We start from the raw sequence: 55236 nt of genomic DNA on the forward strand, positions 1-55236 counted from the left end.
TCAGGCCAGGGGAGAGGCGCGCGGGTTGAGCTTTGGCCACTGCTCGCGCGGCAGCAACAGCGTGTGGCTGGCGCCGAGCAGCAGCGCGTCCGGCCAGTAGCGGGGAAAGAGGTGGCGATAATGGTCACTGGCCAACATGGCATGGCCGGCATGACCACAGCAGCAGTCACCTGCCGGGTGTTTCGTCTCGGACTGATCGCCGAGTTGCGGCAGTTCGGCTTTGAGCTGGGCCAGCAACGATTTGGGTAGGCTCTGCGCACCGTGCAGGCTGCAGAAGCTGCCGAGAATCAGCGATTGGCTGTCGATGCGGGGTGTTTGCAAGGCACGGTCGAGTGGCATCGCCAGCAGGTTGAACAGCATGGCGAGGCAGGCGAGGAGGCAAAAATGTGCGCGAGCACGTACGGTCATGAAACCCCCGGACGGGTGAGGCGTGCATTAAGCCGCATCTGTTGCGGGCTGTAAAAGTTCAGCGGTGCGCCATTTTGTCGCAGACGCATCGCACCGAAGGCTCAATGACTGCGCATGCCGGCGGCCACCATGAACAGTCGGATCAGCCAAGCGAACAGTCCCAGCGCCGCCACGCTGCCTGCCCAGATCAGCACCAGCCAGGCCAGCCGACGCCATATCGGTTGCTTCACACTGGGTGTCATCAGGTAGTACTCCTAGTGATAGCCGTCTTCATGTGTCACCTTGCCGCGGAACACGTAATAGCTCCAGAACGTGTAGCCGAGGATGATGGGCAGGATGAACAGCGTGCCTACCAACATGAAGCCTTGGCTCTGCGGCGGTGCTGCGGCCTCCCAGATGCTGATCGACGGTGGGATGATGTTTGGCCACAGGCTGATGCCAAGGCCGCTGTAGCCCAGGAAGACCAGGGCCAGGGTCAGCAAGAACGGCGTGTAGTGCGCGTTGCGCGCCACGGCACGTAGCAGCCCGTAGAACGTCACCAGCACCAGGATCGGCACCGGCATGAACCAGAGCAGGTTGGGCATGCTGAACCAGCGCGCAGCGATTTGCGGGTAGGCCAGCGGTGTCCACAGGCTGACCACGGCGATCACCACCAGCAGTACCAGCGCCAGAGGCCTGGCAACATCGTGCATGCGTTGCTGCAGCGGTCCTTCGGTTTTCATCACCAGCCAGGTGCAACCGAGCAGGGTGTAAGCGATCACCAGGCCCAGCCCGCAGAACAGGCTGAACGGAGTGAGCCAGTCGAGTGCACCTCCAGCGTATTTGCGCTCGACCACCTTGATGCCTTCGATGAAGGCGCCCAGGGCAACCCCTTGGGCGAATGTCGCGACCAGCGAGCCCCAGATGAAGGCCTTGTCCCAGAGGTGACGCTTGGCGGGTTTGGCCTTGAAGCGGAACTCGAAGGCTACGCCCCGGAAGATCAGGCCGATCAGCATCAGGATCAGCGGCAGGTAAAGCGCCTCCAGCACCACCGCGTAGGCCAGCGGAAAGGCGCCGAACAGGGCTGCACCGCCTAGGATCAGCCAGGTTTCGTTGCCGTCCCATACCGGGGCGACGGTGTTCATCATCACATCCCGGTCACGTGCGTCCTTGACGAAAGGGAAGAGCATGCCGATCCCCAGGTCGAAGCCGTCCATTACCACATACATCATCACACCGAAGATGATGATCACCGCCCAGATCAGTGGAAGGTCGATGCCCATGTCAGTTCACCTCTGCCTGATAATCGTCGGCGGCGGACAACGGCCGTGCCGGTGTATGTTGCTGGCCTGGGCCGCCTGGGGTGTGTTGGTCGCCCTCGCCAGGTTTTGGTCCTTTGCGCACGAGGCGCATCATGTAGCCGAGGCCGGTGCCGAACAGGGCGAAGTACACCACCACGAATGTCACCAAGGTGATGCTGAGCTGTGTGGCGTCATGGTTCGACACGCCATCGGCGGTGCGCTGCAAGCCGTACACCACCCATGGCTGACGGCCTATCTCGGTGGTGAACCAGCCGGCAAGTATCGCCACCAACCCGGACGGGCCCATCCACAGTGCCAGGTACAGGAACGGCCGCGAGGTGTAGAGCGTGCCGCGCTTGCGCAGCCACAGGCTCCACAGGCCGACGAAGATCATCAGGAATCCGAGCCCAACCATGACCCGGAACGACCAGAAGACGATGGTCGAGTTGGGCCGGTCCTCAGGCGGGAACTCCTTCATCGCCGGTACCTGCTTGTCCAGGCTGTGGGTCAGTATCAGGCTGCCGAGGGCAGGGATCTCGATCTTGAAGCGGGTGGTTTCGGCTTTCATGTCGGGGATGCCGAACAGGATCAGCGGGGTCGGTTCACCCGGCTTGTTCTCCCAGTGGCCTTCGATCGCCGCGATTTTCACCGGCTGGTGCTTGAGGGTGTTAAGCCCATGGAAATCGCCGATGACCGCCTGCACCGGCGCCACGACCAGGGCCATCCACATGGCCATCGACAGCATCTTGCGGATGGCCGGGTTGTCCCGGCCGCGTAGCAGGTGCCAGGCCGCCGAAGCGCCGACGAAGAATGCCGTGGCCACGAATGCGGCAGTGGCCATGTGCATCAGCCGGTAGGGGAAGGAGGGGTTGAAAATGACGGCCAGCCAGTCCACTGGAATCACCCGGCCATCGACAATTTCATAGCCTTGCGGCGTCTGCATCCAGCTGTTGGAGGCCAGAATCCAGAAGGTCGAGACCAGTGTGCCAAGCGCCACCATCACCGTGGAGAAGAAGTGCAGGCCACGACCGACACGGTTCCAGCCAAACAGCATGACGCCCAGGAAGCCTGCTTCCAGGAAGAACGCGGTGAGCACTTCATAGGTCAGCAACGGGCCGGTAATGGCACCGGCGAAATCTGAGAACCGGCTCCAGTTGGTGCCGAACTGGTAGGCCATGACCAGACCGGACACCACGCCCATGCCGAAGTTGACGGCGAAGATCTTCGACCAGAAGTGGTAGAGGTCGCGGTAGACCTGCTGGTTCGTTCGCAGCCACAGCCCTTCGAGCACTGCCAGGTAACTGGCAAGGCCGATGGTGATGGCGGGGAACAGGATGTGGATGGAAACGGTGAAGGCGAACTGAATTCGAGCCAGGTCTAGCGCATCGAGCACGCTCATTATGATGGGGCCTCACGGGGTAGCGCGCGACGGCGCCGGTTTCGGGAAGCAGAGCCCGGGTCCTGGCCGGCTCTGCGCTGGTGTCTGCGTGGGGTTGCACGGAGCCATTGCGATGGCGGCGCCACTGTAAGGAGCATGGTGGGTCTGACCAACTGCGACAATCTGTCCCTGGGGGGCGCCCGCTCTGGCGAATGGAGGCCAAGTGCGCCAGGTGTGACGGCTTGTCGCAGACGGGGCAGGCTGCAGGTGAAGCTTCTACGAGGCCGGTTTCGATGCTAAAGTCGCCGCCCATGAACCGTCTGCCTTCAAACCGACCCCTCATTGCCTGGGCACTGTACTTCTGTGTCCTGTTCAATGTACTTGGCTGTGGCCTGGCCCACGGGCAGGCAGTGGGGCTGGCGCTGAATGGATTCGGCGGCGCGTTCTGCAGCTTAGGTGGCGATACCGCCCCTCTGAAGGCCAAGCAGGACGGCGCCCTGGCGAACGACTTGAGCATTCCGTTCAGTTGCCCGATGGGCTCGGCGGCTTTTCTTACCCTGGTCTTTCTCATCGCTGTCGGCTGGCTGCTGGCCAGCAGCGAGCGCCGGCCAATCCTGCGTGAAATACGCAGCCATGCCCCGCCGCGTTATTGCTGGCCCGCATCCAACCCTCGCGCTTCACCTCTCTGACGCTACCTGCGCCTAGGCGCCGTGGCGGGCCAGTGCCTGCCATTAACACGCCGGATCTACGGTGCATGCTCAGGCATGCACCTGCCGGTTGGTTTGGCCGTCGTTGGAGGTAAGCCCTCATGACCTGTCGAATCTCCACGCCCGCGCTACCTGGCGAGGCATGAACATGCGCCATTGCGGCCTGCGCGCACGCACCTGGGATAGCCTCTGGGTCGCCGCGTTGCTTGCCATGCTGCTCAAGGTATTGGCATTGCCCATGGCCAGTACCCTGGGCGACCTGAGCCTGGCGCAGTTGCTGGCGGGCAGTTATTGCTCGTCGGGCGGCGTTCAGCCGGCCATGCCGGACAAGGACGGCAACCTCAGCGCGAAGACGTCCGCCCCGGGGCATTGCTGTTGCGCCCAGGGCGGCCCTGCACCTCTGCCTGCCTCGTTGATCCTGGCCGGCTTCGTGCTGCCCGTGCTGCCGGTCGACCAGCAGCCCGCCGTTCTGGTGCATTCACCGCGGCACTGCTGGCCGTCGATCAACCCCCGTGCCTCCCCGACGTCGATCGCCTGACCCGCAAGGACCCAGGCCGCACCCGCTGGAAGCGGGGCGCCGGCCTGCCGATGGCTAGCCGTACCCAGGAGCACACGATGTCTCGCACCCTGACCGCTTCAGCGTTGCTGGAGCCCTCCATTCGCCCGTCGCGCGCGGGCGACTTCCTGTTGCCGTTTCCCGATTACCCCTGCAACGCCCGCAGTTTCGTCAACCTCGATGCGCGCCTGCTGCCTTACTGGCACACGCTATTCGATGTCTGCCCAAGCTTGCTGAAGCTCGACCCGCCTGAGGGGCTTGAGTTGTTCCGACGCTTCATGACGTGGGCCTACCGGCACCATCCGGCGCTGGATTGGACGTATTACATCAGCGTTTGCCGCTGGTTGCTGAGCTCCCCCTACCAGGCGCGTGTGACTGAGGAGCACATTGAGGCCTTCATGGTGGCCGCGGCCGCCTTGTGGGTGGCGACTGATGTGTCTCAGGCCCGTGGCTTGGTGCTGGCCTGGCAGCCTATGGGCGAACGGGTCGTGGAGTGGAAAACCGGCGTACGGCCGGCGCTGCCAGCCTCCCAGGCGGACGAAGACTTGCCGTCACCCCCTTGGGAGTTTTCCTGGAGCCCACTCAGCGCCAAAGGCCAGAGCAGCTTCCGGCGCTGGTTGCCGGTACCTGGCTAAGGCAGGGCGGCACAGGGGCGGCCTTGCGCCGCCCGTTTTCCTATTCATTGAATGCTTAGCGAGAGACCGTCGATGGACATACTCCAAGCCATGCGCGCGTTCAGTTGCGTGGTTCAGGCCGGCAGCCTGACCGGCGCGGCCGAACGCCTCGACACCACCACCGCCAGCGTTTCCCGGATGCTCTCCAGCCTGGAGGCGCATCTGCATATTCGCTTGTTGAACCGCACGACCCGCCGCATCGCCCTGACCGAAGCCGGCAACCGTTACTTGAAGCGCTGCCGGGTTATCCTCGAACTGGTGGATACCGCAGAGAACGAGATACACCGCCACACACTGGACTTGCCCACGAACGGGCAGGCCAACACCCGAACGGGCGCAGCACTCCAACTGGGCGCTTGTTAATCGGGTAAGCCGTCTTCGCCGCTGGCCAACGGGCGCACCGACCTTGACCGAGGGACGGGGGCCTGAGAACCCCCGGGTTATTCATCAGTGATTGCCGTGGGCAGCGTCCTTGTCGACCTTGACCACGCCTTGGAACAGCGCGAACTGCCTGACCCGCTCGGCGGGTTGAGCACTTTCGGCCTGGCGCACTGCCTGGCTCAGTTGGGCCGCGTCCTGTTCACTGAGCCCGGCGCTGTGCAGGGTTGCCGGGTCGAGCAGTGAATCGCCGGCGCACAGCACCACGCGCCAGCCGTGAGGCCCTTTACGCAACAAGGCACGGCCGCCGCGCTGGTCTTGCAACCAGCCGGCTACCGCATGCTCGCCCTGGATGGTAACCGGGCCAACGTCCAGTGGCGCATCCGGGCGTTCGAAGTTGTGTCGCATCAGGTGCTGAATGCTCTGCTGCTCGCTGGCGGTATCGGCCACGGCCAGCAGCGGGCTGCAGGCCAGCAGCAGCGCAAGGATCGGTGCTTTCATGTGCTTGTTCCTTGTAAGGCTGCCGACTGCTGTCGGCAGCTTCCGGTGGCGGGCTCAGAAGCCCATCTTCACACCCAGTTGCGCCGAAGTACCGGGCATCGGGTAGTTGGTACGGTAGGCGTAGTCACGGTCGAACAGGTTCTCCACGGCGACGAACACTTCGCCCACCTTGCCCAGTGCGGGTACGGCGTAACCGACGCGCATGTTGACCACGGTGAAGCTATCGACTTTGGAGAAGTTGCTGGCGCCGGCGGTGCGTTCCTCGGCCAGCACGTACATGTCTTTCTGGTACTGCGCATCAGCCGACAGGCGCCAAGGCCCGGTCTCGTAGGTGGTGCCCAGCGACAGCGATTTCTGCGGCGCGTAGGGCAGGGTCTTGAGGGACGGATCGAGCCAGGTGAAGCCGACGAAGCTGCTCCAATTGCTGGTCCAGCGCTGCTGCCAGGTGGCTTCGGCACCCTTGATGTCGTAGTCACCCAGGTTGATGTAGGAGGGGCTCGACACGGCCGGCGGGAAGGCGAACAGATAGCGGTCCTGCAGCTTGTCCTTGAACACCGCGAGGTCCAGGGTGGCGCTGTCGATGGGGTTGAAGCGCACGCCCAGTTCCTGGTGGTCGACTTTCTCGGGCTTCAGGTCCTTCCAGGTTTCACCCAGCGCCGGGATCAGGCTCGACATCACCGAGGCTTCCAGGCCGGGGTAGTTGATGCCGCGCGAGGCGTTGGCACGGAACTCGACATTGCTCGATGACAGCAACAGGCCGGCGTGCGGGGCGGTGGCGTTGTCGAACACATTGTGCTCATACGTGCGTACGCCGACCGAGGGGGTCAGGGTCCAGGTGTCGTTGAGGGCAAAGGCATGGCTGACGGCGAGGTGCGGCGATGTCACGCGCAGGGTGGGCGCATCGAACTTCGCTTGTGGCGCCGGGGCGATGCGCTTGAAGTGGACCTCGCCCTTGCTCTCGTCGATGTCCAGGCCCAAGGCCACTTCGCCGCCTTGCCAGGGGCGCAGCTGTTCTTCCCAGCGGATGCCTTGGAGCGTGAAGTCACTGATGGTGTCGCCGTCCAAGCCGGTCTGGTCAAGGGCCGAACCTCGGCCTTCGTTGTGGTAGACCTTGAGGCTGCCATCGCCCCATTCGTGATTGTGCGCCAAGGACAGCGAAGCGAGTGTGCCGCGGGTATTGAACTCACCATTCTTGGTTTCCGGCAGGCCTTTCTGCCCGGGGTCTGAGACCTGGTTGTTGGCATGCAGCAGCAGCAACCCGGTACTCCAGTTCTCATTCAGCCGGTAACCCAAGCGCGCCATGCCATTGTTCAGCCGGCCATCACCGTCACTGCGGTCACCGTCGGAGTGGGCCGCTCCCTGGGCCAGCAGGTAATCAAAATCGCCTTCCCGGCCAATCAGGCTGGCTTGTTCGGTGGCTGTGCGGAAGCTGCCGCCGGTGAGTTGCAGCTCCCCATGGTGGTTGTCGCCCTGCTCGGCAACCTTGGGCGTCAGGTCGATGGCCGCGAAGGTGTTGCCGAACTTCTGCGGCTGCGGGCCTTTGTACACGCTGATGCTCTGCATCGCGTTGATCGGCAGCAAGTCGAGCAACGGGTGGCCCCAGACGCCCATGTAGAACGGAACGCCGTCGATGTAGGTCTTGATCTCGCTGCCCGGGCGGCTGGCACCCATGCCGCGGATGTACACCGCACCGCCTTCGGCACCGCCGAACGAGCCTACCGGGTTGAAGCGCGACACCACTACGCCGGGTGTACGACGCAGGGCCGAGGACAGGTCGAGGGCGTTGAGGTCGCGGATTTGCTCCTGGCCTACCACGGTGGTCAAGCTGCCGAAGCTGTCAACGTTGTTCTGGTCGATGACCGAGGTCCCGACCACCGAGGTTTCGGCCAACTCCACCGTGTTGGTCTGGGCCAGCGTGGCACCACTTGATAACGCGAGTGCAGCAGCGCAGCAGATTGTCTTGTTCTTCATGCTCTGGGTATTCCTGAATGCAAAAGTGGCAAGGCGAGCCGTAGTCCACGCGCCAGGCGACATCCCCATGTGTATAGAGCCAGGGGCGTGGTGAGGCTACTGGGTTGATTCAGGGCAGGGCGGGTGAGGCGCGGGGGTTGACTGCAGGCCAAAGGCGACGAGGCCAGGCTGCAGGGGAGGCGGGCAGGGAACTGTCAGGTGTCACCCGGACGACCGGAAGGTCGCGCAGCAGGGGCATCAATGCCAGGCCGGTGTGGCTGCACAAGGGGCAATCGAGCGTAGCGCCTGCGGCCAAGGTGTCACCCAGCCTTGGCGCGAAGCCAAGCGGACCGGGCGGGGCCCCGGCGTGGCCGCAGAAGGCGCTACCTGCGCCATTGAGCGTCAGGCCGCTGGTCTGGCCGTGGCCGAGCCCGCAGTGCAGCACGGCAAACAGCACGCTGGCGTAAAGGAGCCAGGCGTAGGCGTGACGACGTCCTGCTGATCGGTGCATATCCCTTGCTCGATGACTGCGGCGGTTGTAATGGGGCGGTGCGCGAGTCTAGCAACGCTTGCTGTTCACGCAGGGTGCGACAGCCTGCCGCACCTGAATTTGGCTTGCGAGATACCGCCGCACTGACCCTGTGTAGGCGGTTACCAAGGGCGAGCCTTGCTTAAGGCGGCCCTGGTACGCCAATCACTTGGACATGTAGTCGATCACGGCCTTGTAGTCGTCTGCGGTGCAATCCATGCACAGGCCGCGCGGCGGCATGGCGTTGAAGCCTTCGGTGACGTGCTTGACCAGTACATCGTTGCCTTGGGCCAGCCGTGGCTTCCAGGCCTCGTGGTCACCTTTTTTCGGTGCCGTGGGCAGTTGGCCGTTGTGGCACATCTGGCACGCGCGGTTGAACACTGCCTCCGGGTCCTGGGCCGCTTGAGCCAGGCTGGCGGTTGCCAGGCAAGCAAGCATTGCCAGTGTTTTTTTCATGACCGACCTCTCAGGTTTTTTATTGGAAGGCAGAGTCTATGGGAGTACGCATGCCTGTCAGGTGCGACACCCTGCCGCACTACGGGCTGCCAAGGCTTACCTGCCTGGTTGATGCATGGGGTGCGGCAGGATGTCGCAGGGCGGCGTTGAGCCGAGGCCGTGCTACGTTGAAGTCGATCCGGTGTTTGACTCTTGGCAGGGTTTTCATCGGGTCAAACAAAAGCCGGGGCGTATCAACGCCCCGGCTTTTGTCTTTTCAGGTGCTCAGTTGAAATTTCGGGCCGCGAGCACCTTGACGCTGGCCAAGTGGGCGGCTATCTGATCACCGCTGCCAAAGCCGTTCAACCGCGGGCTCGAACTGTGGAGCGACGTAGCCTGCGCCAGCCTAAGATGATTCCACTTAGCGAGATCACCAGGCCGCCGATGCTCAAGGCGATGATCAGGCTTTCGCGTAACGCCGGCCTTTGCAGCAGGGGTTGCAGGTCCCAGCTGTGCAAGAGATTGAACAGCCAGCGGCCGGTGCGTTGCCTGGTATCGTGGCTGGCCACCATTTCCCCGCTGGCCGGATCAAGGTAGACCCAAGTGCTGGCGGCGTCGTCGAATCGCAGGCGCAGCACCGGCAACGGGCGGCGCTGGGAGCCATACATGCTCTGGGCGTCGCGGGCGAAGTAGTAGGCGTCGTAGTGGCGCTGCCAATGGGTATGCACCGGGATGCCTGCCGCCATCGCCTGGGCAGCGTTGAGCAGGCGTTGCTCGGACAACTGCCGTACGGGTGCCGCGTCGGCCTCCAGAATCCGACTATCGCCCACGGCATCGCGGGCCACCAGAAAGGTGTCAGCGCCAAGGCGTTGCCACTGCAGTTCCACAGGGTCGAACCCAGGTATCTTGTGCAGGCGGGCCAAGGCTTGAGCCACTGGCTGGCCGATGTCCACCGCACGTAGCGGCCCTCGATGCAGAGCCTGGGTGGCCAGTTGCGAGCGACTGTCGGTGAGGCCCCAAGGGCGCATCGACATGAATCCGCTGAATATCCACAGCACCAACATCCCACCGAACAGTAACCCACCTATATGGTGCCAGCGCAGCCAACCGCCGGGATAAGGGCTGCACGAGCCACTGCGATAGCGCTTGCGCAGCCGCAGGCGCAAGATGCCGACAGCCATGCCCAGCAGCGCCATGATCGTTGCGGCCAGAGACAGCCCGATTACCAGGGTGCGCCAGCCGTTGCTGAACCCAAACCCGCCGCGTAGCGGGTAGAGCCAATGCAGCCAGGCCCCGACCCAGTTCCAGGCGCGCTCCCGGGCTGTGACGTCACGCACCACTTCTGCAGTACGTCCGGACAGGTACAGCCAGGTACCGGCTGCATCGACGACTTGCACCCGGTGCAAGGGGCGGTCGCTGTCCAAGGCGGTGGAGTGGGTCCACATGTCCTCGTCCACTGTGCCCCGGTACGCCAACCCGACCTCGCCTGCATACTGCCGGGCGCTTTCCAGTGCCCAGCCGGCGCCGACCTGCGCCAGGGGCTGGCCGCTGGCAGCGTCGAGCGCGACGCGGCGGCCATCGGCCAATTCCAACAGGTAATACGGCCGCCCACCCAGGCTGGTCAGGCGCAGCGCTTTCAGAGGCTGCTGCGCCCACTGCTCGGGTAACTCGGCGCAGCAACCCGCAGGCAACGCCGGCAGGTGGGCAAGGCGTTCGGCCGGTGTCAGCTTGGGGTAGCCGACATACAGCATGACCACCCCAGAGACGAACCACAGCGCCATGAACACGCAGGCGACGATTCCCAGCCAGCGGTGCCACAGGTAGAGCTGGCGCTTTACGCTCATCAGTAGCGCCACTGCACGGCGACTTCCAGGCTGCGCGGCTCACCCAGGTAGTACTGGGTATTGGTCTGGTGGATGAACCGGGCGTAGACCTCGTCGGTCAGGTTTCGCAACCGCGCGCTGACTTGCACGTGCTTGTCCAGGTCGTGGGTCATGGAAAGCCCGTAAACGGTGTAGGACGGTACCCACGAGGTATTGGCGGTGTTGGCGTACACCGACGACACATAACGGGCGTCGGCGCCGACCTGCCAGCCCGGGGCGAGGTCGTAGGTCAGCCAGAGATTGGCCACCCGATCAGGGATGTTCACCGGGTTCTTGCCTTTGCGCGAATACACCACACCGCTGATGGTCTCGTTGAATTCGTCGTATTCGGCGTTCACCCAGCTGAAGTTACCTGCCGCCAGCAGCTTGGGCGTGACTTTGAACGAAGCGGCCAGTTCGATACCGGTAGAGGTCTGCTGGCCTGCCTGCTCGGTGGTGTTTGGCACGGTCGAGGAGGGCACCGAGATGTTCTTGCGCACGATCCGGTAGGCCGCTGCAGTGGCCGTACCACGGCCATCGAGGAAGTCGAACTTGCTGCCCACTTCGACCTGGCGCCCGGTACTCAGGTCGAAGTCGCCCACTTGGCTGATCGAGGCACTGGTCAGGGTGCCTCCCGGCGGCTCGGCCGAGGTGCTGTATTGGGTATAGAGGCTGACATTCGGGGTCAGGTCGTAGACCAGGCCCAGGCGACCGGTCACAGCGTCCCAGCGCCGGTCCAGCTTGGCCCGCGCAACGTGGTCGATGACGTCGAAATCGATGTGGTCGTAGCGCAAGGCGGTTATCACTGACAGCTGATCCGTCAGACGGGTACGGTTCTCGACGAAGGCCGAGGTGGTGTCGGTGGTGGTGGTGCGTCCCTTGGCCATAGGCGCGTCCATACCGGGGATATCGAGGAAGTGCCCTGGCTCGAAGCCATTGGGGTCAACCGTGTCGAACGCGCCCTTGGACAGCGGGTAGTTGGTTTGCTGGTTGCTGTTGTAATCCATGCCGAACGCCCAGTCACTGGCCAGGCCGAACAGCTCACCCTGATGGGTCAGCTCGACCCTGTCGCCGTTCACCTCCTGGTCGTGACGCTGGCGGTAGCCGCCCGAGCGAGCGATGGCGCTGTTGTCGGCGTTGTAGCGATACACCTCGAGGTTGCGGTAATCGCGCTGGCCGTTGTAGTGATAGAAGGTATTGCGCAGTTGGGTATTGTCGTCGAAGCGGTAGTCGGTGATCGAGCGTAGCCAGCGAGTGCGCTGTTCGTAGCGACCGTCTTCAACGTTGTAGTTGTTGAAACGGTTGTGCTTGTCGATGTGTAGGGTGCCGACCAGTGGCTGCAATACCGGAGTGCCCCAGTAGGGGCTGTCTTCTTTCTCTTCCAGGTATTCGATGGCCAGCGTGTGCGAGAGCTGGTCGTTGATGTCGCTGAGCAGCGAAAAGGCCAGGTTGCCGGCCCCATTCTCCTGGCGATCGATGTAGCCGTTGGTGCTGGTGCGGCTGTAGTCGAGACGGGCGTAATGGCGCGGGCCGTCGCCTGTGTTGAGCGCCTTGTTGAAACCGACCGAGGTTTCAGTAGTGTCGAAGCGGCCATAACTGACGCGCCCTTCAAACGTGTCTTCGTCTCGGCTTGCCAGCCGGGTGATGAAGTTCAGGCTGCCACCGACAGCACCGCTGCCGTTGAGGAAGGAGGACGGCCCGCCGAGCAATTCGATGCGGTCGTAGATCCAGGCGCCCACCGGGCGCGCTGCGCCGCCATACTGCAAATTGATGCCATTGAACAACTGGCTGATCTGCGCGCCATTGAAACCCCGGTACGACACATAGCCGCCCCAGCCTGGCGGCGCCGAGGCGTTCACACCAGGCAGTGCGTTGGCGGCGTCCTGGAAGTTGCGCGCGCCGATACGCTCCATGGTCTTGCGGTCGGCCACACTGACCGAAGCGGGGTTCTCACGGGCGCTGAGGTTAAGGCGCGAGCCGCTTTCGATGGGGCGGTCGAGGTCCAGGCGCGTGGCCTCGGTGGGTTGGTCAGCGGTGGCGGTAATGGTGCTGGATGGCAATGTAAGGGTTTCATCCTGCGCCCAGGCGCAGTTTGCGCTGCCAACGAGCAGCGCCAAAGTGGTCATGCGGAGCATGCGAGGCTTCCTGGTTGAAATCGATGAACGCACCGCCGATGCCGGTCGGGTGGCTCGGGGGCGATGTCAGAACGCGGGAAGCGAAGCAGGAGAGGCGCGGGGGTTCACCCGTGGCCAGCGCAGCTTGGGCAGGCGTGGCGTGGGTTGGCTGGGTAAGGGGCTGGCCGGCTGTTCGGCGAGCAGGGTCAGCAGGCCGAAAAATACAGCCAGCAGCGTGGCGCTGAACAGGCTGGCGATCACGCAGTCACCGCCGGCAGGCAGCATGGGGTCGGCAGTGTCTTGCTCAGCTTTGAACGCGCCGCTGGCGTCGGCGGAGCACCAGGCGGCGTCATCCAAACCGGCAAGGCGCAACCCGGCCATCTGCCCATGGCCCATGGCGCACAGCAACGAGCCGAACAGAATGCTGAAATACAGCACCCAGGCGACATGCGATCGTGTGTGGCGGGCCGGTTTCATGGCAGTACTCTGGATGGCACTGAGTTGTCAGGTTAGATGTGGCGGCGCGATTCTACATCTTCTGAAACATCTGAACAGGGTGTTTTTTAAGGTGTGAGCATTCAACCGAATGATGCAGTTCGCTGCCCGAGCACAACGGATGTCGAGTAAAAGTGCTTTGTTGGTATGCGGTAATCACACGCTTTTCTACCTCTAGCGGCGGCCCGGGCCGACTCAGTTGCAATCGTTTGAAAGGCTGTGACTAGAAAGAAAGGCGTTGCTTTCGACGTGTTATAACATATCATTAATCGGGTGAGGCCAGCGTTTTCCGGCCGCGTCATTCCTTTCGTTTTGGAACTCACCCGTGATTCTGTGCCAAGACCTCTTGTGGGGGGCTGCCAAAAGCCCGTTGACCCCGCACCTGAACATCACGCTGCCAGCGGGTAGTTTGACTGCAGTGGTGGGGGCCAATGGTGCTGGCAAAAGCAGCCTCTTGAAGGTGCTTGCCGGCTTGCAGAAGCCTCTGTCCGGGCGCCTTCGCATCAGTGCCGAAGGCACGAAAATTGGCTATCTGGTCCAGCGCTCTGCCATTGACCGGCAGTTCCCCATCAGCCTGGGCGAGCTGGTCAGTGGCGGCTTCTGGGGGCAACGCCTGCACCGTCGGGAGCGCAGCGAGCGGTTGCGCCAGGCATTGCAAGCCTGGGAAATCGAAAAGCTCGCAGCCCACCCGCTCGAAGCGCTTTCCGGCGGCGAACTGCAGCGTGCGCTGCTGGCACGCTTGAGCCTGACCGACGCCAACCTGCTGCTGCTCGACGAGCCGGACTCGGCGCTGGACAAGCCGGGGCAGGCGTTGCTCTGGCGGCATATCGACGCTTGGCACAAAGCTGGCCAGACAGTGGTGGTGGTCAGTCATGACCTGCCGCGCGTGCAAGCGATGGCCGACTATTGCCTGCTGATCGACCGCGAGGGGTGCCAATACGGACCCAGTCAATCTGTGATCGGGCGTGCCGCACTGGGGCAGGTGCAGTGATGCTGGATATGGCATGGGCACCTTTCGTCGAGTTCGCCTTCATGCGCCGTGCGCTGTTCGGCGGGCTCACCCTTGCGCTGAGTGTCGCGCCGTTGGGGGTATTCCTGGTGGTACGGCGCATGAGCCTGATCGGTGACGCCATTTCCCATGGCATTTTACCGGGCGCTGCTTTGGGCTTTTGGCTGGCAGGGCTGTCCGTGGTTGCCATGACACTGGGCGGCCTGGTGGCGGGCTTGATGGTGGCAGGCTTTTCAGCCCTGGTGAGCCGGCACACCGGTTTGCGTGAGGACGCAAGCCTGGCGGCGGTTTACCCGATTTCACTGGCTTCGGGCGTTCTGCTGCTCGGGCTGGCGGGCAAGCGCCTGGACTTGCTGGGGTTGCTGTTCGGCTCGGCCCTGGCGGTCGATCAGGCGACCTTGCAAACCATGGTGTGGGTAGCCGTAGGCAGTCTCTTGGCTTTTGCCCTGATTTACCGGCCTTTGCTGCTCGACAGCCTGGACCCCCTGTTCCTGCGCAGCGTCAGTCGCTTTGGGCCAATCGCCCATGGCGTGTTCCTGGGCCTGGTGGTCATCAACCTGGTGGTTGGCTTCCAGGCCATCGGCGCCTTGATGGTGGTTGGCCTGATGATGCTGCCAGCCATCGCCGCACGTTTCTGGAGCCAGCGCCTGCCCTGGCTGATAGCCATTTCGGCGCTGATCGGCATGGGCTCGGTCTGGCTGGGGTTGCTGTTGTCCTACTACGCCTCACTGCCCTGTGGCCCGGCGATCGTCGTCGTGGCCGGCTGTGCCTACCTGCTGTCGGTGATGGTGGGGCCGGTCCGCGGGCTGCTGCGTCGTCACTACACCCCTGTCACTCACTGAGGAGCCGCTATGCGCCCGTTGATCGTTGTGCTCATGTTGTTGCTGTCACCGTTACTGTCTGCCGCCGAACGCATCAAGGTAGTGACCAGCTTCAGTATTCTGGCCGATATCACCCGACAGCTCGGTGGCGATCAGGTAAAGGTCATCAATATCGTCGGGCCCGACAGCGATGCGCATGTCTACGAAACCACGCCGGATGATGCCAGGCACGTGTTGCAGGCGCGCCTGGTGGTGGAGAACGGCCTGAACTTCGAGCCCTGGCTGGACCGCCTGATCAAGACCACCGGCACCCAGGCTCAGGTCGTCCGGGCTAGCCAGGGGATCCTTCCGCGTACCTTGGACGAGGAGGGCCAGACCATCCCCGACCCTCATGCCTGGAACAGCCTGGCCAACGCCAAGATCTACGCGGCCAATATTGCCAAGGCGCTGGAAGCGGTTGACCCCGGCAATGCGCAGGCCTATCGCAGCCACCTGGCTGCCTACCAGCAGCAGATCGACGCCTTGCTGGCCGAGGTGAAGAAAAGCTTCGCGGCCTTACCAACAAACAACCGGCGTATCGTTACCTCGCATGATGCCTTCGGTTACCTGGGCCAGGCTTACGGCATCGAGTTCCTGGCACCCCAAGGCCTTTCCACCGACCAGGAGCCTACTGCCAAGGATGTCGCCAGCATCATTTCGATGATCAAGCGCGACAAGATCAAGGCCGTGTTCATCGAGAACATCAAGGATTCCCGGCTGATGCAGCAGATTGCCGACGATACCGGAGCGAAGATAGGTGGGACGCTGTATTCCGATGCACTTGCCGCCCAAGGCCCTGCCAGTACCTACCTGGGCATGTATCGGCAGAATGTGCAAACCCTCACCCAGGCGCTGGCAGGCCAGTGAGGCCAGCGCCTCCAGCCCTTGCCGGCTGGAGGCGGGCAACGGTCATTTGACCACGGTCACCGGGCCGTGGTCGTCGCAGTGATCGCCGTGCGGGTGGTGGAGGTGGCCATCGACCAGGTAATCGACATGATCACCATGGGGGATCGCCTCATGCCCGCAGCCCGGGCCGTGGGTATGGTCGGCAGCATGGCCGCCACATTGGTGGCCGGGGGTGCAACGGTCGGGATTCTGGCCGTTGGCTTCCAGTGTGTGTTCATCGACATGGTCGCCATGTACGTGATGCAAGTGCCCGTCGTGCAGGTAATCGATATGCCCATCGTGCTCGATTGCAGTGTGGCCGCAGCCGGGTTTGTGCTGATGGTCATGGTGGGGATGCTGGTTGCAGGTACCCATTTCGAACGCCTTTAACGAGTGCTGAGGCATTCAGCGTAGTTGGCGGGCGCAGCTTCTTCCAACCCGCTGGGAGACCGTCGGTCCTTTGGGCTGACATCCCTGCCGTACCTCGGCCGAGATGGCCGAGGTACGCTACTTTCGTCACTCGTGGTGCGGTTCACCCAGGAACGTCAGCGAACTGAAGAAGCTCTGCTGGGCAACGGGGCTGCCTTCGGCCATCGGCAGGGTAGCCTGAGCCGCGATGATGTTGAGCCCTTCATTGCGAACGGTGACACGTGCGCGGCCTTGCTGGTCGGTGGTGGCGCTGACCTGGTGAGGGGCGCCCCGGTAATCGCCCAGCAGCGGGATATCCGCAGCCGGTTTGCCATCGAGCAGCACCTGCACTTCCAGCATCTTGCCCGGGCCGACCTGCAGAGGATCGCTCAGGGGAACGATCGCCAAACGCAGCATGTCCAGTTTCGGCAGCCGAGCACCGCTCTGGTAGATCGCCAGGCTGTACTTGAAGCTGTGGGTGGAGGCGATCGCATCCTTGATGTGGGTGCGATCCTGATTGACCCACTGCTTGTCCGGGCGCTGCGACCAAGGCCCGTTGTCCAGCAGCACGGCCAGTGCCGCAGGCGGCGTGAGCGGCTGCAGAACAGCATGGTCCGCCAGGCGCTCGACGGTGACCGGGACCATGTCCCCGGTCGCGTCGAACGCCCAGGCGCGCTTGATCTTCTGCGCCTTGTAGGCGTTATCCTCGGCGCCGTGGCCGTACACGACCTCGATATTGCCGCGTCGCTCCTCGGTCCACAGGCCGTGGGCGCCTGCGTTGACGCTGACCATCAGGGTCAGCAGTGAGGCGACTTTCAACGATGGATGCATGATGATTCCTCGGTTCAAAGGCTCAGGGTCAGGCTGACACTGAAGTTGCGCGGCTCACCGGGCAGCACCCAAGAACTGTTGTACGACCGTTCGTAGTACTTGCGGTCGAACAGGTTGTTGAGGTTGAGGCCGACGGTGACCTGTTCGCTGGCCTTGTAATGCGCCAACAGGTCGACGGTGGTATAGGCGTCCAGGGCGAAGTCGCTGCCGGCCTGACCGGAACGTTCGCCGACGTAATTCACCGCCGCCCCAACGTCCGAACCGCGCAGGGCACCTTCCTGGAATTCGTACACACCCATCACGCTGCCGCTGTTGCGAGCGATGCCCAGCAGGTCGCTGCCTTTTGGCAGGGCCGCGTCGCCCTTGGTGACCTCCGCGTCGATATAGGCGTAGGCACCGATCACCCGCAAGGCGTCGGTCAGCTGACCGCTGAACTGCAGGTCCAGGCCTTGGCTGCGGGCCTCGCCAGCCGCCACGCTCTCGCCAAGGGCGTCAGTGGTGATGACGTTCTCCTTGTCGATATGGAACAGGGCGATGGTCGCGCCCAGGCGGCTGTCGAGCAGGTCGAGCTTGACCCCGGTCTCGTAACCCAAGCCCTTTTCAGGCTTGTAGACCTGACCCTGGGTGCCGATGGTGTTGGGTTTGAACGAGGTGGATGCGTTGGCGAACACGCCGACTTGCGGGGTCAGTTGATACAAGACCCCGATGCGCGGAGTCGCGACGTCCTTTTCCTGGCTGTCGCTGGCACCGGTGGTGCGGTTCTGCGATGTCTGCTCGAAGCGCTCCAGGCGTACACCCAGCAGTCCGCGCAAGCGGTCGGTGAAGGCGATCTGGTCTTGCAGGTTGATCGCGTAGCTTTCAGTGTGCTCGAAGAAGTCGTTGGCACGGGTGATGGCCGGCTTGGGCTTGCCGTATACCGGGTTGTAGATATCCAGGCCATACCCTGCAGAGGTGGCGCTTTGCGGGTACTTCTGGCTGTTGCGGTAGTTTTCGTACTCCAGCCCGACCAGGGTCTGATGCTGCCAGCCACCCAACTCGAACTGCCCGTGCAACTCGGCCTGGGTGATGTTGTCGTTCCATTCGAAGTCGCGTTCGCGATAGAAGCGCGTGATGGTGGTGCCCACCAGGGCCTGGGGCTCGGAGCTGTTGCCCTTGAGCGTGCCTTGGGTGTAGTGGTTGGCCAGGCGCAGCTTCCAGTTGTCGTTGAGCACGTGTTCCAGTGCGACGTCGAGGGTCTGGTTGTCGTTGCGGATCTTGCCGTCATTCGGCTCGCCGAGGAAGGTCGAGCGCTTGACCGAACCCATTTCGCCGTTGACCGCCGGAATGCCACGGTCGAACACCGACTCGCTACGGGAAAACTCGGTGTCGATCATCAGCCGGGTGTCGGGCGACAGCTGCCAGCTCAGGGAGGGGCTGACGATACGGCGCTCGCTGCCGACATGATCGCGGAAGCTATCGTTGTCCTCGATGGCGAGGTTGATCCGGCCCAACAGGTTCCCTTCGCTGTCCAGCGGCGAGTTGGCGTCCAGGGCGGTGCGGTAGCGGTCCCAGCTGCCGGCACTGAGGGTGAGGTTGCTGAACGCTTCGGCCTGGGGACGCTTGGTGACGATGTTGACCAGGCCTCCAGGGTCGCCACGGCCGTACAGGCTGGCAGCCGGGCCTTTGAGCACTTCGATGCGCTCGATGCTGGACGTGTCCGGTGCGCTGTAGCTGCCGCGGTTGATGGCGAAACCGTTCTTGTACAGCTCGCCAGTGGTGAAGCCGCGCACGCTGTAGTTGAGGAACGTCAGGCCGCCGAAATTGTTCTGCCGCGACACGCCGCCAGCAAAGTCTAGGGCGCGGTCGATGCGGGTGGTGTTGAGGTCCTTGATGACCTGCGCGGGCACGACATCGATACTCTGCGGTGTGTCGCGGATGTCGGTATCGGTGCGGGTGGCCGTGGCTGAGCGGGTGGCACGATAACCTTGCACCGGCCCGTCGGCGCGCTCCTGGAGGTAAACGTCGGTGATGGCGGTTTCGTCCAGCACCAAAGGTTCTGCCGCTAGAATCGGCTGGCCGAACAAACCCAGCGTCAGGCCGGCCAGAAGGGGTGTACGAGGGTTCACGAAAAGTCTCCGTTTGTCACGCCATAACGCTGCATTTTTTAGTTGTCCTGGCTTGGGTACTGCCCGCGAGTTGATAAGGGATTACAAGGGACACACGTCAGGTGCCACGGCGCAGGCCTGACGAATGAATCTTGATGAGGAAGCGTTCATCTTGGGGCGCGCATTTTAGAAGATGTAATAACGTAACGCCAGAGCTTAATGATCATTTCCAGTTGCAAGTGATTCGTATTGGTCGTGTAATGTTATCTAGTAACGTTAAGGAGTTATTCATGAAACCTGGCATCCATCCCAACTATCGTCCCGTGCTGTTCCACGACACCTCAGCGAACATCTTCTTCCTCATCGGCTCTACGGCCGAATCCGACCGCACCTACCAGCACACCGACGGCAAGACTTATCCCTACGTGCAACTGGACGTTTCCAGCGCCTCGCATCCGGTGTACACCGGCCAGCAACGTCAAGCCACGACTGAAGGGCGCATCGCCAACTTCAAGAAACGCTTTTCCGGGTTTGGCGGCAAGCCGTAAGCAGCAGGCTGGGCCAGAAGGCGAACCGTGTCAGCGCATTCTGGAGGGTCGCATGCAATGCTGCCCTCCAGAGGCGTGGGTTCAAGGCGGGGTCAGGCAGTCGCTGAGCGATTGGCAGGCGAGACGCCCGCCCACAGGCGCTCCATCTCCAGTCGCCGCTCAGCCGCATCCGGCGCTTGGCACTGCTGCAACAGCAGGTCGATGGCCGAACGCAGTTCGAAGCTGCCCACGTCTTGTCCGTCGCGGTTGCGAATGGCGATGGTGCCTTCTGCCTGTTCCTTGGCACCGGCAATCAACAGGAACGGAACACGTTGCAAGGTCTGCTCGCGCACCTTGTAGCCGATCTTTTCATTGCGCGTATCGGCCTCGACACGCAAGCCGGCGCCGCGCAACAGCTTCGCCACATCCTGGGCATAACCTGCGGACTGCTGAGTGATCGAGGACACCGCCACCTGTACCGGCGACAGCCAGGCTGGCAGCTTACCGGCATGGTGTTCGAGCAGGATGCCAGTGAAGCGCTCCAGCGAGCCGAACAGTGCACTATGCAGCATCACCGGTCGCTGGCGCTGGCCTTCCTCGTCGACATACTCCAGGCCGAAACGTGCTGGCAGGTTCATATCCACCTGCAGGGTGCCGCATTGCCAGTCCCGGCCAATGGCGTCGCGCAGAACGAACTCAAGCTTCGGCCCATAGAACGCGCCTTCGCCGGGGTTCACCTGATAGGCCAGGTGCATAGCGTTGAGCGCGGTGATCAGCGAGCCTTCCAGCAGGTCCCATGTGGCATCGTCGCCCATACGGTTGTTCGGGCGTGTGGAAAGCTTGATACGCACATCCACGAAGCCAAACTGGCGATAGATGTCGAGCACCATGGCCACCACCGACTGGCATTCCTGACCCATCTGCTGTGGCGTGCAGAAGATGTGCGCATCGTCCTGGGTGAAGTGGCGCACCCGTAGCAGCCCGTGCAGCGCACCCGAGGGTTCGTAGCGGTGCACCTTGCCGAATTCGCCCATGCGAATTGGCAGGTCCCGATAGCTTTTCAGGCCGTGCTTGTAAAGCAGCGAGCCGCCGGGGCAGTTCATGGGCTTGAGCGCCAGTGCACGGCCATCTTCGGTTTCGGTGGTGAACATGTTGTCGCGGTAGTTGTGCCAGTGGCCGGAAATTTCCCACAGGCTGCGGTCCATCACATCCGGCGTGTTGACCTCGATGTAGTCTGCGTCGTCCCGGCGACGACGCATGTAGGCGATCAGCGACTGGAACACAGCCCAGCCCCGTGGATGCCAGAACACCGCGCCAGGCGCATCGTCTTCGAAATGAAACAGGTCGAGCTCGCGGCCCAATTTGCGATGATCGCGCTTTTCTGCCTCTTCGATACCGCGCAGGTGCTCCGCCAGCTGTCTGGCATCGGCCCAGGCAGTGCCATAGATGCGCTGCAGTTGTTCGTTGCGCGCATCACCGCGCCAGTAGGCGCCGGCCAGCTTGGTGAGCTTGAATGCTTTCAGCAGGCGGGTGTTCGGCACATGCGGACCGCGGCACATGTCGACGTATTCCTGATGGAAGTACAAGCCGAGGTGCGTGGCCATCGGTAGATCGTCGATCAAGCGAAGCTTGTAGGTTTCGTTGCGGGCGCTGAACACGTCGATGGCTTCTGCGCGGCTGAGCATGCGCTTGATCACGTCGTAGTCCTGGGCGATCAGTTCGCGCATGCGGGCCTCGATAGCCTCCAGGTCGGCCGGGGTGAACGGCCTTTCATAGGCGACATCGTAGTAGAAGCCATCGCGAATCACTGGCCCGATCACCATCTGCGCGGTGGGGAACAACTGTTTCAAGGCGTGCCCAAGCAGGTGGGCGCAGGAGTGTCGGATGATTTCCAGGCCTTCGTCATCCTTGGGCGTGATGATCTGCAAGCTCACATCGTGGGCGATAACCTCGCAGGCATCGACCAACTGCCCGTCGAGCTTGCCGGCAACGGTGCTACGAGCAAGGCCGGGGCCAATCGATCGTGCGACGTCGAGCACGGTGACGGGGCTGTCGAAGTGACGCTGCGACCCGTCGGGCAAGGTCACGGAGAAGGCGGGGGGTTGGGCGTTTTCTGGCATTTTTTCAGGCTCGGCGTTCAATAGTGTGGCAGCGGGTCGGTCAACCCAGCCCTTGCTCGGTCTGCAGCATGGCGGAGTGGGATTTGAGGTGCTCGAACACGCCAGGGTTTGCCCAGGCTTGGCAGATGGCGGGCGAAAATTCGATGGCGTGCAGGTCGATCAGGCCCATTCGCGGGTTCTGCGCGTCTGCCCGGAAGCACTGGGCGTAGCCGGTCTCGGTTTCATGCACGATGACCGAATGCAAGCGTACATCCGCCTCGCCATTGCGCATTTCGGCCTGCGACAACGCTGCGTCGACCAGGCAGAAGAACAGGCGCGAGAATTGTTCGGCGCTGGGCGAAACCGGCACCAGCACCCAGCGTTCCGAATGCCGGCGGACCGACGCCAGGTAGTCGGGATCATCACCGGACCACAGCGCGACGCTATGGTCAAAGGCGTCGATCAAGTCCCTGATGTCGCCCTTGAGCAGGCCGAAATCGTAGACCATCTGGCCATTGTCCAGCGCGTCGGCGTGCAGGATCAGCTCGACCTTGTAGGAGTGCCCATGAATAGAGTGGGAACAGCGCCGGGTGCTGCAGCCCCGCACGATGTGGGCGTTCTCGAATTTGAACAGTTTGCGAATCAGCATGGGTTACCTGCATTGTCGCGGCCGCGGGTGGGCTGCTGGAGGCGGCGCAGTCTTGGCCCTTGAGCGGTATCCTCGGCGGTGTAGCCAGCCTCTTCCAGCTCGCTGCGCAGCCGGTCGGCAGTGGCAAAATCGCGGGCGTTGCGCGCGGCCTCGCGGGCCTCGAGCAAACGGAGTAACGCGGCTTGCGGTGGCGGCTCGTCCCTGTGTGGCTGCAGGGCCCGCAGTGCTGCCAGCGGCGCCTGCTGCAACAGGCCGAGTAGCGCGGCCGACTTGAGCAGCCGGGCCTTGGCCTGGGCACGGGATGCACCGTCACTGGCATTGTCGAGCGCCTTGCGCAGCACATGCAGGCGGGCCAGGGCTTCAGCGACGCCCAGGTCGTTCCTGAGGGCGGCAAGCAATTGCGCGTCGGCTGGCACATCGTCGGCGCCGGGCACGTCGTCGCAGCGAGCCAGGCTAGCGTAGAAGCGGATGAGGCTCTGCACGGCCGCGCTCAGGCGCTCGGCGTTCCAGTCCATCGGGCGACGGTAGTGGGTGGACAGCAACGCCAGCCGAATCGCTTCGCCAGGGGCCTGGCCCAGCAGGTCGCGCACCAGTAGCACGTTGCCCAGTGACTTGGACATCTTCTGCCCATCCACGGTGACGAAGCTGTTGTGCACCCAGGTGCGGCAGTACAACGTACCGTGGGCGCAGGTGCCTTGGGCAATCTCGTTCTCATGGTGAGGGAAGATCAGGTCCTGGCCACCCCCGTGGATGTCGATGGTATGCCCAAGGTGTTGCCCGATCATCGCCGAGCACTCCACATGCCAGCCCGGCCGGCCTCTGCCCCAGGGGCTGCTCCAGCCGGGTTGGTCGGCCGTGGACGGCTTCCACAGCACGAAGTCCAGCGCGTCGCGCTTGTAAGGCGCGACCTCCACGCGGGCGCCCGCCAGCATGTCCTTGGTGTTACGGCCGGAAAGCTCGCCGTAGGCTGGGTAGGCGGGCACGTGGAACAGGACATGGCCTTGCGCCACATAGGCATGGCTACGCGCGATGAGGGTCTCGACCAACTCGATGATCTGCGGGATGTGCGCGGTGACCCGGGACTCGAGGTCGGGTGACGCCACCCCGAGTGCCGTCATGTCCTGATGGTACGCATCGATGAAGCGGTCAGTGATATCGGCGATGGGCACGCCTGCCGCTGCCGCGGCGGCATTGATCTTGTCGTCTACGTCGGTGAAGTTGCGGGCATACACCAGCTCGGCGTAGTCGTGGCGCAGCAGCCTGGCCAACAGGTCGAAGACCACCGCAGGGCGGGCATTGCCGATGTGCGCATAGTTGTAGACCGTGGGGCCGCAGACGTACATCGTCACTCGGTCGGGGCTTGCGGTTCGCAGCACTTCCTTACGCCGGGTAAGCGTGTTGTGCAGGTAGATCGGTTCAGTCATGTGCAGCGGCCTGCGGGGCGGACCAAGCCGAGGCGTCATGCGGGTGCAGGCTTTCCAGGTGGCGAACATGCACTTGGCTATCGCGGTAACCGTGCAGGCTGAACTGAATACGCCGGGCAGCGTCCTCGACGAACATCAGGTTCTGCCCGTTGAGGGCTGCGAACGCCTGTTCGTCAGCCCGCTTCACGGCGGTCTGAACCGGGGTGCGCAGGGCGCCTTCGACTTGGTCGATGAGGGCCAGCAACCCCAGATCAGGGGCGTCGGCAGGCACCGCGACGCGCACCCGGGCTTCGCTGCGTTGGCTGTGCGGCGTGGCCAGCGATGCGTTGCTGCGCAGCCACTGCGCGACGGCGCTGGCTTCGAGCAGTGGCTGGTCTTTGAAAGCTCGCACAAAGCCATCCTCGATCAATTGCCGGGACAAAGCGGCCGAGCAGGGGCACGTCGAGGAGTAGCCGATCCTGACCTCGATGCTCAGGTTCGGCACCCCACCGACCTTCGTGGCGAGCACGTGAACCGGGTACGACTTCCAGCCTGAGAGGCCCTCGGTCACCAGTGCAGGGCGGCGAACCAGAAGGTTGAAATCCAGGCGCAACCTGGCATTGCGGCTTTCGCAGTCCTGATGGCTATCGATCATGTCCTGCAACAGCGCAAACAGGCTTGCAGGCGACAGCGCTGCAGCCTCCCCCCAGGCGTCCAGCAGGCGGTACAGCCTGGACATGTGAATGCCTTTGACGTGCGGTGCTGGCAGGTCGACCTGGACATCCGCCCGGGCGTGCAGCTCGCGCTTGTAGGCCGGTTCTTCGATCCTTAACGGCAGGTCGATACCTTGCATCCCGACCCATTGCAGCGGGCTGAGGGTAGGGGCGAGGTCGGTGACGCAAACGTCGGGTAATGCTGAGCTCATCATGTATATCCAGTGGTGGGAGCCTTGCACGTTGCAGCAAGGCGTATGAATCAGGTCCCGCGGGTGAACGGGTTGGGCAGCTTCATCCAGCCTTGCGGTCGCTGGGCCATTGCCTCATTGGTCAGCAGGCAGGCATCGAAGCGCGGGCGCAGCGCGGCCTCGTTGCTATCGGGGATGGGGGTGCTCATCGGGACGCCTCGTGATAAAGGGTGGTGCGCATGCGTGCGGCTCTGCTCAGTCCTCGCCTGCATCACGGCGAGTGCAGAGGGCACATTTACCGTGCAACTCGATGACCGAGCTGCACAGCGAAAACACGTTCTGTTTCATCCAGAGCCCCAAGGCCTGGCTCAGGTGCGGCACGTTGAACTCATCGACATGGCCGCAGCTATCGCAGATGGCGAACGCTCTGAAACCTGCTTCGCACTGGCCTGGGCAGGTGCAACTGACATAAGCGTTCAAAGACTCTAGCCGGTGAATCAAGCCTTGCTCGGCCAGGTGGCCCAGCGCGCGGTAGATCTGCGTCGGCGCCCTGACACCTTCATTGCGCAGGCTGTCCAGGATGGCGTAGGCACTGAGCGGCTTGTCGGCTTGCCGAAGCGCCGTCAGGACACGTTGCTGATTGCTGGTCAGTTGCATGCTGGCCTCCTTGCGTTTGGCAGGCAGTCTTCATTTTCATCTGAATATCGAATGTTATAAAGTAACATTTAGAGAATGGCCAGCTAAATTGCCGGGGGGCCGCTGGTTCGCAGGTCAACAGGAGTACGTATGGATCGACGCAGAGTGCTGAAATTAGTGCTTGCCTGCCTGGCATTGCCGCTGCCTCTGGCGGCGCAAGCCGGGCAGGCGGTGAAACGGGTCCGGGTGAGCCGGGCGGGCAGCGTGACCAAGGTGTCGCTGGAGTTGACCGGGCCGGTAGCCGCGAAGCATTTCAGCCTCACAGCGCCTGCGCGATTGGTGCTTGATCTTCCTCATGCCACGCTCGAGGCGTCACTGAACGAGCTCGCCCTGGACGGCACTGCGGTCACGGCCGTGCGCAGTGGCATTACCGCCACGGGTGACTTGCGTATCGTGCTCGACTTGGCCGACTCGGCGGTGCGCAGCGAAGTGCGCTCGCTCAACACAGCGAGCCATGGCCTGGAGTTGCTGCTCACTCAGCCAGTGGTGGCCGTTGTGCCAGCGGTTGCCAAGCCCTCGCGCCGTCAGCGCGACCTGTTGATCGTGGTCGATGCCGGGCATGGCGGTAAAGATCCTGGCGCGCTGGGCGCCAAGGGGGAGCAGGAAAAACGCGTCGCGCTACAGATCGCCAGTTTGCTGGCCAAGCGCATCGATGCACAGCAGGGCTACAAGGCGCGCTTGGTACGTCGTGACGATGTATTCATTCCGCTGCGCAAGCGTGCCGAACTCGCTCAGCGGCTGAACGCGGACTTGTTCGTTTCGGTACACGCCGATGCTGCACCGCGGCTCACGGCGTCGGGGGCATCGGTGTTCGCCTTGTCGCAAGGCGGCGCTACGTCGACGATGGCACACTGGATGGCGCAGCGCGAAAACGGTGCCGACAGGGTCGGCGGGGGATTACCGATCAAGCTGCGCGAGCACGACCCTATGGTCGCGGGCGTGCTGCTGGACATGTCGATGAACTCGACGATCGCCACCAGCCTGGATCTCGGTCATCAAGTGCTCGCCGAGCTTGGGCAGGTGTCGGGCCTGCATCAAACGCGGGTGGAGCAGGCGGGCTTCGCCGTGCTCAAGTCAGCGGCGGTACCCTCGATCCTGGTCGAGACCGGTTTCATTTCCAATGCTGGAGATTGCCGGCGGCTGCATGATGTGCGCCATCAACGCAAGGTGGCGCAGGCGATATTCGACGGGCTGGACAGCTACTTCCGCCAGAAACCCCCGGCTGGCAGCCTGATCGCGGCAAGGGGGCAGGCGTGATCCTTCATTGGCTCAGACGTCATTGAGCGCGGGATTGCTTCCTATAGCGCCGAGGGGTCAGCTTGAGGTTGCGCTGGAACACCCGGCGCATCTGTTCTTCGGAGCCGAAACCGCACTGGTCGGCAATGCGCTTGAGTGCAGTGTCCTCGTCCACCAGTAACCGCCTTGCCTTCTCCATCCGCGCCCGCTCGATGAATACCAAGGGTGAGCAGCCCGATTCCCTGTGGAACAACCGGCGCAAGTTCCGACTGCTCATGTTCGCGCGCTCGGCGAGCAACTCCAGGCTCAGCGGCCGATCAAGGTTCTGCAGGATCCACAACCGTAGGCGCCTGATCGCGGAGTGCGGGGTCATCTGGCTGTCCAGGTGCTGGCTGAACTGCGATTGGCCACCCGGGCGCTTGAGGAATACCACCAGTTCGCGGGCAATTTGCAGGGCCATTTCCTGACCGAGGTCTTGTTCGACCAGCGCCAGGCTCAGGTCGATGGCAGCTGAAACGCCAGCACACGTCCATATGCGCCCCTGCTCGATGAAGATGGCATCGGAGTCGACATTGACCAAGGGGAAATCACTGGCCAGCTTACTGGCGACGCTCCAGTGGGTAGTGACATTCAGGCCGTCTACGACTCCCGCTTGGGCAAGAAAAAAGGCCCCCGAGCAGACGCCAACCAGCCGCTCGATGCGAGAGGCGGCCTGCCTGCACCAGTCGACGATCAACCGCTGCTCGACTATCGCCGTGCCAATGTCACGTGCGCCGACAACCAGTGCGGTGTGCGGGCGTGGGCTGCTACGAAGGTCGTCGGCTTGCAGGGTGACCAAGGTGTCCGAACCTACAAGCCCCGGTTGTGGTGCCACCAGATGCAGGCTGTAGGCCGCAGGTAACCCTTCGGCCGCCTGACGTTTGTTGGCGTAGTCGAAGACGGTCAGGGCACCTACAGCCTCGATTGATTTGAAACCGGGGTAGATGACTATGTGCACCCTGCGTTCAGAAGAGGCTTGGTCAGACATTCGCGATCGAACTCCATGGGCGCTTGCGGACAGATTTCGTACGGATCCGGCCACTTTTGGCCGGGTGATCTGGCGCACGGAATCACGCAGGTTAATGTTCTCATCCGTTATAACATTACATGGAGAACGACATGAAAACACGTGCAGCTATCGCCTGGGGGCCCAATCAACCGCTTGAGTTCGAAGAGGTCGACTTGCAGGGGCCCAAAGAGGGCGAGGTGCTGGTTCGCATCGTCACCACGAGCCTTTGCCACACCGATGTATTCACCCTGTCCGGTCGTGACCCGGAAGGGAAGTTCCCCTGCATCCTCGGCCATGAAGGCGTCGGTATCGTCGAGGACGTGGGGCGGGGGGTGACCACGGTCAAGCCGGGCGATCACGTGATCCCGCTCTATACACCGGAAGATCCGAACTGCCCGTTCATCAAGTCCGGCAAGACCAACCTTTGCCAGACCATTCGCAAAACCCAGGGGGAGGGGCTGATGCCCGATGGCACCAGCCGCTTCTCCTACAAGGGGCGCACGATCTTTCATTACATGGGCACGTCCACATTCAGCGAGTACACGGTCCTGCCGGAAATCGCCGTGGCCAAGATCGACCCTGCGGCACCGTTGGCCAAGGCCTCGATCATGGGCTGTGCGATTCCTACCGGGATCGGTGCCGTGCGCAATACCGCCAAGGTACGCCCCGGTGACACGGTTGCGGTATTCGGCCTGGGCGCCGTCGGCATGGCGGTCATTCAGGGGGCGGTGTTACAAGGGGCGGGGCGGATCATCGGGATCGACGTCAACCCGAATAAGTTTCCGTTGGCCCTTTCCCTGGGGGCGACCGAATGCGTCAACCCAAGGGATTTTCGCGAGCCGCTGCAAAACGTGATCATCGATATGACCAACGGCGGCGTGGATTTTTCGTTCGAATGCGTCGGTAATGTGGAATTGATGCGTGCAGCCCTTGAGTGCTGCCACAAAGGGTGGGGCGAAAGCATCATCATCGGCGTGGCAGGGGGCGGGGAGGAGATCGCCACGCGGCCGTTCCAGCTGGTTACCGGCCGCGTCTGGAAGGGCAGCGCGTTCGGCGGGGTGCTGGGGCGTTCCGAGTTGCCGGGGATGGTGGACGAGTGGTTGCGTGGGGAAATAAATGTCGACCCCTACATCACGCATAACATGGACCACGAAACGCTGAATCACGCGTTCGATCTCCTCAAGCGCGGTGAAGCGATTCGCTCGGTCATTCATTATCGGGAGCATGAGACCCTGAGCCACGATTTGCCTGGGGTGATCCTTGACCGCGACGGGCGCGTGATTGCCAAACCAGCGCCCGGCCGCTCGGTTCCCCCCCCTTTGACATGAAGCGCTGAACGGACGCATTCACATCACCAATGTGAATGCGTCTATCAAGGCCGTCACCCCCGCCGCAGTCGCGTGGCGGCCTCCAGGGCGAAGTAAGTCAAAATGCCGTTGCACCCTGCACGTTTGAACGCCATCAATGCCTCGAGAATGACCGTGTCCGGATCCAGCCAGCCCTGGTTGATCGCGGCCTTGAGCATCGAATACTCGCCGCTGACCTGGTAGGCGAATGTTGGCACGGCAAAGGTTGCCTTGACCCTTTGAATGATGTCCAGGTAGGGCATGCCGGGCTTGACCATCACCATGTCGGCGCCTTCTTGAAGGTCCAGCGCGACTTCACGCAGGGCTTCGTCGCTGTTGGCCGGGTCCATCTGGTACGAGCGCTTGTCGCCTTTGAGCATGGCCGCCGAGCCCAGCGCATCGCGGAACGGGCCGTAGAAGCCGGAAGCGTACTTGGCGGCATAGGACATCAGCCGCACCTCGTTGAACCCGGCCAGGTCCAGCGCGGACCTGAGCGCGCCGATGCGCCCGTCCATCATGTCCGAGGGTGCCAAGGTGTCGATGCCGGCCTGGGCCTGGACCACGGCTTGAGCCGCCAGCACCTGCAGGGTCTCGTCGTTGGCCACGCGGCCTTGGCGCAGCACCCCGTCGTGGCCATGGTCGGTGTAGGGGTCCAGGGCGACGTCGCCGATCAGGCCAAGGTTGGGGAATGTGGCCTTGAGCAACCGGGCGGCGCGGCAGATCAGGTTGTCCGCGTCGAGGGCGTGGCTACCCTCACTGTCCTTGCGCTGCGCCGGGGTAGCGGGAAACAGGGCAATGGCCGGAATGCCCAGCTCGACCGCCCGGCCTACATGATCCGGTAGTTCGGCCAGGCTCACCCGTACCTGGCCCGGCATGGCGCTGATCGCCTCGCGTGTACCTGAGCCTTCCTTGAGAAAGACCGGCCAGACCAGGTCATCGCAAGACAGGCGGTTTTCAGCGACCAGACGACGCGTCCATTCGTCAGCGCGGTTACGGCGCATGCGCGTAGCGGGGAAAGCGCCCGTTGAGTGCGGGAAGTGGGCCACGGCCTTCATGCCTCGATGGAGGAATGGTGGCCGGTGATCAGCCACTGCTGCTCGATTCGTTCGAAGGTGAACAAAAAGCGCGCTGGCACTACCCGTTGCTCGCCGTCTTCACGGTAGACGAAGGTGTACTGGCCGCCGACCACCACGGTGCCCAGCTTGCGGCTGACGCGCTTTTTGAACAACTGGATGTCACAGACCAGCCCGTCGTTGGCGAGGAAATTTTCAAAATAGTTGCGACGGCTGTCGTCGCAGTCACGCACTTGGTTGGACAGGGTCGGCACCAGGATCGCATCCGGTGCGTACAGTGCCAGTACCTGATCAACATCACGGGTAGCCACGGTAGCGGCCCAATGGTAGAGCGCTGCTTTGGCACCTGCCAGGCAGGCCAGTTCGGTGTCGGCGTAGGTTTCGGTGCAAGGGTTGGTGCGTGTTTCGGTCATGGCGTTTTACCTGCGCGAGTCGAAAAGATGAACCGTAGGGGCGTTATCTGCTACGTTATAAGTGTTATAACATAACATTTACGGCAGGTCGCAAATCATGTTCCTTACCCTTGAGCAGGCAGCAGCGGATAGCCGCTTTGCCTTGACCGATGTGCTTCGCCACATTCCCTGGAGCCCCCAGGGGCTGATTCCCGCCATCACTCAGCAGCATGACAGCGGCGAGGTGCTGATGCTGGCCTGGATGAATGAAGAGGCGTTGCTGGAAACCCTCGAGACCCGGCGGGCCTGCTATTGGTCGCGTAGCCGCGGACGCTTGTGGCGCAAAGGCGAAACCTCGGGGCATGTGCAGCATGTCCATGACGTGCGGCTGGACTGCGATGGCGACGCGCTGTTGGTGTTGGTAGACCAGAAAGGGGCCGCTTGTCACACGGGGCGCCGTAGCTGTTTCTACAACGCGATCCAGGGTGATCAGGTAGTGGTGACGGGCAACCCGGCGCAGGTGGGCGCATGAGCCGGATCATCATTCGCAACGCCCGCCTGGTCAATGAAGGGGCCATACAGGAGGCCGATGTCCTGGTCGCCCATGGCCGTATCGAAAAAATCGCCCGCAGCATCACGGGCGTCAATGCGCCGATCGAAATCGACGCCCGTGGCCAATGGCTGCTCCCCGGCATGATCGACGACCAGGTGCATTTTCGTGAGCCTGGCGCTACGCACAAGGGCAGCATGGCCAGCGAGTCGCGCGCCGCCGTGGCGGGCGGTATCACCAGTTTCATGGACATGCCCAATACCAACCCAGCCACGCTGGGTCTTGCCGCCCTGCAGGACAAGAAAGCCCGCGCCGCCGCCACCTCGGTTGCCAATTACGGTTTTCATTTCGGCGTGAGCAAGGACAACCTCGATACCGTAGCAGCCCTCGACCCACGTGAGGTCGCGGGGGTGAAGGTGTTCATGGGCGCCTCCACCGGTGACATGCTGGTGGATGACCCAAGGGTGCTGGAACGGCTGTTCGCCAGCGTGCCGACTATCCTCCTGGCGCACTGTGAGCACACCCCGTCGATCCTCGCCAACGAAGCGCGCATGCGTGAGCGCTACGGCGATTTCATCCCGCCGGCCATGCACCCGATCATTCGTGATGCCGATGCCTGCCTGCGCTCTTCGAGCCTGGCCGTGCAGCTTGCCAAGCAGTTCGGCACACGGCTGCACGTGCTGCACCTGACCACCGCCCAGGAGCTGAAGTTGTTCCAGCCAGGGCCTTTGCAGGGCAAGCAGATCACCGCTGAAGTGTGCGCACATCACCTGCTTTTCGATGACCGCGACTATGCCAGGTTAGGCCACCTGATCAAATGCAACCCTGCCATCAAAAGCAGGGAAGACCGGGACGCCCTGCGTCAGGCGCTGCTGTGCGACCGCATCGATGTCATCGGTACCGATCACGCCCCCCACACCTTGGCAGAGAAACAACGCCCGTATGCCTCGGCGCCTTCAGGTTTGCCGTTGGTACAGCATGCACTTGTGGCGCTCCTCGAGCTGGTGGAGGAGGGCGTGCTGACCGTTGCCCAACTGGTGCGCAAGACCAGCCACGCCGTCGCGGACCTGTTCGCCATCGCAGAACGCGGTTACCTGCGTGAGGGCTACTGGGCGGACATGACGCTGATCGAGCGTTTGCCCGAACCCCGCGCTGTCAGCCTCGATCCAGTCCTGGCGCACTGCCAGTGGACGCCGTTCGAGCACCATCGTTTCCATTATCGAGTAGCCACGACTTTGGTCTCCGGGCAACTGGCCTGGCATGAAGGCCGGCTAGTCGAGGGCTGCCAAGGCTTGCCTCTGGCCTTCAACGCACGACGCGGCTGAGCCCCATTTCTTTTTATTGACTTGAGAACACCTGCAATGACCGAACAAGAGCTGCTATCCCAACCTGCAGACGCTTACATGGACGCTGCGCAGCAACGTTTCTTCCGTGAGCTGCTGCATGCCCAGCGCAAGGAGCTTCAGCAACGCATCGCTGAAGAGTTCGAAGTGATCCGCGACTTCGAACCCACCAGCGATCCTTCCGATATCGGCACGGCGGAGGAGCATCGTCAATGGCAATTGAGGCTGCTGGAGCGGGAGAAAAAACTGCTGGACAAGATCGACGAAGCGCTGGAGCGCATCGCCCGTGGCGAGTATGGCTGGTGCAAGGAAACCGGCGAACCGATCGGCCTGCAGCGTTTGCTGCTCAGGCCAACCGCCACCCTGTGCGTGGAGGCCAAGGAGCGCCAGGAGCGCAATGAGCGTCACATGCGCGACGATTGAGGGGGCCACTGCTGCTAAAGCACCTCGACCGGCTTCACTCAGAAGTTTACGAAAGGGTGTTCAGCACCCTTTATTGCTCGAATGGGCGGGTGGAGAGCCTGGTTGGCTTCGATGAGCTGAGGGGCGCTGTAGCACCCAGTGCACAGCATCCTCATTTGCCTTGCGGGCACGCGCTTCTGCCGGAGCCCGTGCACCTTGATGATTTCTCGGTTTCAGTACAGCCCCCACACCAAGTGAACCCCGAGATCAGCGCGGGGGTCGGAACGGTAACTGTCACGAAAAAGGAAGGTAGCATGAAAGCGATGACTCGAGTGTTCACAGGCCTCGCCATGGTTGGCGCACTGGCAAGCTCTGCAGCATGGGCTGACCAGCCCGGCGCTGATTGGAAGGTGACCAAGGATCAGGCTGAAGCCACGTTGAAGGGCGCCGGCTACACGCAGATCACCAAGATCGAGGCCGATGACGGTCATTGGGAAGGTGAGGGCATGAAAGCTGACGGCAAGCAGTATGAGTTCCAGGTTGACCCGCATGACGGCAAGATCATCAAAGACGCGCTGGATAACTGATCACTCGGTATATGGAGAAGCCCGCGCTATATGGCGGGCTTTTCCAATCTTGGAAAGATATCTCAGATCTCGAACGAAGCCATTGCTGGGTAGATCCACAGTCCTTAGCTAGCTGCTGGCTCCCCCTGCGGGAGGGGGCGGCGTCGTGAGACTTAGTTATCCCTGGTGTTCGGCTCCAGCATCAAACTTACATTTTCAGCGAGCGCCTGTAGCGTGAAGGGTTTGGTCAGTAACCTCATGCAGGGGCCTAGAAACGCCTCTCTGTCAGATGCAGCCTGGGCATAACCTGTCAGGAAGAGCACTGGGAGGTTGGGATACCTCTGCTGCACGGTCTCCGCCAATTGCCTACCGTTCATGCCTGGGAGCCCCACGTCGGTGACCAAAATGTCGACGCTCTCCAGGGTCTTGAGCACGTGCAATGCCTCTTCGCCATCGCTGGCCACGAAAATCTCATAGCCCAACTCGGTGAGCACCTCCTGATTCAGCATCCGCACTGACTGATCATCTTCAACCAGCAGCACTATCTGTCCGGTTCCGTGATTCGCTGCATGGGGTATTTCAACAGGCTGATGAAGCTGGCCGTCAGCGGTTGGGAGGTACAAGGAGATCGTGGTTCCCTTATCTGGAATACTCGATATCTCCATTTTCCCCCGGCTTTGCTTGGCAAAGCCATACACCATCGAAAGCCCCAGACCCGTACCCTGGCCGATAGGCTTAGTGGTGAAGAACGGTTCAATCACTTTTGGCAGGAGATCAGCGCTGATCCCCGTCCCGGTATCCTCTACATCAATCCGGATATACTGCCCGGCTGCGAGCTCATCGGCTTCTGAGGACGCCTGCGCGACGATCACTTCGCGTGTCGATACTGTGATCGTTCCCCCATCCGGCATAGCATCGCGGGCATTGATGACTAGATTGAGTATCGCGTTTTCCAGTTGGTTGGCATCCGCCATGGCGTAGGGGAGGTGGTCGCCGAGTTTCATCAATACCCTGATCTGCTCGGTCGCCGAGCGCTTCAGGAGATCGTACAGGCTGACGATGAGGTCATTGGCTGAGAGCGGTCTTGTATCCAACGATTGCCTGCGGGAGAACGCGAGTAAGCGTTCCGTGAGGGACGCTGCGCGTTTTGCAGAGGTTTGAGCCGCATCGATATAGCGGTCCAGTGCGTCTAGGTTGCCCTTTTTGAGCCTCAATCGAAGCAGGTCGAGAGCGCTTATAATCCCCGTCAGCATGTTGTTGAAGTCATGGGCAATTCCGCCAGTGAGCTGTCCAACGGCCTCCATTTTCAGGGATTGTCGCAGTTGATCTTCAGCTCGCTCCCGCTCTGTGCTTTCCCGGTGGAGTTGCTCGACAGCTAGGGCAAGCGCTTGGGTGCGGCCAGCTACCTGCTCTTCCAATGCTTCATTAAACCCACGAAGCGTCAGCTCTGACTGCTTCTGGTCAGTGACGTCAACAATCACAATGGCTGCCCCCATGATCGTGCCATGGGCTCCCCAAAGCGGAACAGCGCTAACCCGGATCCAGGACTCGTTTTGACCGGCAGGCTTGTGGTGGAACACCATGCCGTCGACAACTTCGCCTTTCAAGGCGCGTGCACCGGGGAATGATTCTGGCGTGACTGGCTGGCCATCAGCGCTTATCGAGACCCATTGCTCCCGGCCATTGATAGCCTTGGAGGGAATAACTCGATCCGGGACATATTGGTTATAAAGCGGGTTGCTGATCAGCGACACACCAAAAGCGTCGACGAAGCTGATGCCAACAGGCACATTCTCCAGCAGGATACGAAGCCGTTCTCGCTCAACTCCCAATTCCGCAACACGATCGCGCATGTCGAATTGGCGTGCTCGAGATCGCCATGCCGCAGCAATGGCGCTCATCAAGGCAGAGGAGCTCATCGGGCGTTCCAGTACCACTACGTTGGAGGCACTGGAGGGAAGACGCCTGCGAACTTCATCATTGTCCTTCCCAGCGCGGTTTCGATTGGAGGTCAGCAGCAAAATCGGAATGTCGGACCAGGAAGACTGATTCGCTAAAGCCTTTCCAAGGTCTGCGATGTCTCCGCTCAAGGCCTCTTCGGTGATCAGGATGATGCCTGTCTCATCACCAATGTTTTTTGCCAGAGCGGTCAAGTCACAATATGCCTGTACTCGGTAAAGTGTGCCCGCAACACGCTGGAGCACAGCCGCATCGCCTCGGAATGGCGCGACCACCAGCAACGACCGTTCTAGAGGTCGGCGGCTAACGTCCAAAGGGGCGGCCTTCCAGCAAGGGGTCTTGGCTACCAAAATATTCAGGAGTACCCGTCAGCACGCCCTTGAACTTGGTCAGGGGCTCACCAACACGGACGCCGTAGCTATCTATATTCAGTTCGCGAATAGCATCTTCGTGGGCGCCACCACGGTTTTTCAGGACAGAGATCGCTTTGCGCAGACGGCCTTGAGCCTCAAAAAACCTTATGAGGATGACCGTGTCTGCGACGTAAGAAATATTGAGGGTGGTTGTCATCGTGCCGATCAGTCCGCTTTGGGCGTTGATCAGGAACGTTGCCACACCATGCTGGGCGAGATAGGACAGCATTTCGTGCATCTGAAGTATCAGCTGTTGCTCCTGTGGCATCGCCGCCAAGTAGCCGTTTAGGCTATCGATCACGATCACCCGGGCATTCCTGGCCTCTACCTGAGTACGGACTCGCCATGAGAATTCGCCTGGCGAAATCTCGGCAGGGTTGATTTGCTCCACATTCAATAGACCGCTGGCGATGTATTTCTGAAGCGCGAAGCCCATAGCCTCGGCTCTTCTCAACAGCGTGCCGACCCGCTCATCGAATTCATAGACGGTGCAGCACTCACCACGCTCACATGCCGCAGCCACATAGGCGAATGCCACCGTGGTCTTGCCCGACCCCGCAGGCCCGGTGATCAGCGTGCTTGTGCCTCTGAGAGGGCCTCCAGCAAGCAAACGGTCAAGCGCTGCCACGCCACTGGCCACAGGTTCAAGCTGGAAGGCTGAATGTTGTCCTCCCGCCATCATCCGCGGGAAGACATGCAATCCTCCCTTTACGATCACGAAGTCGTGATAGCCGGCAACGAAGTCGACACCCCTCAGCTTCTGAACCTGCAACCGCCGTCGAGCCGCGCCGAAATCAAGCGTTAGTCGCTCCAGCGTGATCACCCCATGGCAGATGCTATGGAGATGGTTGTCATGCTCACCATGGGATGTAGTCAGGTCGTCCACCAGCAAGACTGTGATGTTTCGTCCCGCAAAATACTGTTTCAGTGCCAGGACCTGACGGCGGTATCGAAGGGGGTCTTGTGCCAGCAGCCTCATCTCAGAAAGGCTATCGAACACTACCCGACTGGGCTTGGACTGCTCCACGCGCTGCTGGATAAGCTTGATAGTGTTTCCCAGCTCAGCCTCCCACGGATGCAGAATGGTCTGCTCTGCGGCCTCGCCGAAAATCTCGTCCGTCTGGGACAGCTCGAACACCTCGATGCCGTCCAGGCTCCATCCATGCGACCTGGCAACACTCTCAAGTTCATCCGCAGTCTCGGAGAGGGTGACGTACAGCACCGGCTCCTGGTTGGTCACACCACTCAATAGGAACTGAAGCCCCAATGTCGTCTTGCCAGCTCCTGGCGTGCCCTCTACCAAGTAGAGCCTATGCACCGGCAGCCCGTCTTTGAGGATTAGATCCAATCCTTCGTTGCCAACAGATAGCGTTGCGGATGTCTTATGGGGCATTCATTTTCATTCCTGAACTGGATGGCCATGCTTGGGGCAGTGGGCGCCAAGACCGCCGGCGTATTAGCTGAATCTAGCAAACGCGCCTTCACTGCATAAGGTATTGGCGCTGCAGATTCGCGCGGTACTCCGCAGTGATATTGATGATTGATCGCAGGGTGCCACCAAAGGTTCATTAGGCGTGGGTTGCTTGAATCGGATGGCCATCGTAGCTCTTGACTAATTTGCCGATGAAAGAAACAGTCAGGCGCGCTCGCCTCGCAGCCATCGCTGGTGATAATGGGAGAGTCGGGTGAGTCCAAAAAGTGCGCCCTGACGCATCACGTCGGCACGTTCACCAAAGAAGCGCTGAGTTCGTGTAAACACGGCTACCGGCTCGCCGGCGAATGCCCAAGCGAAGCACACGGTGCCTGGTGGTACGCTAGATTAGGGAGTTGGCCCAGCCACGCCGGTGGTGGCGATCACCACATTGGCATCGCTGTCTCTCAATGCGCCCAAGGCCATTTCCCACGCGACTGCTTCGCTGGTGAGGCCATAGCGCTCGATAGTTTCGGCGCTTACGCCGAGCAAGCGCTGCTTCGCACTGGGTGAGTAAACGACATAACCACTCTCCACGACCTCCCCGGCACCGGGTACCCCTGCTAGGAGGGCCACCATGCAACCTGCCGTGCACGACTCCGCAGTCGTCAGGACTAACTGATTGTCTTTGAGATAGCCGAGGGCGGCCAGTACAGCGTCGGTTGCCATTGAAGAATCGACTCGCTTGTTCTTTTGCGGTGGACGCAACCCATCAGGTTTTGGTTCATCGCAGTTTACGTCCGACGTGTCCCACGTCAGTGGCTGGAGCCTTAACGGTTGCGTACGGTACCAAGGGCAGGTGACCAGACGTTATGACCGCAGCGTTCACACACGACTGAGTCCAGTGGTTCGTGGAAGGTCGTGAAGCCGCAACTCACGCAACAGTGTAGGCCGGCGTTCGGCGGCGCCTGGTACTCTGGACGATGTTCGACTGGCAGCACTGACAGCCCTGGCCGGGTGTCATCAGGCCCGTAGAAATACAGACTGAGATCGCCATCGGTTTCCAATAAACCGAGTCGAACCTGGCCGAGGTGCTCCACACCTTGTTGTCGCAGTTCCATGAACAATTCGTTGGACGAGATGTTCAAATTCCGCAGCGAATGTATTTCGTACATCCCGTCCTTTACTACCGTGATGGGTAGCCCATCGATCCAGGCTTCGCATGTTCTGCTGCGCCTCATCAAGTAGACGGTTCCGCGATAGAGCATCAGGAGCGTCAGGAACACCAATCCGACGGGGAGTAAAGGTACATCTTCGTAAAAAGTGACATCACCTGCGGCTGAGCCCAGGGTCAGGATCACGACAAGCTCGAATCGAGACAGTTGCCTGATTCCACGTCGACCACTGAATTTCAAAAAGAAGAACACGGCCAAGAAAGCCGCTGAAACGCGCAGGGCGACCTCCAAAAGAAAGGTCAGCGGGAGTTCGCCAATGAGCATCCTGTGCAGATCAAACGAAACCATTGGGTTTGTCCCACATGTCGCAATCGCCGGTTAAAGATGGACCGGCTAAATTCGACGCTAGTTCACGAGGTGACGCCATATGGCGACATGGCCTGAGAGGATGATCATTGGAAAAGCAGGATGCTCCCGCCATAGGGATTTGGCTAACTCGAGACCACCGATGCCCCTCAGCTTGGAAAAACCGCTTCCATGCTTGAGGCGTAATCCCTTCGGATCTCATAAACGTCCGGCAGAAACGCGGCTGGTTCTAGAAGCCGCACTTCAGGGCAATCCTGTGGGTCGGAGTGCTGGCGCTTCCTCCCATTCGCGCCTACCGGTGGGATGTTACTGAGCAGCGGTGCTTTCAGGTTAGCCCGCGTTAACGCGGGCTTTTATTCGAGCAATGATCAGAAACCTTCCAGGACAACTTTGCCCCTGGCTTTACCACTTTCAATCAACGCGTGGGCTCGCTTGAGATTTTCGGCACAAATGCTTCCGAAATGCTCTCCGACAGTCGTCTTCAGTGTGCCCTCGTCAACCAGCTGGGAAACACGCTCGAGCAGTTGGTGCTGTTTGATCATGTCCGCGGTCTTGTACAGCGAGCGGGTGAACATGAGTTCCCAGTGTAGTGACAGCGATTTGCGCTTGAGCGGCATGACATCCAGCTGTGCCGGATCATCAATCAGTGCGAGCTTGCCTTGGGGGCGAAGCACTTCCACCAATTGCGGCAGGTAAGTGTCGGTGTGGGTCAGGCTGATCACGTAATCAATGGGATCGAGCTTGAGCTTTGCCAGCTGAAGCGGGATCGACTCAGAGTGATCAATGACATGATGAGCTCCCAGTTCGTTGACCCAGGCTTGAGTCTCAGGTCTTGAGGCAGTGCCTATGACTGTCAGCTGCGTCAGCTTCCTTGCCAGCTGAACCAGGATCGAGCCCACTCCGCCTGCTGCCCCGACCACCAAAAGACGTTGACCTTTGCCGCTATTTTCTTCGACGGCCAAACGGTCGAACAGCAACTCCCACGCGGTGATCGACGTCAGCGGCAGGGCGGCGGCACTGGCGTCGTCCAAGTTCTTAGGCTTGTGCCCGACGATTCGCTCGTCCACCACATGAAACTCGCTATAGCTGCCTGGTCGATCTAGGGCACCGGCGTAGAACACTTCATCCCCTGGCCTGAAGAACGTTACCTCTGGGCCAGTCTCGCGGACGACACCGACAGCATCCCAGCCGAGAACGTATGGTTGCTCTGCACCACGGCTGGCGCGAACCTTGGTATCGACGGGATTGACGGCAATCGCCCTGACCTCGACGAGCAGGTCACGTGCGCCGGGTTTTGGCTTCGTGAGCTCCGTGTCATACAGAGACTGAGCGTCGTGAATAGGTAATCCGGGTTGCGTGTAAACGACAGCCTTCATCGCGCTACCTCTAATAAGAATCAAAAGTTGGCACAGGGTATTGTCTTTGGTTAACTCGAAAATCAGCCTCAAAGCAGCAAGGCGTTCTCGCGCGTAATGAAACTAGCGGGAGGCGCTGGCAACCGGTGCCTGGACGCCTCGCGCAGTTCATTGGTTGTCGGTAGGTGGGAAGTCGATGTCCGTCATGGCCACATTGTTGAGGTAGTTGGTCAGCGTCAGGAGGGAGACTTGGGCGATGATATCCACGATTTTCGTATCATCCAGCCCTGCTTCCCGTGCTGCTGCCAGTTGCACCTCGCTGACCTGGCCTCGGCTTAGCGTCACCGCTCTGGCGAACGCAGCAACGCCATCGAGAGTGCCGGCACGAGCAGCCAGCAGCGCACCAGCATCCAAACCTGCTTTTTCGCCGAAGAAACTGTGGGCGGCGATGCAGTAGTCACAGCCATTCACCGCTGATGCTGCCAGCGCCGCTACTTCACGCTCGGCAGGGCTGAGGCTGTTCTTGTTAAGGGCTTGCGAGAGCGCCAGATAGCCAGCGAGGGCTGCCGGCGAATGGGCGAGGGTGGCGAACGCGTTCGGGATAAAGCCCAAGCCTTTCTCCACACCCTGCAGGGCACTACGCGCTGCTGCAGGCGCCTGGTCGAGGGTCAGCGCATTGATTCGAGTCATGATTCAGCTTCCTGTGCTGATGGTCACTTGGCGTTGTAACGCGGCGCGAGCTGGTTACTCGACAACTGGCTGAACAACGCCTGCCGGCTGGCTTCGTAGTGTTGGAAAGCGTGCAAGTCATGCAGCGAAGGGATGGAGATCAGCACGTCGTTGTCGAAATCCTGCAGAGCACCGTCGACCAGATCATGAGCGGACATGACGATGCCGGGGTCGAGGTTCTCGACAGGCAGGCCGCCGATCTGCCAGAAGTCGGTCGCAGTGGCTCCTGGCAGCACCGCCTGGATCTTGATGCCTTTGTCTGCAAGCTCCTTGTACAGGGATTGGCTGAAGGCGGTCACGTAGGCCTTGCTGCCACCGTAGACACCGTTGAGCAGCTCTGGCGCAAGGCCTGCGATGGACGAGATGTTGATGACGGCGCCTTGCTGGCGGGCGATGAAACCTGGAACGGCAGCGTAGGTCAGGCGGGTCAAGGCGGTGACGTTGAGGCTGATCATTTCGGCCATGCGTTCGACATCACTCTCCATCAGGCTTGTGTGAGTGCCGATTCCCGCATTGTTTACCAGCAGGCTTATGCTGGCGTCCTCACGAAGTTGGCGTTCAACGTTAACCAGGTCAGCGGCGTTGGAAAGGTCTGCCGGAATAACCTCCACGTTTCGCTGGGTCTCGCTGGTAATACGGCTGGCCAGGGCGTTGAGACGTTCCCGGTTGCGGGCCACCAGTACGAGGTCGTAGCCACGGCGGGCCAAACGCTCTGCGTAGATCGAGCCGATTCCGGTGGAAGCGCCGGTGATGAGCGCGGTGCCTTTGGATTGCTGCGTCATGGTCATGCTCCATTGTTTGGTGTGAAGCCATGATGCAGAAGGTCGCTTTCGTCTTGAATGACACATAAGATACGTTTTTAGGACATCGCGTAGGGAGTCATTCGATGCACCGGGTCGGCTATCTGATAACCGAAGGTTTCCAGGTCATGTCTTTGGCCACGCAATCTGTCTTCGAGTTTGCCAATATCGTTGCCGGCGAAACGGCTTACAAGATCCAGAATTTTTCCATAAAGGGCGGAACGGTGCGCTCCTCGCTGGGGATGTACATGGATACGCTTCCCTTGGGTGCGCCTGGCTTGGCCGACACCTGGATGATTACCGGGACGTTTACGCCACTGACGCCGCCGAGTGAAGAGGTACTTGCCAGTGTGCGAGGTTTTGTGGACGGTGCGCGGCGCACTGCAGGCCTGTGTACGGGCTGCTTCGTGTTGGCGCAGGCAGGTGTCCTGGACAATCGGCGGGCAACCACACATTGGGCCTATGCCAATAAGCTTCGTGAGCTGTACCCGAAAATCAAGGTCGAAGAAGACCGGATTTTCATCGTGGATGGGCCGATATGGACATCTGCGGGCATGACTGCCGCTCTGGACATGGCATTGGGGATGGTCGAAAAGGATCACGGCACTGAGCTGGCCCGGTCGGTGGCGCGGAAACTGGTCATGCATCAGCGCCGCTCCGGTGGGCAATCCCAGCATTCCGAACTGCTGACGCTTTCCCCTAAGTCTGACCGCATCCAGAGCGCCTTGGATTACGCACGCAAGCATCTTGGCCGGCCACTCAGCGTTGAGGAGCTTGCTGAAGTAGCGCATTTGAGCCCCAGGCAGTTCACCCGGGTCTTTACCGCAGAAACCGGACAATCACCGGCCAAAGCCGTAGAAAGCCTGCGCCTGGAAGCTGCCCGGTTGATGATCGAGCAGAGCCGGCACAGCTTGGATGTAGTGGCCAGAGAAACGGGGTTCAGGGATCGCCGACATATGCGGGAAGTGTTCATTCGTGGGCTTGGCGCTCCGCCTCAGGCAGTACGTAGGGATGCCAGGCGAGTGGTAACCGGATGAGGGAGGAGGGGCCGCCGGGGGCCCTCAGGTAGCCCAGGCCGAGATGCACACTGCGATGTGACTGGTCGCCGCCTCAGGCTGCTGCATATAAGCCCCGTGGCCAGCGCGAGGGAAGCTCACCAGCATCAGCGTCGGAGGCCGATAGGGTGCCAAGCGGATGGCACTGGGGCGGGCGACTTTTCTAAGCCCGCCAAGCCACCATCACGCTCCAGTTTCTCTATTTGCAAGCGAAGATCATCGATAAGCTCCGCTGAGGATCGACCAGATTCCAAGCTCAAGGTCAGTGTCAGTAGCGTCAGTGAGCTCACCCCCAGCCGCTGACTGACCTGCTCGAGTTTATCTAGCGTCAGGCTGGCTTTGCCCCCCTCCAGCTTAGAAAGAAACGTCCGACTGGTGTCACCAAAGTCACGCTGCGTGATTTTGCGCTGACTGCGTAGCGCCCGGAGGACAAGGGCGAAAGACGATTTCAGTGACATATGCGACCTCTCCGCTTGAGCGTGTCTTCGGTGAAATCCATATGGGATTTCTGCCTAACCTCGAAGCCCGTTGGCTTGCCTGGCCTTGCGGTCAGGAGGAGCTACCGCTCCAGTGAGACACTGTAGATGCATCCAGTATATCTCGCTAAGCGCGTGAGGAGAACATTTGTACTACTCGCGGTGATGGGCGAGGAACTGACGGCCTCTCGCGAAAAGATCGCCATGTTGGTATCGATGTGGACGGACGTCCAAGCTGAGCTGCAGCAAGCGGAGTCAGAATTGACACCGGCGAGGTAGGCGCTTCAGGTCAGCAGCGTGGCTTCTTGAGCATTCAGCAGCCCACCTTGTTCGTTGGGGTAGCACCGCCACGCTCTGACTTGTGAAAAAAAGGAGGGCTGTGTTGCCCTCCTTTGAGTCGTCAGATCCAGCTTTTGATCTGAGCGCAAACCGCCTCGGTAGAGATGCCGTACCGATCATGCAACGTCGGCAGTGCTCCTGCATCCAGGAAAGCATCCGGCAGGGCAATTTGACGGAAGGTGGGTGCCACTCCGTTGCGCAGCAGCAAGCCTGCGACCGCTTCGCCAAGGCCGCCAATGATCGAGTGGTTCTCGGCGGTAATCACCAAGCGCCCGGATTTACGGGCCTCGCTGAGAATTGCTTGTTCATCCAAAGGTTTGATGGTCGGTACATGTAGCACGGCCACGTCAATCCCGTCCTTTTGCAACTGTGCTGCCGCTTCCAGCGAGCGCATGGTCATTAGACCCGTTGAGATAATCAGCACGTCCCTGCCAGTGCGCAGCGTCTTGGCTTTGCCTATCTCGAACTTGTATCCGTATTCGTCTAGCACCAGCGGCACATTGCCGCGCAGCAAGCGCATGTACACGGGGCCCTGGTGTTCTGCAATGGCTGGCACTGCTTGTTCGATTTCCAAGGCATCACAGGGATCGACAATCATCAGGACTTTGTGTTTTGAAGTCGCGCTACCAGTCGACGCGGAGTACGGCTTCGCCTGGAGGCTTACCCTCTGTATCAAACCGTTAGCGGCTACCAGTTCTACCAGGCCGGCCCCCTTGAGCAGTCGGTTTACTGATAGATGGCTTGGATGGAAGGAGGTTGGCTTGTGATGCATATTCAAGCATCCTGCATAGCCATCCTCATCAAGCTCGACGATATCCCATGAGCAACTCTGTGTTCCCCCAGCCCTTTTCAGCGATGGGCTGCTCCCAGTGCCGTGACCTGGCCAGGCTGGATTTCGAAATTACTATGGCGTTCCAGCCAATAATCCATGTTCCTTCAGGCAGGCCGTTCGCTTATGAGGCGCTGGTTCGCGGTCTGGCCGGTGAAAGCGCTGCGGAAATTTTGGCCAAGGTATCTCCCAGCAATCTTTACCGCTTTGATCAGGCCTGTCGCGTCAAGGCCATTGAACAAGCGGCTGCACTCGGCTTGGGGCGGCAGACAGAGTGCAAATTGAGCATCAATTTCCTGCCCAATGCGGTCTACAGTGCCAGCACCTGCATCCGGGCTACCCTAGAGGCCACTCGAACATTCGACTTCCCCGCCAATCGGCTCATGTTCGAGGTGACCGAGGGCGAGCGGATCGAAGACACCGAGCACTTGAAATCCATCTTCAAGGAGTACGAGCGACAGGGCTTTACCACTGCAATAGATGATTTTGGCTCGGGGTACTCAGGGCTGAATCTACTGGCAGAATTTCAGCCGGCTGTGCTCAAACTGGACATGGCACTCACGCGGGGAATCTGCAAGGATTCAGTTCGCCAAGCCATTGTCGCCGGTATCGTTCTGGTGGCCGAGCGGTTGGGCATTACGCTTATCGCCGAAGGGATTGAGACTGACGAAGAGTGCCAAGCGTTGGCGACGCTGGGGATTGAGTTGATGCAAGGGTATCTGTTCGCCCGACCGCAGGTGAATGGATTGCCGTTGATTGAGCGGCTTTCTTGATGTTGCTCTAATAGAGTCCCTTCTTGCCAAAAGCGGCATCAAGCCGTATTCGAAAGAGAACTAACTAGAGCGAGTGCGATCCATGAACCCCACCTTCTAAAAGATAGGGCCTCAGCTTACTGTGGTATCTCTGGCGAGCAGTTCCATGGCAGCAAGGCTTCGTAGTCTGAGACCGACGACGCATACGGCAGGCGCTCAAGTACGTGGCGCAGCCACGGATTGGCAAATGGCCCGCTTCGACATACCGTTCCAGGCGGCTCCAGTTGTTTGCCAGGTAATGCACCGCCTTGCCCAATACGCTTTGCGGCGTCACCTGGGCGTACGTCTTGTCCAGCCAGCTTTTCAGCTGACCGAGGATCGGTAAGCTTCTTTCCTGGCGACCGATGAACCGCTGTTCGTCGCTGACCTCCTTGAGGTCGCGCTCGATGTCATACAGCTTATTGATCATCGTCAGCGCCACATCGGCTCGTCCGGTCTTACCCTTGGGCTGCACCTTTTGTGCTTCGACGAACTTGCGGCGCGCGTGAACCATGCATGCCAGTCGCTCGATACCGGGCTGCAACGCCAAAGCGTTGTAACCCGCATAATCGTCGGTCATCACATAGCCGCGATAGCCTTGCAGCAGACGCAATGGTACTTCCTGCGCACGGCTGGTGGTGTAGTCGAACAGCACAACTTGTCGATCGGGCGGACCACTGGCTTGCACCCACATCCAGGATTGGCTGGTCGGGTCTCGATCCGGTTCTTTCAACACCTGGACGCGGGTCTTTTCGCAATGAATCACCGGGCTTTCCAGCAGCCGATCACGCATCAGGTTCAACAGCGGCTGGAAGTATTTACTGCACTGGATCACCCAACGCGCCAGGGTTTGTCGTGGAACCTCGATGCCGTGGCGGGACAGCACACGTTCAAACCTGTGTAGCGGCAAGCCATCGACGTACTTGGTCGTCAGCAGCATGGCCAGCACGCTTGGGCTGGCCATGCTTTTTTCGATTAACTGGGCGGGCTTGTCAGCAGTGACAGGAGCAGTCTCGCAACCACGGCAGCCATAGATCTTGCGCACGTGTTTGAGTACGCGGATCTGCATCGGCACGATATCGAGCTGCTCGCTGGTTTCTTCGCCGATGACATGCTTGCGGCAACCGCAGGCGCAGGTCAGTTCGTGTTCGGGCAACTCATGGATAACTTCGATACGTGGCAGATTAGCCGCCAGTGACTTGCGCTTGCCACGGCGCTTGACCGGGACAACGACTTCTTCATCGGCATCATCGACTACAGCCAGCAGAGGGTCATTTTCCGCTTCATCGAACATGGCCAGTTGCGGCGTTTTGGGATCGACGGTTTGCTCGGACTTGCGGCCAAAGAAACGGTCACGCCATAACTTGATTTGCTCTTTCAGATCGTCAATTTGGACGATGTGGGCCTGATTGACTTCCTGCTCGCGCAAACGAGCAGCATAGCTCTCAAGCAATAATTGCTTGAGCAGGGCAGGATCGTCTGGGAGATTGTCGGGCACGGAAATCATGCCGCGGATTATACCGGGTCAGGCGACGTAGCGCGGAGTCAAAACCTGATGGGGACGGTTGCGCCAAAGGTCGAAACCGTCGAGCAGCCAATTGAGTTCTTGGACGGTCAGGACAATCGCTTCGTCGCTGGGCTCAGGCGACATTTTGAAGCGCTCGGCTTCCAGGCGCTTGAGCCAGAGGCAGAAGCCGTTGCGCTCCCAGTACAACACTTTGATCCGATTACGCACCTTGTTGAGGAAGACGAAGAGCACGGGGTCGAACACGGCGACTTTGATATCCAGTTCTACCAAGGCAGTAAGGCCGTCGATGGACTTTCGAAAGTCCACAGGCTTGGGGTAGAGGTAGACTTTTTCGACTTTGCTGTCGGGGCGCATCATGCAGGGCTGGCTCCAGAAGGAAATCGGGAGCACAGCATCGGGCATCAGGTAAGCGCTTTGAATGTGGGGTTCATGGAGCACTTACGTTCAGGCAGCACAGCGGCTTGCAATTGCTTCCCGGCCGGATGCTCGAACGACAAGTCGCCGCGCACGGTGCAGTCCTCGACAATGCTTCCTGCGTCCAGCACCACAACCCGCTGGCAGAAGTAGTGCACCAGGCTCAGATCGTGGGTGATCAGCACGAAGGCGGTCCCCTTGTCGCGACGCAGCGCTTGGAGCCGTTGTAACAGTTGCAGTTGCAGTTGCAGTTGCAGTTGCAGCACACGATCCAGATTCGAAAGCGCTTCGTCGAGTACCACCAGCTTTGGCGAGATCGCCAGTGCTCGGGCGATGTTGGCACGTTGCAACTGACCACCGCTGAGCTGTTGCGGCATGCTCGGCGCCCAGCCCATCTGCTTCAGCAGCTCCACTACCCGTGCGTGGCGGGCTGTCTCATTAAAGGCGCTCAGGTGACGCAGGGGCTTGGCGATACTCCAGCCGATGCTGCGCTGCGGGTTGAATGCGCCCGGCGCGTCCTGGAACACCAACTGCACGGTACGCTGGAAGGCCCGTGCCTGTTCGCCGCGCAGCTGATTGACGGGCTGTCCGGCGAAGGTCACCAGCCCTTGGCTAGGGGTTTCCAGCCCGAGCAGCAGGCGGGCGAGGGTACTTTTGCCACTGCCGCTACTGACCAGCAAAGCAAGCGATTCGCCCGCATGCAGCTGCAGGTCGATGCTGTCGAGTACTTGGAGCCAGCCGCGTTTGTGCAGCAGCCCGCCGGTGTGGTAGCGATGACTCAGATCGTGGGCGTGCAGACCAACCTAGTGAAAATCAGGGCCTGCCTGGTGGCAGGCCGTTACCGGCCCGAACACAAAAATACCGACAGTCCCTACCCTCGCCGGGAACAATTCACCTAGCCTCCAAATTCTCGATTCAACTCCGTCTGGAGCCAGACTATGAACCACTTGGCATCCTCGGAAAGCTCGTCATATGGCGTCAGTACCCTGTAACTCTCGAGCCTCACTTCAGTATTCACCGCCTTTACCAGCCTGCCTGCATCAAGCTCGTTTCTCACCAATATTTCGTTAGCCAGCGCAATACCCTGACCGCTCTCAGCCACTGCTAATGCGTGGTCATTGTTGACGTAGAGAATATCCGAGTCGAGGTGAAACTCTAAACCGTGAGCGCCAAACCAGAGATTCCACCACTCACCGTTATCGACGTGGATAAGATTATGTTTCACAAGGTCCGCGGGCGATGAAATAGTGCCGACTCTGGCGAGATAGGCCGGGGTGCAGATTGGGAAAACCTTCGGGCGGACTAGGGTGGCGCGGCACTCTGCATACTCGTCCTCCATGCCATAGACAATCCCAAGGTCGGTCGTCTTTTTGTCCACCTCGGTGAATGTCGAATTGGGTTCAATTGCGAACTTCAAACCAGGTCGCAACTGACGCATGCTTTCAATACGAGGCATCAGCCAGCGCTTGGCAAACCCCGGTACCACCATGATCCGCAGCCAGCGTTCGGCCTCTTTTGGTTGCGCTTCCCTGCCGGCCTCCATGATCAGCTGCAGGGCGGCGGCGATCTTGCGGTGGTACTTCTCTCCAGCAGGGGTAAGGTTGACCCCGCGAGAGGTACGCTCAAACAGTTGAATGCCTAGCCAGTCTTCCAGCAACTTTACGTGTCGGCCAATCGCCGGCTGGGTCACGTGCAGGGCTTTGGAGGCCTCGACATAACTGCCTAGACGGGCGGCTGCATCAAATGCACGCACCGCATTAAGCGGCGGCAAACGGTGGTCGGACATGTTGTTGGTACCTTTGGCTATTAAATTAACTAACACCCTCCATGTTTAAATTGAAGTATCGCCCTGCGCAAGCCCTGGCTGATAATCGAGCCACAGAGAACAAAAAAGCTGGTTTCACCACGTTCGCATTTTCGATCCTGCCAAAAAAATAACATCCATGGCCCGACTGATTGCCTGATCCGCAGCGCAACCGTAGGCGATGGGGGAATCGGAGGTTACGCATGAATGCCCTGCATTCGCTGCAAACGCTGGCGGTGTCGATCCGCTCGGTCCGCAAGGTCTACGGTGATCCAAACACCGGCCCGGTGGCATTGAAAAACATCGACTTGGACATTCACGATAACGAATTCTTTACCCTGCTCGGCCCTTCTGGCTGCGGCAAAACCACCCTGCTGCGGATGATCGCTGGCTTCGAGTTCCCTACCGAAGGCCAGATCATGCTTTACGGCGAGAACATCGCCGATCGTCCGCCGTTTAAGCGCCCGGTCAACACAGTGTTCCAGCATTACGCACTGTTCCCGCACATGACCATCGCCGAGAACCTGGCGTTCGGCCTTGAATCACACCCCATGGGCAAAATGTTCAACAAAGCACAGATCGCCGATCGGGTTGACGAGATGCTCGCGCTGGTTCAGATGCAACGCTTTGCCAATCGCAAGCCTGCTCAGTTGTCTGGCGGTCAGCAACAGCGTGTGGCGCTGGCCCGTGCATTGGCACCGCATCCGAAAGTTCTGCTGCTGGATGAGCCGCTGTCGGCACTCGACCTCAAGCTGCGCCAAGCCATGCGCGAAGAGCTTAAAAGCATTCAGGCCAAGACCGGTATCACCTTCATCTTCGTCACGCACGACCAAGAGGAGGCGCTGACCATGTCCGACCGTATCGCCGTACTGTCCGAAGGCGAAGTCCAGCAGGTCGGCCGACCGGAGGACATCTACGAGCGGCCGTGCAATCGCTTTGTCGCCGACTTCATTGGTGAAACCAACTTCATCGAAGGCACCGTCACCCATGCACAGGCGGGCCAAGCATGGTTTACCGGCCCAGCCGGTTATCCGTTACCGGCGCAACCGTGCGCAGACGTAACCGTCGGGGCCCGTGTGACCCTCTCGGTGCGCCCTGAGCGGCTGCACCTGGTACCTGCCGAGACTGAAGCGGCACTGCCGTGCCGGATCGAAGCTCAGATTTATCTGGGTACCGACCTGCAATATCAGGTCAGCCTCAGCGACGGGGCGCGCCTCACCGTACGCACCCCCAACAGCGTCGACCAGAGCCTGCGCTTTGTCGTCGGCAGTCTGGCCGGTCTGCTGTTCGACCGGGGAAGCGCCAGCGTCCTGCACGACTGAGCCCGAGGAGTTGTCATGCACGCCTTACCCATAACCAACTCGCTTGAACGCCGACGGGCATTGCAGAGCTTCCTCGGTGTCAGTCCGGCGCTGATCGCCATCGCTCTGTTTCTGGTAGTACCGATCCTGATCGTCATCGGTTATTCGCTGATGGAAGCCAACCCCTACGGCGGGGTGAACAAGGTATTCAGCGTCGATGCTTACATTTCGCTGCTGTTTGAACGGCAAATGGACGACAGTCTAGTCTTCGCCGACTCTTACCTGATCATTGCCCTGCGCTCGGTCGGCATCGCCGGCCTGACCACGGTCATCACGCTATTGATCGGTTTTCCGGTGGCGGTGTGGCTGGCTATGCAGCCGGCCCATCGGCGTGGCCTGCTGATCTTCCTGATCACCGTACCGTTCTGGGCCAACCTGTTGATTCGCACGTATGCGTGGATTCTGCTGCTGCGAAATACCGGGGTGATCAATAACAGTTTGATGGGCATGGGCGTGATCCATGAGCCGTTGCAGTTGCTGTACACCGACGGCGCCGTGTTGCTGGGGCTGGTCTACACCTATGCACCGTTCGTGGTGTTGCCAATCTACGCGACGCTGGAAAAGATGGATGTTCGCTTGCTCGAAGCTGCTCAGGACCTGTACGCAGGGCGCGTACGCACCCTGCGCAAAGTGGTTTTGCCGATCGCCAAACCAGGCATTCTCGCCGGGGCCATCCTTACTTTCGTGCCTTGCCTAGGTGCGATGATCGCCCCGGAACTGCTTGGCGGTGGTACGCGGATGATGCTCGGCAACCTGATTTTCCGGCAATTCAGCGATGCGCGTAACTGGCCGTTTGGCGCCGCACTGTCGCTGGTGTTGATGGCCGCCGTGATGCTGGTGCTGACGATTTATGCCCTGCGCGCCGAGCGCCAGCGCATCGCCAAAGGAGGTGCGTAATGCTTGCTCTGTTCAATCGCCAAGGGTTGGGCATACGAGACTTTCCCGGGTTCGGTGGCTTCAGTTTCCTGTTCTACCTGTACCTTTATGCACCGATCGTGGTGCTGGTGGTGTTCTCGTTCAACGCTAATCAGTCGGCGACTGTCTGGACCGGTTTCAGCCTTGACTGGTATCGCGCTGCTTTCGCCAACCAGGCCTTGCGCCAGGCTGCCGGCAACAGTCTGCTGATCGCCGTATGCGCCAGCATGATCGCCACAGCGCTTGCCACCCTTGCCGCCCTTGGTACTTCGCGAGGTGCCAAGTTCAAGGGGCTGCAACTGTCGATGGGTGCGATCATGCTGCCCTTGGTACTGCCGGAAATCGTCGTTGGAGTGGCGACGCTGGCGCTGTTTTCCACCATCGGCCTTTCGCTCGGTTACGGCAATTTGATCATCGCTCATACGGTGTTCTGCATTCCTTTCGCCTACCTGCCCATTCGTGCGCGGCTCAACGACATGGACCTGTCGCTGGAACAGGCCGCAGGGGACCTCTATGCCGGGCCGTGGCGAACCTTCCGTAAGGTCACCTTGCCGCTGCTGATGCCGGGGATTTTCTCTGGGCTGATGCTGGCCTTTATCGTCTCGCTGGATAACTTCGTGATCTCGATGATGGTTTCGCAGGCGGGCACGACCACCTTGCCGATCTTCATTTTCGGCCTGCTGCGCATGGGTGTGACACCCGACGTCAATGCCGTGTCGACCCTGATCCTGGGTGTGTCGGTGCTGTTTGTCAGTCTCTCTTACCTGCTGGGCAAAAAGAACATCTGAACTTTCCAGGAATCATGAGGAAATAGCATGAACAAGTGGATGAAAAACGTTGGCACTTCTTTGTTCCTTACTGTGCCGATGGTCATGGCCGGCACTGTGCAGGCCGTCGAAAAACTCAACGTGGTCAGCTGGAGCGGTTACTTCTCGCCAGAGATCCTCGCCAAATTCCAGAAGCAGACCGGGATTGAGGTCACGGTTGATTCCTACGACTCCAACGAAACCCTGCTGGCAAAGTTGAAGCAAGGTGGTGCCGGGTATGACGTGGCGATTCCGTCGCACCAGTTCATCCCGATCCTGATCAAGGAAAACCTGCTGGAGCGCTTCGATCCGGTGAAACAGCCCTATTACGCCAGCGTAGTGGATAACCTGAAAAATCCGAGTTGGGACCCGGACGGCGCGTATTCGATGCCGTTTATCTGGGGCACTACCAGCATCGTGCTCGACACCGCACGTTATAAAGGCCCTGCAGACAGCTATAAAGTTTTATATGAGCCGCCCGCCGAGTTGCAGGGGCGGATCAACATGTTCGATTCGGTCAGTGACATGGTCGACATGGCCAGCCTGTACCTGAACATTCCGTTGTGCAGCGAAGACCCGAAACAGATGCAGCAGGTTCTGAGCTTGCTCAAGGCACAAAAGCCGTTCGTGAAGACATACAGTTCAAAGGCGGGGTCGATTCGTGAAAACCTTGCCTCGGGTGAAATAGATATGTCGATGTTCTGGGGGGGGTCATCCATGCGTGCGCGGGAGATGAAGCCGACGCTGAAGTATCTCTACCCGAAAGAAGGCGTACTGGCATGGGTCGACAATATGGTCATCCCCGCCGGTGCCAAGCACCCGGAGAATGCCAAGGCATTCATCGCCTTCCTCAGCCAGCCGGAAAACTCGGCGATGACGCAGCGTTTCCTCAAGCACCAAAGCCCGATCAAAGGCGTCGAACCGTTTCTCGATGCATCGCTCAAGGAAGCGCCGGAATTGCACATTCCCGAGGGCACCCACGTGGTGTTCAGCAAGACCTGTGGCGAGGGCGCGATCCGTCTGGCCGATCGTCTCTGGACCAACTTGATGCGTTGATCCCTGCCGCCCCGGCACAAAGCCGGGGCGTTTCTCCAGCAGTCTGAAAGGCGCCGTAGTCATGAATTCCAATCACATTAGCGAACTGGTCCTGCTGCAGGCCCATGAGCTCGCCGAACGTATTCGCCTGCGCCAGGTGTCTTGCCGAGAAGTCATGCAGACTTATCTCGCCCATATCGAACGTTTCAACCCATTGGTGAATGCGCTGATCAGCCTGCAATCACCTGAAAGCCTGTTGGCTCAAGCCGATGCGCGCGACGCCGAACTGGCCCGTGGCGCATACCGCGGCTGGATGCATGGCCTGCCTCATGCGATCAAGGACTTGTCACTGACGCAAGGGATCCGCACCACCTTCGGTTCACCGTTGTTCAAGGATTACATGCCCGACCGCGACGGCATCATGGTCGAGCGGATCAAGGCTGCTGGCGCGATAATAATTGGCAAAACCAACACCCCTGAGTTCGGGCTTGGTTCGCAAAGCTATAACCCGTTGTTCGGCCCTACCGCTTGCGCGTATGACTTGAGCAAAACGGCGGGTGGCAGCAGCGGCGGCGCGGCGGCTGCACTGGCGATGCATCTAGTACCCGTGGCCGATGGCAGCGACATGATGGGTTCGCTGCGTAACCCGGCGGCGTTCAATAACATCTTCGGGTTTCGACCGTCCCAGGGGCGGGTGCCGTTCGATGACAGCGCGGATCTGTTTTTCGACCAGCTCGGTTACGAAGGCCCGATGGCGCGCAGTGTTAAGGATGCGGCGTTGCTTCTATCGGTGCAGGCCGGTGGGGATGCGCGAGCACCGTTGTCGATCGGCGAATCCGGTACAGCCTTTGCCATGCCTCTAGAGAGAGAATTCAAAGGTACACGCATTGGCTGGCTTGGCGACTTCAACGGTTACCTGCCGATGGAACGGGGTATTCTTGAGCTGTGCGAGAAAACCTTTGCTGACTTTGAAGGTGTAGGCTGCCATATCGAAGCCGTACAACCAGACTTCGCCCCCCAGAAGCTTTGGGGCAGTTGGCGCACGTTGCGCCACTGGATGGTGGCTGGGTCGTTGGGGGCGGCCTATGCCGATCCGCAAAAGCGCGCTCAGCTCAAGCCGGAAGCCTGCTGGGAGATAGAAAATGGTCTGAAACTTTCAGCCAGTGAAGTATTCGCCGCGTCGGTAACGCGCAGCGACTGGTATCGGGCCATCTCGCGGCTTTTCGAGCAGTACGACTACCTGCTATTACCCAGTGCCCAGGTTTTCCCGTTTGACAAAACGCTGCCATGGCCGACGGCTATCAAGGACGTGAGCATGGACACCTATCACCGCTGGATGGAGGTCGTCATCCCAGGCACCTTGTCTGGCTGCCCGGTAGCGAATGTACAAGCAGGTTTTAGTGAAAGCGGGCTTCCAATGGGCCTGCAGATCATAGGTCGGTATCAGGCCGATCTTGCGGTCCTGCAACTCGCACACGCCTATGAGCTGGCAAGCGATTGGTACAAGCGTCATCCTTCTCCATTACTCAAGGATGTTCAGCTTTAATACAGAAGGATTCGAGTAGGGGCTGTACGAATTGCAGCGCACGGGTGGTAGTGGGGAGTTGATTGAATGAGTACGGGCGTGCTCTGCTTAACCATGGGTCGGGAGAAAAAATCTCCACAGGCCTGTCCACGAATGCCCATTTGACGGTACTGAAGCTAGGGACATTGAAACCATCGGTCGGTGCCTTGACCGCCTTGCTGATGTACTAAAGTTTTAAGTTGATTCGAAATTGACGAGCTGTACGGTTAGGGGGATACCCTCTAATATGATTATATTTTGCCAGCCACGACGGAGTAAGCTATGAGTAATTCACAAGCTGAAGATAAGCGCCCAGCCGAGGATCCCGCAGAGGACAATGCTTTTTTCCCCTCGCCTTATTCGCTAAGCCAATTTACTTCGAAAAAATCTGATCTCAGAGATGCCGATTACCCTGATCCCTATAAAGGTGGTCGGTGGAAAATTTTGGTCATTGGTGCTGACGAGCGTTATTTATTGACTGATAATGGCACCATGTTTTCTACAGGCAATCACCCTGTAGAGACGTTATTGCC

At 60.5% G+C, this 55236-nt stretch carries 54 protein-coding genes and 4 pseudogenes (1 of these 58 cut by a window edge); 23 read left to right on the plus strand and 35 right to left on the minus strand.

Features of this window, described 5'->3' with window-relative positions; all coding sequences use genetic code 11:
• The 4 genes from JNA92_RS23505 to JNA92_RS23520 all read right to left on the minus strand — a co-directional run bounded on the left by JNA92_RS23505 (position 1) and on the right by JNA92_RS23520 (position 3087).
• Positions 1-408: a DUF2946 family protein gene (locus JNA92_RS23505; protein WP_241806924.1), complete on the minus strand. Its 408-nt coding sequence runs from the start codon at positions 406-408 to the stop codon at positions 1-3.
• Between the two features lie 101 nt (positions 409-509).
• Positions 510-650 carry a DUF2474 domain-containing protein gene (locus JNA92_RS23510; RefSeq protein ID WP_241806925.1) on the minus strand — a complete coding sequence of 47 codons (141 nt, stop codon included), beginning with the start codon at positions 648-650 and terminating at the stop codon, positions 510-512.
• Positions 651-662: 12 nt separating this feature from the next.
• Entirely contained in the window at positions 663-1670 is a 1008-nt protein-coding gene (gene cydB / locus JNA92_RS23515; protein ID WP_241806926.1) for a cytochrome d ubiquinol oxidase subunit II, read from the minus strand.
• 1 nt (position 1671) lies between these two features.
• Complete coding sequence (locus JNA92_RS23520) at positions 1672-3087, minus strand: cytochrome ubiquinol oxidase subunit I (protein WP_241806927.1); 1416 nt, start codon at positions 3085-3087, stop codon at positions 1672-1674.
• 290 nt (positions 3088-3377) lie between these two features.
• Between JNA92_RS23520 and JNA92_RS23525 the strand changes: the two genes are divergently transcribed.
• The 4 genes and pseudogenes from JNA92_RS23525 to JNA92_RS23540 all read left to right on the plus strand — a co-directional run.
• On the plus strand, positions 3378-3755 hold the full coding sequence (locus tag JNA92_RS23525; protein WP_241806928.1) for a DUF2946 family protein: 378 nt from the start codon (positions 3378-3380) through the stop codon (positions 3753-3755).
• A gap of 160 nt (positions 3756-3915) precedes the next feature.
• Complete coding sequence (locus JNA92_RS23530; RefSeq protein ID WP_241806929.1) at positions 3916-4311, plus strand: DUF2946 family protein; 396 nt, start codon at positions 3916-3918, stop codon at positions 4309-4311.
• A gap of 77 nt (positions 4312-4388) precedes the next feature.
• On the plus strand, positions 4389-4964 hold the full coding sequence (locus JNA92_RS23535; RefSeq protein WP_241806930.1) for a putative natural product biosynthesis protein: 576 nt from the start codon (positions 4389-4391) through the stop codon (positions 4962-4964).
• Between the two features lie 72 nt (positions 4965-5036).
• A pseudogene (locus JNA92_RS23540) lies at positions 5037-5282 on the plus strand (LysR family transcriptional regulator); the annotation flags it as partial.
• A gap of 168 nt (positions 5283-5450) precedes the next feature.
• On the opposite strand, the gene JNA92_RS23545 reads toward JNA92_RS23540, so the two are convergent.
• From JNA92_RS23545 to JNA92_RS23575, 7 genes are all read right to left on the minus strand, one after another.
• Positions 5451-5882 carry a copper uptake system-associated protein gene (locus JNA92_RS23545; RefSeq protein ID WP_241806931.1) on the minus strand — a complete coding sequence of 144 codons (432 nt, stop codon included), beginning with the start codon at positions 5880-5882 and terminating at the stop codon, positions 5451-5453.
• A 54-nt stretch (positions 5883-5936) separates the two neighbouring features.
• Positions 5937-7853 carry a TonB-dependent receptor gene (locus JNA92_RS23550; RefSeq protein ID WP_241806932.1) on the minus strand — a complete coding sequence of 639 codons (1917 nt, stop codon included), beginning with the start codon at positions 7851-7853 and terminating at the stop codon, positions 5937-5939.
• 109 nt (positions 7854-7962) lie between these two features.
• The gene (locus tag JNA92_RS23555) at positions 7963-8343 is read right to left on the minus strand and encodes a DUF2946 family protein (protein WP_241806933.1); all 381 of its coding nucleotides are present in this window, start codon (positions 8341-8343) and stop codon (positions 7963-7965) included.
• A gap of 183 nt (positions 8344-8526) precedes the next feature.
• Positions 8527-8817, minus strand: coding sequence for a c-type cytochrome (locus JNA92_RS23560; RefSeq protein ID WP_241806934.1), 291 nt, complete (start codon positions 8815-8817; stop codon positions 8527-8529).
• A gap of 341 nt (positions 8818-9158) precedes the next feature.
• Complete coding sequence (locus tag JNA92_RS23565) at positions 9159-10640, minus strand: PepSY domain-containing protein (RefSeq protein ID WP_241806935.1); 1482 nt, start codon at positions 10638-10640, stop codon at positions 9159-9161.
• Positions 10640-12793 (minus strand): TonB-dependent receptor, encoded by a 2154-nt coding sequence (locus JNA92_RS23570; RefSeq protein WP_241806936.1) that lies wholly within the window; start codon positions 12791-12793, stop codon positions 10640-10642. Before JNA92_RS23570 ends, JNA92_RS23565 begins: the two co-directional genes overlap by 1 nt.
• 66 nt (positions 12794-12859) lie before the next feature.
• On the minus strand, positions 12860-13249 hold the full coding sequence (locus JNA92_RS23575; protein ID WP_241806937.1) for a DUF2946 family protein: 390 nt from the start codon (positions 13247-13249) through the stop codon (positions 12860-12862).
• 343 nt (positions 13250-13592) lie between these two features.
• Between JNA92_RS23575 and JNA92_RS23580 the strand changes: the two genes are divergently transcribed.
• From JNA92_RS23580 to JNA92_RS23595, 4 genes are all read left to right on the plus strand, one after another.
• On the plus strand, positions 13593-14258 hold the full coding sequence (locus JNA92_RS23580; RefSeq protein ID WP_241806938.1) for a metal ABC transporter ATP-binding protein: 666 nt from the start codon (positions 13593-13595) through the stop codon (positions 14256-14258).
• Positions 14258-15118 (plus strand): metal ABC transporter permease, encoded by an 861-nt coding sequence (locus JNA92_RS23585; protein WP_241806939.1) that lies wholly within the window; start codon positions 14258-14260, stop codon positions 15116-15118. Before JNA92_RS23580 ends, JNA92_RS23585 begins: the two co-directional genes overlap by 1 nt.
• A gap of 9 nt (positions 15119-15127) precedes the next feature.
• Positions 15128-16003, plus strand: coding sequence for a metal ABC transporter substrate-binding protein (locus JNA92_RS23590; protein WP_241806940.1), 876 nt, complete (start codon positions 15128-15130; stop codon positions 16001-16003).
• Between the two features lie 66 nt (positions 16004-16069).
• A complete protein-coding gene (locus JNA92_RS23595) occupies positions 16070-16411 on the plus strand; it encodes a hypothetical protein (protein WP_241806980.1) in 342 nt (113 codons plus the stop codon).
• 126 nt (positions 16412-16537) lie between these two features.
• Here JNA92_RS23595 and JNA92_RS23600 read toward each other — a convergent pair whose 3' ends face one another.
• Positions 16538-17260 (minus strand): DUF4198 domain-containing protein, encoded by a 723-nt coding sequence (locus JNA92_RS23600; RefSeq protein ID WP_241806941.1) that lies wholly within the window; start codon positions 17258-17260, stop codon positions 16538-16540.
• A gap of 14 nt (positions 17261-17274) precedes the next feature.
• Positions 17275-19365: a TonB-dependent siderophore receptor gene (locus tag JNA92_RS23605; protein WP_241806942.1), complete on the minus strand. Its 2091-nt coding sequence runs from the start codon at positions 19363-19365 to the stop codon at positions 17275-17277.
• 269 nt (positions 19366-19634) lie between these two features.
• On the opposite strand from JNA92_RS23605, the gene JNA92_RS23610 reads away from it, so the two are divergent.
• Positions 19635-19892 (plus strand): type B 50S ribosomal protein L31, encoded by a 258-nt coding sequence (locus tag JNA92_RS23610; protein ID WP_241806943.1) that lies wholly within the window; start codon positions 19635-19637, stop codon positions 19890-19892.
• Between the two features lie 92 nt (positions 19893-19984).
• Here JNA92_RS23610 and thrS read toward each other — a convergent pair whose 3' ends face one another.
• Genes thrS through JNA92_RS23640 form a run of 6 tightly spaced genes read right to left on the minus strand, consistent with a single transcriptional unit; the run spans position 19985 to position 25583 of the window.
• Positions 19985-21991 (minus strand): threonine--tRNA ligase, encoded by a 2007-nt coding sequence (gene thrS / locus JNA92_RS23615; protein ID WP_241806944.1) that lies wholly within the window; start codon positions 21989-21991, stop codon positions 19985-19987.
• A gap of 40 nt (positions 21992-22031) precedes the next feature.
• A complete protein-coding gene (locus JNA92_RS23620) occupies positions 22032-22619 on the minus strand; it encodes a 6-pyruvoyl trahydropterin synthase family protein (protein WP_241806945.1) in 588 nt (195 codons plus the stop codon).
• Positions 22613-24043, minus strand: coding sequence for a cysteine--tRNA ligase (gene cysS, locus JNA92_RS23625; RefSeq protein ID WP_241806946.1), 1431 nt, complete (start codon positions 24041-24043; stop codon positions 22613-22615). Before cysS ends, JNA92_RS23620 begins: the two co-directional genes overlap by 7 nt.
• Positions 24036-24947: a GTP cyclohydrolase FolE2 gene (gene folE2 / locus JNA92_RS23630; protein ID WP_241806947.1), complete on the minus strand. Its 912-nt coding sequence runs from the start codon at positions 24945-24947 to the stop codon at positions 24036-24038. The genes cysS and folE2 overlap by 8 nt, the downstream gene beginning before the upstream one ends.
• A 50-nt stretch (positions 24948-24997) precedes the next feature.
• Positions 24998-25135, minus strand: coding sequence for a hypothetical protein (locus tag JNA92_RS23635; protein WP_241806948.1), 138 nt, complete (start codon positions 25133-25135; stop codon positions 24998-25000).
• 46 nt (positions 25136-25181) lie between these two features.
• Entirely contained in the window at positions 25182-25583 is a 402-nt protein-coding gene (locus JNA92_RS23640) for a Fur family transcriptional regulator (protein WP_241806949.1), read from the minus strand.
• Positions 25584-25712: 129 nt separating this feature from the next.
• Between JNA92_RS23640 and JNA92_RS23645 the strand changes: the two genes are divergently transcribed.
• Positions 25713-26879 (plus strand): N-acetylmuramoyl-L-alanine amidase, encoded by a 1167-nt coding sequence (locus JNA92_RS23645; protein ID WP_241806950.1) that lies wholly within the window; start codon positions 25713-25715, stop codon positions 26877-26879.
• A gap of 19 nt (positions 26880-26898) precedes the next feature.
• On the opposite strand, the gene JNA92_RS23650 is transcribed toward JNA92_RS23645, so the two are convergent.
• Positions 26899-27885, minus strand: coding sequence for a GlxA family transcriptional regulator (locus JNA92_RS23650; protein ID WP_241806951.1), 987 nt, complete (start codon positions 27883-27885; stop codon positions 26899-26901).
• Between the two features lie 131 nt (positions 27886-28016).
• On the opposite strand from JNA92_RS23650, the gene JNA92_RS23655 reads away from it, so the two are divergent.
• A complete protein-coding gene (locus JNA92_RS23655) occupies positions 28017-29234 on the plus strand; it encodes an S-(hydroxymethyl)glutathione dehydrogenase/class III alcohol dehydrogenase (RefSeq protein ID WP_241806952.1) in 1218 nt (405 codons plus the stop codon).
• Positions 29235-29287: 53 nt separating this feature from the next.
• Here JNA92_RS23655 and hemB read toward each other — a convergent pair whose 3' ends face one another.
• Together hemB and JNA92_RS23665 are read right to left on the minus strand one after the other, a co-directional pair.
• Entirely contained in the window at positions 29288-30307 is a 1020-nt protein-coding gene (gene hemB / locus JNA92_RS23660; RefSeq protein ID WP_241806953.1) for a porphobilinogen synthase, read from the minus strand.
• Positions 30304-30738: a DUF4440 domain-containing protein gene (locus JNA92_RS23665; protein WP_241806954.1), complete on the minus strand. Its 435-nt coding sequence runs from the start codon at positions 30736-30738 to the stop codon at positions 30304-30306. Before JNA92_RS23665 ends, hemB begins: the two co-directional genes overlap by 4 nt.
• A gap of 97 nt (positions 30739-30835) precedes the next feature.
• Between JNA92_RS23665 and hisI the strand changes: the two genes are divergently transcribed.
• From hisI to JNA92_RS23685, 4 genes are all read left to right on the plus strand, one after another.
• Positions 30836-31249, plus strand: a complete 414-nt coding sequence (gene hisI, locus JNA92_RS23670) for a phosphoribosyl-AMP cyclohydrolase (RefSeq protein WP_241806955.1) — start codon at positions 30836-30838, stop codon at positions 31247-31249.
• Positions 31246-32592, plus strand: a complete 1347-nt coding sequence (locus JNA92_RS23675) for a dihydroorotase (protein ID WP_241806956.1) — start codon at positions 31246-31248, stop codon at positions 32590-32592. The genes hisI and JNA92_RS23675 overlap by 4 nt, the downstream gene beginning before the upstream one ends.
• 36 nt (positions 32593-32628) lie before the next feature.
• Positions 32629-33033, plus strand: coding sequence for an RNA polymerase-binding protein DksA (dksA, locus tag JNA92_RS23680; protein ID WP_241806957.1), 405 nt, complete (start codon positions 32629-32631; stop codon positions 33031-33033).
• A 293-nt stretch (positions 33034-33326) separates the two neighbouring features.
• Positions 33327-33599, plus strand: coding sequence for a PepSY domain-containing protein (locus JNA92_RS23685; RefSeq protein WP_241806958.1), 273 nt, complete (start codon positions 33327-33329; stop codon positions 33597-33599).
• Between the two features lie 152 nt (positions 33600-33751).
• On the opposite strand, the gene JNA92_RS23690 is transcribed toward JNA92_RS23685, so the two are convergent.
• The 7 genes and pseudogenes from JNA92_RS23690 to JNA92_RS23720 all read right to left on the minus strand — a co-directional run bounded on the left by JNA92_RS23690 (position 33752) and on the right by JNA92_RS23720 (position 41768).
• Positions 33752-35731, minus strand: coding sequence for a hybrid sensor histidine kinase/response regulator (locus tag JNA92_RS23690; RefSeq protein ID WP_241806959.1), 1980 nt, complete (start codon positions 35729-35731; stop codon positions 33752-33754).
• Between the two features lie 109 nt (positions 35732-35840).
• A complete protein-coding gene (locus JNA92_RS23695) occupies positions 35841-37343 on the minus strand; it encodes an ATPase domain-containing protein (protein WP_241806960.1) in 1503 nt (500 codons plus the stop codon).
• A gap of 243 nt (positions 37344-37586) precedes the next feature.
• Positions 37587-38090 (minus strand): annotated as a pseudogene (locus JNA92_RS23700) (CinA family protein).
• Positions 38091-38191: 101 nt separating this feature from the next.
• Complete coding sequence (locus JNA92_RS23705) at positions 38192-38884, minus strand: DUF421 domain-containing protein (RefSeq protein WP_241806961.1); 693 nt, start codon at positions 38882-38884, stop codon at positions 38192-38194.
• A 386-nt stretch (positions 38885-39270) separates the two neighbouring features.
• Positions 39271-40278: a zinc-binding alcohol dehydrogenase family protein gene (locus JNA92_RS23710; RefSeq protein ID WP_241806962.1), complete on the minus strand. Its 1008-nt coding sequence runs from the start codon at positions 40276-40278 to the stop codon at positions 39271-39273.
• A 147-nt stretch (positions 40279-40425) separates the two neighbouring features.
• Positions 40426-40947: a carboxymuconolactone decarboxylase family protein gene (locus tag JNA92_RS23715; RefSeq protein ID WP_241806963.1), complete on the minus strand. Its 522-nt coding sequence runs from the start codon at positions 40945-40947 to the stop codon at positions 40426-40428.
• Positions 40948-40970: 23 nt separating this feature from the next.
• Positions 40971-41768 carry an SDR family NAD(P)-dependent oxidoreductase gene (locus JNA92_RS23720; RefSeq protein ID WP_241806964.1) on the minus strand — a complete coding sequence of 266 codons (798 nt, stop codon included), beginning with the start codon at positions 41766-41768 and terminating at the stop codon, positions 40971-40973.
• A gap of 104 nt (positions 41769-41872) precedes the next feature.
• Here JNA92_RS23720 and JNA92_RS23725 point away from each other — a divergent pair, with 104 nt between their 5' ends.
• Positions 41873-42823, plus strand: a complete 951-nt coding sequence (locus JNA92_RS23725) for a GlxA family transcriptional regulator (RefSeq protein ID WP_241806965.1) — start codon at positions 41873-41875, stop codon at positions 42821-42823.
• A 125-nt stretch (positions 42824-42948) separates the two neighbouring features.
• On the opposite strand, the gene JNA92_RS23730 is transcribed toward JNA92_RS23725, so the two are convergent.
• Together JNA92_RS23730 and JNA92_RS23735 are read right to left on the minus strand one after the other, a co-directional pair.
• A complete protein-coding gene (locus tag JNA92_RS23730; protein WP_241806966.1) occupies positions 42949-43299 on the minus strand; it encodes a helix-turn-helix domain-containing protein in 351 nt (116 codons plus the stop codon).
• A gap of 418 nt (positions 43300-43717) precedes the next feature.
• A pseudogene (locus JNA92_RS23735) lies at positions 43718-44257 on the minus strand (transketolase family protein); the annotation flags it as partial.
• 218 nt (positions 44258-44475) lie between these two features.
• Between JNA92_RS23735 and JNA92_RS23740 the strand changes: the two are divergent.
• Entirely contained in the window at positions 44476-45258 is a 783-nt protein-coding gene (locus tag JNA92_RS23740) for an EAL domain-containing protein (RefSeq protein ID WP_241806967.1), read from the plus strand.
• 116 nt (positions 45259-45374) lie between these two features.
• Here the strand turns inward: JNA92_RS23740 and tnpC are convergent.
• The 4 genes and pseudogenes from tnpC to JNA92_RS23760 form a co-directional block, all read right to left on the minus strand.
• A pseudogene (gene tnpC / locus JNA92_RS23745) lies at positions 45375-46783 on the minus strand (IS66 family transposase).
• Between the two features lie 18 nt (positions 46784-46801).
• On the minus strand, positions 46802-47161 hold the full coding sequence (tnpB, locus tag JNA92_RS23750; RefSeq protein ID WP_241806968.1) for an IS66 family insertion sequence element accessory protein TnpB: 360 nt from the start codon (positions 47159-47161) through the stop codon (positions 46802-46804).
• Positions 47162-47205: 44 nt separating this feature from the next.
• Complete coding sequence (nikE, locus tag JNA92_RS23755; RefSeq protein ID WP_241806979.1) at positions 47206-48015, minus strand: nickel import ATP-binding protein NikE; 810 nt, start codon at positions 48013-48015, stop codon at positions 47206-47208.
• A 98-nt stretch (positions 48016-48113) separates the two neighbouring features.
• On the minus strand, positions 48114-49004 hold the full coding sequence (locus JNA92_RS23760; RefSeq protein WP_241806969.1) for a LysR substrate-binding domain-containing protein: 891 nt from the start codon (positions 49002-49004) through the stop codon (positions 48114-48116).
• A gap of 221 nt (positions 49005-49225) precedes the next feature.
• Between JNA92_RS23760 and JNA92_RS23765 the strand changes: the two genes are divergently transcribed.
• The 6 genes from JNA92_RS23765 to hchA form a co-directional block, all read left to right on the plus strand.
• Positions 49226-50344 carry an ABC transporter ATP-binding protein gene (locus JNA92_RS23765; RefSeq protein WP_241806970.1) on the plus strand — a complete coding sequence of 373 codons (1119 nt, stop codon included), beginning with the start codon at positions 49226-49228 and terminating at the stop codon, positions 50342-50344.
• A 15-nt stretch (positions 50345-50359) separates the two neighbouring features.
• On the plus strand, positions 50360-51280 hold the full coding sequence (locus JNA92_RS23770; protein WP_241806971.1) for an ABC transporter permease: 921 nt from the start codon (positions 50360-50362) through the stop codon (positions 51278-51280).
• A complete protein-coding gene (locus JNA92_RS23775) occupies positions 51280-52086 on the plus strand; it encodes an ABC transporter permease (RefSeq protein ID WP_241806972.1) in 807 nt (268 codons plus the stop codon). The genes JNA92_RS23770 and JNA92_RS23775 overlap by 1 nt, the downstream gene beginning before the upstream one ends.
• A gap of 39 nt (positions 52087-52125) precedes the next feature.
• On the plus strand, positions 52126-53160 hold the full coding sequence (locus JNA92_RS23780) for an extracellular solute-binding protein (protein ID WP_431312481.1): 1035 nt from the start codon (positions 52126-52128) through the stop codon (positions 53158-53160).
• Between the two features lie 61 nt (positions 53161-53221).
• On the plus strand, positions 53222-54685 hold the full coding sequence (locus JNA92_RS23785; protein WP_241806974.1) for an amidase: 1464 nt from the start codon (positions 53222-53224) through the stop codon (positions 54683-54685).
• 300 nt (positions 54686-54985) lie between these two features.
• Positions 54986-55236: the 5' end (the start) of a glyoxalase III HchA gene (hchA, locus tag JNA92_RS23790; protein WP_241806975.1), read on the plus strand. 628 nt of this gene lie beyond the right edge of the window; only the first 251 of its 879 coding nucleotides appear in the window; it begins with the start codon at positions 54986-54988; its stop codon lies off the right edge, out of view.

This window comes from Pseudomonas putida (genome assembly GCF_022627325.1).
GTDB lineage: Bacteria > Pseudomonadota > Gammaproteobacteria > Pseudomonadales > Pseudomonadaceae > Aquipseudomonas > Aquipseudomonas putida_X.

What these genes read in the sequence shown, in the direction of transcription:
- JNA92_RS23505 (WP_241806924.1), bottom strand. Translation starts at nt 408, where the DNA reads ATGACCGTACGTGCTCGCGCACATTTTTGCCTCCTCGCCTGCCTCGCC.
- JNA92_RS23510 (WP_241806925.1), bottom strand. Translation starts at nt 650, where the DNA reads ATGACACCCAGTGTGAAGCAACCGATATGGCGTCGGCTGGCCTGGCTG.
- cydB (WP_241806926.1), bottom strand. Translation starts at nt 1,670, where the DNA reads ATGGGCATCGACCTTCCACTGATCTGGGCGGTGATCATCATCTTCGGT.
- JNA92_RS23520 (WP_241806927.1), bottom strand. Translation starts at nt 3,087, where the DNA reads ATGAGCGTGCTCGATGCGCTAGACCTGGCTCGAATTCAGTTCGCCTTC.
- JNA92_RS23525 (WP_241806928.1), top strand. Translation starts at nt 3,378, where the DNA reads ATGAACCGTCTGCCTTCAAACCGACCCCTCATTGCCTGGGCACTGTAC.
- JNA92_RS23530 (WP_241806929.1), top strand. Translation starts at nt 3,916, where the DNA reads ATGAACATGCGCCATTGCGGCCTGCGCGCACGCACCTGGGATAGCCTC.
- JNA92_RS23535 (WP_241806930.1), top strand. Translation starts at nt 4,389, where the DNA reads ATGTCTCGCACCCTGACCGCTTCAGCGTTGCTGGAGCCCTCCATTCGC.
- JNA92_RS23545 (WP_241806931.1), bottom strand. Translation starts at nt 5,882, where the DNA reads ATGAAAGCACCGATCCTTGCGCTGCTGCTGGCCTGCAGCCCGCTGCTG.
- JNA92_RS23550 (WP_241806932.1), bottom strand. Translation starts at nt 7,853, where the DNA reads ATGAAGAACAAGACAATCTGCTGCGCTGCTGCACTCGCGTTATCAAGT.
- JNA92_RS23555 (WP_241806933.1), bottom strand. Translation starts at nt 8,343, where the DNA reads ATGCACCGATCAGCAGGACGTCGTCACGCCTACGCCTGGCTCCTTTAC.
- JNA92_RS23560 (WP_241806934.1), bottom strand. Translation starts at nt 8,817, where the DNA reads ATGAAAAAAACACTGGCAATGCTTGCTTGCCTGGCAACCGCCAGCCTG.
- JNA92_RS23565 (WP_241806935.1), bottom strand. Translation starts at nt 10,640, where the DNA reads ATGAGCGTAAAGCGCCAGCTCTACCTGTGGCACCGCTGGCTGGGAATC.
- JNA92_RS23570 (WP_241806936.1), bottom strand. Translation starts at nt 12,793, where the DNA reads ATGCTCCGCATGACCACTTTGGCGCTGCTCGTTGGCAGCGCAAACTGC.
- JNA92_RS23575 (WP_241806937.1), bottom strand. Translation starts at nt 13,249, where the DNA reads ATGAAACCGGCCCGCCACACACGATCGCATGTCGCCTGGGTGCTGTAT.
- JNA92_RS23585 (WP_241806939.1), top strand. Translation starts at nt 14,258, where the DNA reads ATGCTGGATATGGCATGGGCACCTTTCGTCGAGTTCGCCTTCATGCGC.
- JNA92_RS23590 (WP_241806940.1), top strand. Translation starts at nt 15,128, where the DNA reads ATGCGCCCGTTGATCGTTGTGCTCATGTTGTTGCTGTCACCGTTACTG.
- JNA92_RS23600 (WP_241806941.1), bottom strand. Translation starts at nt 17,260, where the DNA reads ATGCATCCATCGTTGAAAGTCGCCTCACTGCTGACCCTGATGGTCAGC.
- JNA92_RS23610 (WP_241806943.1), top strand. Translation starts at nt 19,635, where the DNA reads ATGAAACCTGGCATCCATCCCAACTATCGTCCCGTGCTGTTCCACGAC.
- thrS (WP_241806944.1), bottom strand. Translation starts at nt 21,991, where the DNA reads ATGCCAGAAAACGCCCAACCCCCCGCCTTCTCCGTGACCTTGCCCGAC.
- JNA92_RS23620 (WP_241806945.1), bottom strand. Translation starts at nt 22,619, where the DNA reads ATGCTGATTCGCAAACTGTTCAAATTCGAGAACGCCCACATCGTGCGG.
- cysS (WP_241806946.1), bottom strand. Translation starts at nt 24,043, where the DNA reads ATGACTGAACCGATCTACCTGCACAACACGCTTACCCGGCGTAAGGAA.
- folE2 (WP_241806947.1), bottom strand. Translation starts at nt 24,947, where the DNA reads ATGAGCTCAGCATTACCCGACGTTTGCGTCACCGACCTCGCCCCTACC.
- JNA92_RS23635 (WP_241806948.1), bottom strand. Translation starts at nt 25,135, where the DNA reads ATGAGCACCCCCATCCCCGATAGCAACGAGGCCGCGCTGCGCCCGCGC.
- JNA92_RS23640 (WP_241806949.1), bottom strand. Translation starts at nt 25,583, where the DNA reads ATGCAACTGACCAGCAATCAGCAACGTGTCCTGACGGCGCTTCGGCAA.
- JNA92_RS23645 (WP_241806950.1), top strand. Translation starts at nt 25,713, where the DNA reads ATGGATCGACGCAGAGTGCTGAAATTAGTGCTTGCCTGCCTGGCATTG.
- JNA92_RS23650 (WP_241806951.1), bottom strand. Translation starts at nt 27,885, where the DNA reads ATGTCTGACCAAGCCTCTTCTGAACGCAGGGTGCACATAGTCATCTAC.
- JNA92_RS23655 (WP_241806952.1), top strand. Translation starts at nt 28,017, where the DNA reads ATGAAAACACGTGCAGCTATCGCCTGGGGGCCCAATCAACCGCTTGAG.
- hemB (WP_241806953.1), bottom strand. Translation starts at nt 30,307, where the DNA reads ATGAAGGCCGTGGCCCACTTCCCGCACTCAACGGGCGCTTTCCCCGCT.
- JNA92_RS23665 (WP_241806954.1), bottom strand. Translation starts at nt 30,738, where the DNA reads ATGACCGAAACACGCACCAACCCTTGCACCGAAACCTACGCCGACACC.
- hisI (WP_241806955.1), top strand. Translation starts at nt 30,836, where the DNA reads ATGTTCCTTACCCTTGAGCAGGCAGCAGCGGATAGCCGCTTTGCCTTG.
- JNA92_RS23675 (WP_241806956.1), top strand. Translation starts at nt 31,246, where the DNA reads ATGAGCCGGATCATCATTCGCAACGCCCGCCTGGTCAATGAAGGGGCC.
- dksA (WP_241806957.1), top strand. Translation starts at nt 32,629, where the DNA reads ATGACCGAACAAGAGCTGCTATCCCAACCTGCAGACGCTTACATGGAC.
- JNA92_RS23685 (WP_241806958.1), top strand. Translation starts at nt 33,327, where the DNA reads ATGAAAGCGATGACTCGAGTGTTCACAGGCCTCGCCATGGTTGGCGCA.
- JNA92_RS23695 (WP_241806960.1), bottom strand. Translation starts at nt 37,343, where the DNA reads ATGCCCCATAAGACATCCGCAACGCTATCTGTTGGCAACGAAGGATTG.
- JNA92_RS23705 (WP_241806961.1), bottom strand. Translation starts at nt 38,884, where the DNA reads ATGGTTTCGTTTGATCTGCACAGGATGCTCATTGGCGAACTCCCGCTG.
- JNA92_RS23710 (WP_241806962.1), bottom strand. Translation starts at nt 40,278, where the DNA reads ATGAAGGCTGTCGTTTACACGCAACCCGGATTACCTATTCACGACGCT.
- JNA92_RS23715 (WP_241806963.1), bottom strand. Translation starts at nt 40,947, where the DNA reads ATGACTCGAATCAATGCGCTGACCCTCGACCAGGCGCCTGCAGCAGCG.
- JNA92_RS23720 (WP_241806964.1), bottom strand. Translation starts at nt 41,768, where the DNA reads ATGACGCAGCAATCCAAAGGCACCGCGCTCATCACCGGCGCTTCCACC.
- JNA92_RS23725 (WP_241806965.1), top strand. Translation starts at nt 41,873, where the DNA reads ATGCACCGGGTCGGCTATCTGATAACCGAAGGTTTCCAGGTCATGTCT.
- JNA92_RS23730 (WP_241806966.1), bottom strand. Translation starts at nt 43,299, where the DNA reads ATGTCACTGAAATCGTCTTTCGCCCTTGTCCTCCGGGCGCTACGCAGT.
- JNA92_RS23740 (WP_241806967.1), top strand. Translation starts at nt 44,476, where the DNA reads ATGAGCAACTCTGTGTTCCCCCAGCCCTTTTCAGCGATGGGCTGCTCC.
- tnpB (WP_241806968.1), bottom strand. Translation starts at nt 47,161, where the DNA reads ATGATGCGCCCCGACAGCAAAGTCGAAAAAGTCTACCTCTACCCCAAG.
- JNA92_RS23760 (WP_241806969.1), bottom strand. Translation starts at nt 49,004, where the DNA reads ATGTCCGACCACCGTTTGCCGCCGCTTAATGCGGTGCGTGCATTTGAT.
- JNA92_RS23765 (WP_241806970.1), top strand. Translation starts at nt 49,226, where the DNA reads ATGAATGCCCTGCATTCGCTGCAAACGCTGGCGGTGTCGATCCGCTCG.
- JNA92_RS23770 (WP_241806971.1), top strand. Translation starts at nt 50,360, where the DNA reads ATGCACGCCTTACCCATAACCAACTCGCTTGAACGCCGACGGGCATTG.
- JNA92_RS23775 (WP_241806972.1), top strand. Translation starts at nt 51,280, where the DNA reads ATGCTTGCTCTGTTCAATCGCCAAGGGTTGGGCATACGAGACTTTCCC.
- JNA92_RS23780 (WP_431312481.1), top strand. Translation starts at nt 52,126, where the DNA reads ATGAAAAACGTTGGCACTTCTTTGTTCCTTACTGTGCCGATGGTCATG.
- JNA92_RS23785 (WP_241806974.1), top strand. Translation starts at nt 53,222, where the DNA reads ATGAATTCCAATCACATTAGCGAACTGGTCCTGCTGCAGGCCCATGAG.